Annotated in this window: 25 protein-coding genes and 1 pseudogene; 22 read left to right on the top strand and 4 right to left on the bottom strand. The window is 50.8% G+C overall.

Translation table 11 applies throughout. The features are described from left to right. The coding region (locus tag JNJ77_02065; protein MBL8821344.1) for a hypothetical protein at positions 1-159 on the bottom strand (159 nt) is incomplete at its 3' end. 559 nt (positions 160-718) lie between these two features. Here JNJ77_02065 and JNJ77_02060 point away from each other — a divergent pair. The 20 genes and pseudogenes from JNJ77_02060 (at position 719) to JNJ77_01965 (ending at position 34,664) form a co-directional block, all read left to right on the top strand. Then, positions 719-2,341 (top strand): sigma 54-interacting transcriptional regulator, encoded by a 1,623-nt coding sequence (locus tag JNJ77_02060; GenBank protein MBL8821343.1) that lies wholly within the window; start codon positions 719-721, stop codon positions 2,339-2,341. Positions 2,342-2,427: 86 nt separating this feature from the next. Further along, positions 2,428-5,829 (top strand): DEAD/DEAH box helicase family protein, encoded by a 3,402-nt coding sequence (locus tag JNJ77_02055; GenBank protein ID MBL8821342.1) that lies wholly within the window; start codon positions 2,428-2,430, stop codon positions 5,827-5,829. A 6-nt stretch (positions 5,830-5,835) separates the two neighbouring features. Beyond that, positions 5,836-7,386, top strand: a complete 1,551-nt coding sequence (locus tag JNJ77_02050) for an SAM-dependent DNA methyltransferase (GenBank protein MBL8821341.1) — start codon at positions 5,836-5,838, stop codon at positions 7,384-7,386. Continuing rightward, positions 7,383-8,522, top strand: a complete 1,140-nt coding sequence (locus JNJ77_02045) for a DUF1016 family protein (GenBank protein ID MBL8821340.1) — start codon at positions 7,383-7,385, stop codon at positions 8,520-8,522. Before JNJ77_02050 ends, JNJ77_02045 begins: the two co-directional genes overlap by 4 nt. Positions 8,523-8,622: 100 nt before the next feature. Beyond that, on the top strand, positions 8,623-9,822 hold the full coding sequence (locus tag JNJ77_02040; GenBank protein MBL8821339.1) for a restriction endonuclease subunit S: 1,200 nt from the start codon (positions 8,623-8,625) through the stop codon (positions 9,820-9,822). Further along, positions 9,822-10,823, top strand: coding sequence for a 5'-nucleotidase (locus JNJ77_02035; GenBank protein MBL8821338.1), 1,002 nt, complete (start codon positions 9,822-9,824; stop codon positions 10,821-10,823). Before JNJ77_02040 ends, JNJ77_02035 begins: the two co-directional genes overlap by 1 nt. After that, complete coding sequence (locus JNJ77_02030) at positions 10,816-12,006, top strand: hypothetical protein (GenBank protein MBL8821337.1); 1,191 nt, start codon at positions 10,816-10,818, stop codon at positions 12,004-12,006. The genes JNJ77_02035 and JNJ77_02030 overlap by 8 nt, the downstream gene beginning before the upstream one ends. A gap of 13 nt (positions 12,007-12,019) precedes the next feature. After that, positions 12,020-13,786: a DUF262 domain-containing protein gene (locus JNJ77_02025; protein MBL8821336.1), complete on the top strand. Its 1,767-nt coding sequence runs from the start codon at positions 12,020-12,022 to the stop codon at positions 13,784-13,786. Between the two features lie 151 nt (positions 13,787-13,937). After that, the gene (locus tag JNJ77_02020; GenBank protein ID MBL8821335.1) at positions 13,938-14,303 is read left to right on the top strand and encodes an ASCH domain-containing protein; all 366 of its coding nucleotides are present in this window, start codon (positions 13,938-13,940) and stop codon (positions 14,301-14,303) included. A 40-nt stretch (positions 14,304-14,343) separates the two neighbouring features. Continuing rightward, positions 14,344-16,083, top strand: coding sequence for a DUF3696 domain-containing protein (locus JNJ77_02015; GenBank protein MBL8821334.1), 1,740 nt, complete (start codon positions 14,344-14,346; stop codon positions 16,081-16,083). Continuing rightward, positions 16,080-16,988, top strand: a complete 909-nt coding sequence (locus JNJ77_02010) for a hypothetical protein (GenBank protein ID MBL8821333.1) — start codon at positions 16,080-16,082, stop codon at positions 16,986-16,988. Before JNJ77_02015 ends, JNJ77_02010 begins: the two co-directional genes overlap by 4 nt. 230 nt (positions 16,989-17,218) lie before the next feature. After that, positions 17,219-18,535 carry a hypothetical protein gene (locus tag JNJ77_02005; GenBank protein ID MBL8821332.1) on the top strand — a complete coding sequence of 439 codons (1,317 nt, stop codon included), beginning with the start codon at positions 17,219-17,221 and terminating at the stop codon, positions 18,533-18,535. A gap of 188 nt (positions 18,536-18,723) precedes the next feature. Continuing rightward, positions 18,724-21,663 carry a hypothetical protein gene (locus JNJ77_02000; protein MBL8821331.1) on the top strand — a complete coding sequence of 980 codons (2,940 nt, stop codon included), beginning with the start codon at positions 18,724-18,726 and terminating at the stop codon, positions 21,661-21,663. Then, complete coding sequence (locus JNJ77_01995) at positions 21,660-22,904, top strand: hypothetical protein (protein ID MBL8821330.1); 1,245 nt, start codon at positions 21,660-21,662, stop codon at positions 22,902-22,904. Before JNJ77_02000 ends, JNJ77_01995 begins: the two co-directional genes overlap by 4 nt. A 234-nt stretch (positions 22,905-23,138) precedes the next feature. Next, on the top strand, positions 23,139-24,482 hold the full coding sequence (locus JNJ77_01990) for an Hsp70 family protein (GenBank protein ID MBL8821329.1): 1,344 nt from the start codon (positions 23,139-23,141) through the stop codon (positions 24,480-24,482). Positions 24,483-24,507: 25 nt separating this feature from the next. Next, complete coding sequence (locus JNJ77_01985) at positions 24,508-24,987, top strand: hypothetical protein (protein ID MBL8821328.1); 480 nt, start codon at positions 24,508-24,510, stop codon at positions 24,985-24,987. 56 nt (positions 24,988-25,043) lie between these two features. Next, entirely contained in the window at positions 25,044-30,815 is a 5,772-nt protein-coding gene (locus JNJ77_01980) for a DEAD/DEAH box helicase (protein ID MBL8821327.1), read from the top strand. A 188-nt stretch (positions 30,816-31,003) separates the two neighbouring features. Further along, a pseudogene (locus JNJ77_01975) lies at positions 31,004-31,141 on the top strand (transposase). Positions 31,142-31,545: 404 nt separating this feature from the next. Next, entirely contained in the window at positions 31,546-33,318 is a 1,773-nt protein-coding gene (locus JNJ77_01970; GenBank protein ID MBL8821326.1) for a hypothetical protein, read from the top strand. 62 nt (positions 33,319-33,380) lie between these two features. After that, entirely contained in the window at positions 33,381-34,664 is a 1,284-nt protein-coding gene (locus tag JNJ77_01965; protein ID MBL8821325.1) for a WD40 repeat domain-containing protein, read from the top strand. Between the two features lie 380 nt (positions 34,665-35,044). Here JNJ77_01965 and JNJ77_01960 read toward each other — a convergent pair whose 3' ends face one another. From JNJ77_01960 to JNJ77_01950, 3 genes are all read right to left on the bottom strand, one after another. Beyond that, a complete protein-coding gene (locus JNJ77_01960; GenBank protein MBL8821324.1) occupies positions 35,045-35,356 on the bottom strand; it encodes a hypothetical protein in 312 nt (103 codons plus the stop codon). A 1,316-nt stretch (positions 35,357-36,672) separates the two neighbouring features. After that, positions 36,673-38,121, bottom strand: a complete 1,449-nt coding sequence (locus tag JNJ77_01955) for a DUF1501 domain-containing protein (protein MBL8821323.1) — start codon at positions 38,119-38,121, stop codon at positions 36,673-36,675. Positions 38,122-38,123: 2 nt separating this feature from the next. Next, positions 38,124-40,925 (bottom strand): DUF1549 domain-containing protein, encoded by a 2,802-nt coding sequence (locus JNJ77_01950; protein ID MBL8821322.1) that lies wholly within the window; start codon positions 40,923-40,925, stop codon positions 38,124-38,126. Positions 40,926-41,712: 787 nt separating this feature from the next. Here JNJ77_01950 and JNJ77_01945 point away from each other — a divergent pair. Then, the gene (locus JNJ77_01945) at positions 41,713-43,293 is read left to right on the top strand and encodes an RNA polymerase sigma factor (GenBank protein ID MBL8821321.1); all 1,581 of its coding nucleotides are present in this window, start codon (positions 41,713-41,715) and stop codon (positions 43,291-43,293) included. A gap of 5 nt (positions 43,294-43,298) precedes the next feature. Continuing rightward, positions 43,299-43,901, top strand: a 603-nt coding sequence (locus tag JNJ77_01940) for a hypothetical protein (GenBank protein ID MBL8821320.1), incomplete at its 3' end; no start/stop codon positions are given.

Below are 43,901 nucleotides of genomic sequence, written 5' to 3'. Positions count from 1 at the left end.
GGCACTGACCGGCAAGCGATTGACACGAATGAGATAGTCCTGGGCCTTCCGATTCGGCATGCGTTCCAGAAAGAACTGTTGCACCGTCTGGCCATCAGAAATCTCGATGGTATCTGCAAATCCACCGCCATCGTTATTCACATAGAAAACCTTCATCATGTGCTCCTTAAAAGTGACCCGGAATGAAACAATGAGCGCGCAGCCTGGTGGGTGGTCCACGTGCGTGGGACATTGCTACTCCTGACTTGAACGGGAAAGGAAGTGATCCGAAGGGAATCACCTGAAAAGGAATAACGAAATGGCTATTCCATATCACCTGATTATGACTGAAAAATGGTCCTAATTAAGCTAACGCTCTTTTCTCCTGTTTCAGACATAATCTCTGGTGATCAATCCTTGCCCGTTAGCCGTCAAGCCGAATGCTTGACCAGAGTCAGTGAAACGACACAAGCTCCAGTGCATGATTCTATTTTCTCCCGGGAAGTACCATGTCACCCAGCATGAATGGCCGAGTGAAGAAGAGTCTGGCGCTCCGTCAGACCGTCCAGGATAGTATCCAGGCGATCTAGTTGTAACGCTGTCAAATCCAATGTTAGTCAGGCAGCCCGCGAAGCAGTTCAAGTTCCCTTGAGGAATCCTTGCGATTCTCAGGAAATGGGTATTCAAAATTATTCAGATTTCATTCTTTCAAAACGAAGAAACTAAGGTACAAATTGATTTGTTATGGAAGAAATGGAAAATATCAGTGGTGAAAAGATTATTAGTTCAGTGGATTGGTCACAGCGACCTACGGGCGATGGCGGTATCGCTTCCGGCGGCCCAGCGTGAAGAGATCATGGAGCAGATCAAGGGCGAGCGTCCCAGGGAGGGAGACCTTGGTCCCATCAAGACTTTGTTTTCAACACAGCAGTTCGATGAGGTTCGACTGCTTAGCAACTATCCCGCCACCTGGAACAAGAAGTACGTCAACTGGCTCGGAGTAAAGGCCGAGATTGTCCCTGCGGATCTGAAGAAGCCCACGGATTACAAGGCGATCTTTCAGATCGCCGATGGTGAACTTGCTGCGATTCGCGACAGGAAGGATTGGGACGAGACCGAATTGTGCCTGCACCTAAGCCCCGGCACTCCGGCTATGGCTGCCGTTTGGTTGTTGCTTGGCAAGACGCGATATCCGGCCACCTTCTACGAGACGTTCGCCGGGAAATCCTGGGTCACGGAAGTTCCCTTCGATCTGACCATCGATGTGATTCCGGAGATTCTCAAGAACCCGGATTCGCACCTGCAGCATCTTGCGTCGCAGAGCCCCAGTGAGATCGAGGGCTTTGGTGACATCGTGGGCGACAGTAGGGCGATTCGCGATGCCGTTGGTCGGGCCAAGCGGGCAGCCATTCGCGGCGTAACCATTCTTCTCCTGGGCGAGAGCGGCACGGGCAAAGAGATGTTTGCCCAGGCGATCCACAAGGCCAGTCACCGCCGGGACAAACCCTTCCTCGCCATCAACTGTGCGACCCTCTCGAAAACGCTCCTGGAATCCGAACTGTTTGGGCACACCAAGGGATCATTCACCGGAGCTGACAAAGAACGAAAAGGTGCGTTCGAACTGACCGATGGCGGAACGCTCTTCCTGGACGAAGTGGGAGAATGCGATCTGGAGACCCAAGCCAAACTCCTGCGAGTCTTGCAGCCGTTACCCGGTGAGGGACCAAGTATCCGCACGCTTCGACGACTGGGCGACGACAAGGACCGCAAGGCCGATGTGCGAGTCGTGGCTGCAACCAACCGCGATCTTCATGAGGCGATTCGCGAAGGCAAGTTCCGCGAAGACCTCTATTACCGTCTCTCGGCGATCTCGATCACTCTTCCGCCACTCCGAGATCGGAAAGCCGATATCCCCGCAATTGCTGAACGACTTCTGGACCAGATCAATCGAAACTTCAATGCGGAGGAGCCCAACTATCAGCACAAATCCCTTTCTGCCCCCGCAACCGCGTTTGTGAAAAGACATGGCTGGCCAGGTAATGTCCGGCAGCTTTACAACGTTTTGGTTCAGGCTGCTGTCCTCGCCGAAGGTCAGGTTCTGGAGCGGTCTGACCTGGTCGCGGCACTAGGGGAAATGCCCGACGAAACCCGCCCGTCCAATCGAGCTTTTGACCGACCGATCGGCGACGGTTTCGACCTGGAGGAGTATCTTAACGATTTACACCGCAATTATTTGCGACGAGCGATGGAAGAGGCAAAGGGTGTCAAGGCCCAAGCCGCTCGACTCCTCGGAATGAAGAACTACCAGACGCTTGATGCCCAGCTCAAGCGGCTGCAGGTGACCGGAGACTGGGATGCCTGAAGCGAACAAAAATACCCTTGGCGATGGAGTTGGCACGCAGTTCGCGTTTGCCAGTCGCCATGGCCGGAATTGGTGACTACTTACTGATGCGATCGATCAACTTCGAGTTTTTGAAACCGAAGTGGCCAGAGCTGTCCGGGCTCGGTGGCTTTGCGGAGTCGTACGCCCATGCAGATCCCATCGGTGCGATCTCGAAGTTGCGTGCGTTCTGCGAACAGTCCGCCAAGTTTGTTCACCACGAACTTCGCCTTCCTCGATTATTCCGCCCCAACCTCATCGACCTGCTGGATGATTCTGCCTTTCAGTCAGCAGTCCCGCGAGTCGTCGTCTCGAAGATGCATGCCCTCCGCATCGAGGGCAACCATGCAGTCCACGGCAACCGTGGCGACACCACGACCGCCCTTCGCCTGCTAAAGGAAGCGTACGACCTGGGACGTTGGCTGTTCGTCACCTTTGCTGGCGGTAAAGCCGAGGATTGCCCGGCGTTCACCCAGCCTCCTGAGGGCGGTGCCGAAGCGGTAGAACGCCGCAAGGAAAAGCGAGCCATCCTGGAACGCATCGCGGCTCAAGAAGCCCAGATGCAGAAACTGCTCGACGACCTCGAAGCCGAACGGTCACGTGCTGAGCAGGCTGTTGCCACCGCATCCGAACTGGAACTGGCACTCACAGCCGGACAACAAGCGGCAGCCGCAGTCGAAGCGGTTGATCCACTCTCCTTCAACGAGGAGCAGACTCGCCGTTACCTGATCGACCTCATGCTGGCCGACGTTGGCTGGAAGGTCGGTCCTAACCTGACCAGCACGCACGAAGTGAAGAAGGAAATGGAAGTCTCCGGCCAGCCGACGGATTCCGGGATTGGCTATGCGGACTACGTCCTCGTGGATGACAACGACAAACCCCTGGGAGTGATCGAAGCGAAGAAAACCTCGAAGAACGCTGAAATTGGTCGCACCCAGGCCAAATGCTACGCCGACGGCCTGGAAGCCGAGCACGGTCAGCGTCCCATAATCTTCTACACCAACGGCTACGACCTCTGGATCTGGAACGACGCCGCTGGGGAGCCACCGCGAAAGATTTACGGCTACTACTCCAAAGACAGCCTTCAGCACTTGCACTTCCAGCGGAAGGAACGCAAACCCGCCACACAGGTGGGTCCGGACAAGAGCAAAAGCATCATCACCCGCATGTACCAGTTCGAGGCGGTGCGGCGAGTGGTGGAGAACTTCGCCCAAAAGAAACGCAAAGCCTTGATCGTTCAGGCGACCGGCACCGGTAAGACCCGCGTCGCGATTGCTCTCTGCGATGCCTTGATTCAAGCTCGTTGGGCCAAGCGAATCCTTTTCCTGTGCGACCGTCGCGAACTCCGCAAACAAGCCCACAACGCCTTCAAGGAATTCTTGCCGTCCGAGAATCGAACTTACGTCACAAGCGACACGGCCAATGACCGCACCAAGCGAATCTATCTGGCCACTTATCCGGCCATGATGAAAGTCTTCGAGACGTTCGACCCTGGCTTCTTCGACCTCATCGTCGCCGATGAATCCCACCGCAGCCTTTACAACCGCTATCGGCAACTCTTCGACTACTTCGACTGCTACCAGGTCGGCCTCACCGCGACGCCCATCGACTACGTTGCCAAAAGCACGTTCGACATGTTCCAGTGCGGGGCGAAGGACCCGACCTTCAACTACTCCTACGAAGAGGCGATCAACAACAACCCCCCGTATCTTGTTCCGTTCGTCGTGGATACGCACACCACGCCGTTCCTGCGGGCGGGTATCAAGTATTCACAGATGTCCGAGGAACAACGCCGCCAATTGGAAGAAGACGAGAGTCTGCCGCAGGCGGTCGAGTTCGAGCAGGCCGAAGTCGACAAGCGGATCTTCAACAAGGATACCAACCGGATCATCTTGCGGAACTTGATGGAGCACGGCGTTCGAGTTTCCGACGGGAGTCGGATCGGCAAGACGATCATCTTCGCTCGCAACCATGACCACGCCGTTCTACTGCAAAATCTCTTCGATGAGATGTACCCACAGTACGGTGGCAATTTCTGCCGCGTGATCGACACCTACGACCCGCGAGCCGAGGAACTCATCGACGACTTCAAGGGCACCGGCTCCAACCCCGATCTGACGATTGCCGTTTCCGTGGACATGCTCGATACCGGCATCGACGTACCGGAGATCGTCAACCTGGTCTTTGCGAAGCCCGTGTTCTCCTTCGTCAAGTTCTGGCAAATGATCGGACGCGGAACCCGGCTATGCCAGAACCTCTTTGGTCCCGGCAAGGACAAGACCCACTTTCAGATCTTCGATCACTGGGGAAACTTCGACCGCTTTGAGCAGGGCTATGAAACTGCCGAGCCGAAGCAGGCCAAGTCCCTGATGCAAAACGTCTTTGAGGCACGACTCGAACTGGCCCGCACCGCGTTGGAGAAACAGAACGCTGATGCCTTCGACCTGGTCATTGACCTGATCGGTAAGGACATCGCCGCCTTACCCGACAAGAGCATTCCGGTCCGGGAGAAGTGGAAGCAGGTCTGTTCGGTCAAGGGCGACGACACCCTCAAGAGATTCGACGCGAATACCAAGGCAACCCTGGAGCAGGAAATCGCTCCGCTTATGCAGTGGGCAAACATCGCCGGCCACGAGGAGGCTCACAAGTTCGACCGGCTCATCGCCCAGATGCAGGTTACCCTCATTAAGGGTTCCAGCCGCTTCGACGACCTGAAGGACGAACTCGTCAACCAGGTAAGCAGCCTGCCGATCAACCTCAGCCAGGTGAAGATCAAACTGCCGATCATCGAGAAGGCCAAGAGTGCCGAGTTCTGGGACCACATAACGGTCCGGGAACTGGAAGAACTCCGCATCGAGCTTCGTGGCATCCTGCAGTTTCGTCCCAAGACCGGGCCGAGCCCCACGCCGCCGAAGGTCATCGACATTGTCGAGGAACCCTCGCTCGTTGAACGCAAACGGCAGAAGGTCAAACTTGCTGGGTTGGACATGGTCGCCTATCGCAACCGCGTCCATCACATCTTGCAGGATATCATCGACGAGAATCCGACTTTGCAGAAGATCAAGGCGGGACAGCCCGTCGAGGCTTCGGAACTAGAAACTCTTTGCTCGCTGGTTCTGACGCTTGACTCCAGTCTGGACCTGCACGACCTGGTGGATTACTTCCCTGAAACTGCTGGGCATCTCGACCAAGCGATCCGCAGCGTCATCGGAATGGACGCCAAGACCGTTCACGAACGATTCACCCAGTTCGTCAAGGAACACCCGAACCTGGCATCACACCAAATCAAGTTCCTCGATCTTCTGCAAAACCACATTGCCAAATACGGTTCCATCGAAGTGCAACGCCTCTACGAGCCGCCGTTCACGCTGCTCCACACGGACAGCCTCGACGGACTTTTCGACGAGCCCTTGGCCGACGAACTCCTAGACATTATTGGCTCCTTCAAGCCGCAAGGAAGCGAGGAATAACGCAGTATGATTACCGGACCACTCCGCGGTCGCATTGACAAGCTCTGGGAAGAGTTCTGGACGGGCGGGATTACCAACCCGCTCACTGTCATCGAACAGATTTCCTTCCTCATGTTCTCCCGTCTGCTCGACATGCGGGAGAGCACTGAGGAAAAGCGTTGGAATCGCACCAACAAGGGCAAGGCGTTCCCAGGCTACTTCTTCAGCTCCAAGGAACAAGACATTCGTTGGTCAAACTTCCGCCACCTCGGTGCTGAGGAAATGCGGGATCTCGTCCGCGATAAGGTCTTTGCTCACTTCCGCATGCTGGGCAACAACGGGCACCAGCCCAAGGACGAGCCGAAGAACACCTTCGCCGAATACATGAAGGACGCCCAACTCATGATTCAGAAGCCGAGCCTGCTGGTCTCGGCGGTGAACATGATCGAAGAATTGCCACTCGCTCAGGGTGACACGAAGGGGGACCTCTACGAGTATCTGCTCAGCAAGCTGACCACGGCAGGCATCAACGGCCAGTTCCGCACGCCCCGGCACATCATCAGCCTGATGGTGGACCTGATGGAACCCGAACCCACCTGGGTCATTGGCGACCCGGCCTGTGGCACCGGCGGCTTCCTCGTCAGCGTCATGGAGCACCTGCGGAAGAAGTACACGTCGAAAGAAGGCCGTATGGTCGAGAAGGCCAATGGCGAGCAGCACGTCACCTACACCGGCGACCTCTTGGAGCCGTACCGCCAGCACATTCAGAGCGGCATGTTCCACGGTTTCGACTTCGACGTGACCATGCTTCGCATCGCCGCCATGAACCTGATGCTGCACGGCGTCGATACGCCCGACATCCATTACCAGGACACGCTCAGCAACAACTTCCCCGAACGCTTCCCCCGTTACGCCAGCGAATGCTTCGACCTGATCCTGGCCAATCCGCCTTTCAAAGGAAGCCTCGACGAGCAAGATGTACATCCCAGCCTCACGGGCAAGGTGAAGACCAGGAAGACCGAACTGCTGTTCCTGATACTCATGCTCCGTATGCTCAAACTCGGCGGACGCTGTGCCGTCATCGTGCCGGATGGCGTACTTTTCGGTTCGTCCAATGCCCACGTCGCTGCACGCAAGCTACTCGTTGAAGAACATCAGCTTGAGGCGGTGGTCAAACTTCCCGCTGGTGTATTCAAGCCTTATGCCGGGGTCAGCACAGCCATTCTCATCTTCACCAAGGGTGGCCGCACCACTGATGTCTGGTTCTACGACGTGCAGGCCGATGGCTTCTCGCTCGACGACAAACGCGATCCGGTTGAAGCCAACGACCTGCCCGACGTGTGTGTTCGCTGGGCCAAGCGGAACCCGAAGAAGGACACCGACCGCAAGGACAAGGCGTTCTTCGTCCCCAAGGCCGAGATTGCCGAGAATAAGTTCGACCTGTCGCTCAACCGCTACAAGGAGATTGTCCACGAGGAAGTAAAGTACGATCCACCGAAGAAGATTCTGGCCCGCCTCAAGAAGCTGGAAGCCGAGATCGCCAGCGACCTCGCAGAACTGGAGGCGATGCTGGGATGAAACAGAACCCTTCAGCCACTCTTCCAGGTACCGCGGTATTGCCCTTCACCGGCATGGTGGATGCCATCTGCGCCATTCACCATCAACTGCAAAAGCAAGCTGCCCGGGCCATCAATGCCGGCCTCACCCTGCGCAACTGGCTGATAGGCTGGCATATTCATGAATTCGAACAGCATGGCGCCGACCGAGCTGCCTATGGCACACATCTGCTGGAAAAGCTCGCAGCACAATTACAAGAGCAGGCCATCAGCCGCTGTGAACAACGCGAGCTTCGCCGCTATCGTCTCTTCTACCAGCTTTATCCCCAGATTCGGGATTCACTGAATCCCGATTTTCATAACCTGTTGCCAGCTATCACATTAGAACCAACTGCCATTCGGGAGGCACTGACTCCCATTTCCGGGAAAGATCTGCTCACCCGGCTGTCGTTCACCCATATCAACGAACTCCTGCAGATCGATAGTCCTGAAAAACGCGCCTTCTACGAACGGGAATGCATCCAGGGGAGCTGGTCGGTCCGTGAACTCAAGCGGCAGATCAGCAGCCTGCTCTATGAACGCAGCGAGCTTTCCCTGGATCGCCAGAAGCTGGCTGCCCAGACACAGAAATCGGCAGAGCCTGATTCACCAGCCCTCACCATTCGCGATCCGTATGTCTTTGAGTTCCTGGGACTCACGCCTCGCGAGGTGATGACAGAATCACACCTGGAGGATCAACTGCTCGACCGCCTGCAGAACTTCCTGCTGGAACTGGGGCAGGGCTTCTGCTTCGAAGCCCGCCAGCGCCGCATCCTTATTGGCGATACCTACCACTTCGTCGACCTGGTCTTTTATCACCGAATTCTTAAGTGCCATGTGCTGGTGGAGCTTAAGCTGGAACGCTTTACCCACGAGAATATTGGCCAACTCAACACCTATGTCAGTTGGTTCGACCGCCAGGTGCGCACTACCAGCGATAATCCACCCATCGGCATCCTGCTCTGTACCGATAAAGACCATGCCCTGGTCGAGTATGCCCTGGCGGGAATGGATAACAAGCTCTTCGTTTCCAAGTATCAGTTGGAACTGCCCAGCAAGGAATTGTTGCAGAAACAGATAGAAACCGAAAAGCAGCGGCTGGAGGCCGAGCAACCATGAGGTTAGACATAAGTAGTCAAAGAGCGAAGACCATGGCCCGCCTCAAGAAGCTGGAACGCGAGATTGCCAGCGACCTCGAAGAACTGGAGGCGATGCTGGGATGACCCTTACCATTGACTATTCGCCGATAAAGCCGAACGTCGTCGATATCGACACTTGGAGCCCGCAGTACGCCGTACCGGAGGATGAATTCGATTACATAGATATCGCTTCGGTGGATCGTGACACGAAGACGATCATCGGTACCAGCCGCATCTCAGCCAGTGAAGCACCAAGTCGTGCTCGGCAAATAGTGAAATCGAACGACGTACTCGTCTCGACTGTTAGGCCAAATCTCAATGCTGTGGCTCTCGTGCCAGAGCATTTGACCGATGCCATTGCCTCGACCGGCTTCTGCGTCCTTCGCTGCCATCCCAATAAGCTAGATTACCGCTACCTCTTTCACTGGGTTCGGACGGAGCTGTTCGTCGCGGACATGGTGCGACAAGCTACGGGTGCAAGTTACCCAGCAGTCAGCGATCGGATCATCAAGGAATCAAGATTTCCCCTGCCGCCGCTGCCGGAGCAGAAGCGGATCGCCGACATCCTCGACAAGGCCGACGAAATCCGGCGAAAACGGCGGGAGGCAGTCCAGAGCCTTGAAGCTCTTTCAGATTCGCTTTTTCGTCAGTTCTCTGATGGAGCTGAGACGCAAGCGAGAACGATTGCCGAGTTGCTTGAATCGCACGTCCTCTTGGTTCACAAAGATGGGAATTACGGTGGTAGTTACCCTCGGAAACACGAATTTGGTTCCGTCGGCATTCCGTTCTTGTCTGCCAAGCACGTGGCGGCCGACGGCACGCTTGTCTTGGATGATGTACCTCGCCTAAATGAGGAAAAGGCCAGAACCCTTACGTTTGGTTGGATCGAGCAAGGCGATGTTCTACTGGCACACAATGCAACAGTAGGACCTGTGGCTCTCTATCGAGGCGACTTTCCAGAGGCACTAATCGGCACGTCTCTAACGTGCTTTCGTCCCAACCCAAAGTTGCTGACTTCTGAATTCCTCTTTGCTGCATTGCGAGGTTCACACTTCCAGCAACAGCTTGAAAAGGAAATGTCGCAGACGACGCGAAACCAAGTTCCGATCACTGCACAGCGGAGGCTTACGCTTTACGTTCCCGAACTAAAAGAGCAAGCCGCGTTTGCGAACCAACTTTCCGGTACCCATCGACTACGCGAAAAGTATTCCGGTTCGGCGTGTGAATCCGAGTCGCTTTTCAACTCCCTTGTCCAGCGAGCCTTCCGAGGGGGGGTGTAATGCCAGTGGACCTTTCCAAAAGCTTGGTTATCGGCATCTCGTCGCGGGCCTTGTTCGACCTGGAAGAGTCAAACAAAGTCTTCGAGACTGACGGCGAAGCGGCATATGCGAAGTATCAGGAAGAGCGGAAGGATGAACCGCTCAAGCCCGGGATCGGCTTCCGGCTCGTCCAGGCAATCCTGGGATTGAACAGCCGCATCCGCGAGAAGGGTGTTCGCAAGGCCGAAGTTGTTGTTACATCTCGCAACAGCCCTGCAACATCGATGCGGCTATTCAATTCGATCAGCCACCATGATTTGGATATTCAGCGAGCTATTCTCACGGGAGGCACTCCAGTCGCTCGCTATTTGAAGTCGTTCTGCGTGGATCTTTATCTATCTGCCTACGAGAGTGACGTTGAAGAAGCGATCAATGCAGGCATTGCTGCTGGGGTCATCTATACAAGCGGAACCACGCAGGAGCCTTCGGCGATTTCATCAATTGACCCGGTAAAGGAGTTGCGATTTGCGTTTGACGGCGACAACGTGCTTTTCAACAGCGAAGCAGAAGACGTCTTCCAACGTGAGAAACTGGAGGGCTTTGTCAAGCACGAAGTCACTCACTCCAAGCGGCCGCTTGGAGACGGGCCGTTCGCCAAGTTATTGCGAACGCTGGCGGTGCTGCAGAAGGACCCAGGTTTCGAGAATCCCCCGATTCGTACCGCACTCGTGACGGCCCGCAGCCTGCCGACGCACTTGCGGGTGTTAAACACGTTTCGGGCGTGGGGAATTCATGTTGACGAGGCCTTTTTCATGGGCGGCGTTGACAAGTCGGCTATTCTCTCGGCATTCCAGCCGCACATTTTCTTTGACGACCAAGATGGGCACTGTCGGAGTGCCTCACAGGTCGTATCGACGGCACGTGTGCCGATTACACGAGAGGCCGAGGCGAGCACTCTCGCTTGCAGCTCCCAGACGGTGGCAGTCGCCAGCGAACTGTCCGGGAGTACCGCCAATGGCTGAAGACCTTGCCAACGCAACGGTGTTCTATTCGTGGGAGTCGGACCTCCCGGCGAAGACGACCCGCAATCTCATCGAGGGTTGCCTGAACAAGGCCATCCAGCAACTCGGCCGTGATGACGACGTTGATGTCGATCCGAGTCTCGACCGCGACACGCGAGGAGTCAGTGGCTCGCCGGTCATCCTGGACGCGATTCTGGAGAAGATCGACAACTGCTCGGCCTTTGTCGCGGACGTCTCGATCATCAACTCCGGCGACTCGTCGCGGCCGACCCCGAACCCCAACGTCGCCATCGAGCTGGGTTACGCGGTGAAGGCCTGTGGGTGGGACCGAATCCTCCCGGTGTGCAACGAGTATTTCGGAGCCATCGACAAGTTGCCCTTCGACATCCCGGATCGTCGAGTGATTCCGTTCACCCTCTCGGAGAATCCGACGCCGGAAGAGATCACAGCCGCCAAGGAGAAACTGACCGCAATCTTTAAGCTCCGCCTGAAGGAGATCCTGAAGCTGAGCCGGGAGTCGATCCTGGACATCCATGTCGGCGACCCCGACACCGAGGAATTGTTCGGGCACGAGCACAACTGCCGCTTGGTCCGCTGCGTGTTCTCCGACTATCCCGATGGCAAGTTCCCGCTATACGAGCAGTACAGTTCTGCCGGTCCTGGCCTGCAACTGCGAGAACCCGGGGCGAACAGCAACTACTACCGAGACGTCGCCGAGTACACGATCCAGCGAAACTTGACCCACCGATTCGCGTTCGCCGTGCTCAACCGATCGGATAAGACACTGCTCTCGCCACGGCTCGAAGTCGTCATCGAATCACCCGAGTCTGAGCTTCTTGCCTTCGACGCTGACTCCTTCCCCGATGTGCCCGACAAGTCCATCTTCAGAGGTGGCCTGCCCGCCCTCCTGGAGCGACAGAACCGACGGAACGTCGCACAACTCAAGCAAGGGGCGGACCGCACCATCATCCGGGCGGAACTTGAGAACATCCAGGCCAAGAGGACCGCCTGGTCCACCTGTGTGTACCTCGGCACGTCTGCCGATCGACTGGTTCTCAAATGCCGCCTCTACGCGGACAACTTGAAGCAGCCGTTCGAGCAGCAGTTGACGCTCAACTTCTCGATTGCCGAGCAAAGCAAGACGCTGAAGGAGTGGATTGCCGCCGGGTTCACGGCAACATAACGGGGGCAGAATCATGGCCAAGGCAGAAGCGACCGTCGAAGACCTGGTCTCCATGGTGGAGCGGGGTGAACTCCGCCTTCCCGAGATGCAGCGGCAGTACGTCTGGCAGGCGACTCGCGTCCGCGACTTGATGGACTCGCTCTACCGCGGCTACCCGTCGGGGGCGATCCTCATCTGGGAGACCGACGAGGCCGTCCCGCTCCGCGACTTCGCCGTGCAGCAACAGCAGAATCCCTACGCCACCACGAAGCTGCTCCTCGACGGCCAGCAGCGGCTCACGTCCCTGTCGGCTGTCCTGCGAGCCGAGCCGATCAAGGTCCGTGGAAGAAAGCGGCCGATCGAATTGCTCTTCAACCTGGAACACCCCGACCAGTTGACCCTTATTACAGAAGCGTCAGACGAGAACGACCTCGACGAAGAACTCGAAGTGGATAGCGATCTGGAATCCGACGAAGATGCCGACGAAGAAACTCCCGATGCCAGCGAGGATGAACTGCTCCGGCGATTCAATCAGATGACATTTCTGGTCTCGACAAAGAAGATAGAAGCGATGCCCACCTGGGTAAAGGTAAGTGATGTGTTCCGTACGTCGGATAATACCCCCTTTCTCAAGAAAGCGGGCGTCACGAACCTGGATGATCCACGATGCGAAAAATACAGTCAACGTCTCAACAAGTTGCGTGGGATACGGAAGTATCACTACCGAATGGACATCCTGGAACGAAATCTTTCCTATGAAGAAGTGACCGAAATCTTCGTGCGAGTGAATTCCCTTGGGGCTAAACTGCGAAGCTCCGATCTGGCCATGGCTCAGATTACTGCCAAGTGGCGGGAATCGCTGAAAATATTTGAGAAATTCCAAGAGGATTGTTCAGAGTTGGGATTTGACGTGGATTTAGGTATACACGTCAAGAACCTGGTATCACACACGACTGGCCAGTCACGATTCCACACTGTTGGCAGATTACTGGTGGATAAGCTTCAGGAAGGTTGGACCGATGCCAAAGAAGGGATGCACTTCGCGATCAATTTCCTGAAAAGTAACGTCGGTATCGAGAGTCCAGCCTTGCTCTCGTCCGAATTTTTGTTGATTGCCCTCGGCTACCTGGGGCATCATAAGAAATATCATCTAACTGCATTAGAAGAGGCAGACCTTCGGTACTGGGTGCTGACGGCAAACACCAAGGGGCGATACTCGCGAGGATCCTCCGAAACAATCTTGGATCAAGACCTGTCTCGGATAAGGCAAGATGGCAATGTAGCAGGCCTAATCGAAACAATCCAGTTACAATTCGGTCGGCTAGACATTGTTCCAGGCGAACTTGAGAGCCGAAATGCACGAAGTGCCTTCTTCAAGACGATGTTCCTGGCGTTCCGGAAGGACGGAGCGAAAGATTGGACATCGAACCTGGCGATTTCGCTGTCCCATTCAGGGAAACAACACAAGCTTCAGTTTCATCACATCTTTCCACGAGCTGTTCTGCGCGACATGCATCGGCCGCACATCATCAATGACATTGCCAATCTCGCATTTATCGGTGGCAAAACCAATCGACGCATTAGTAGCAAGCCGCCGATTGATTACTTGCCTAGCGTCATTGAGAAACAAGGTGAGCATGCTCTTCGGGCACAGTGCATTCCCACTGAGCCCCGACTATGGCAGATCGAGAATTATCTGGAATTTCTGAATGAGCGACGAAAGTTGATAGCGATACGTCTTAATGAGTACCTTGCCCTTGGACGTATTCCAGACAATACAGTTAGGAGAAACGAATTGTGATCACGGTCAAATTCTTCGAGACCTTTTCAGGCATTCGCGAGCGGATGGAAATTGAACAACCTTACACATGTGGGTATGGTCGTAACTGATTGATGTGCTATTGTTCACTTTGTTTACGATCGCATTTTTCTTGATAAGGAGACTCTTCAAGATGAACAAACCGGAAAAGTTGCCTGCCTTATCTCTCCGTCAACCTTGGGCAGAGGAGGTCATGCGAGGCAAGAAAAAGATCGAGTATCGCAGCATACCCACGAACATCCGGGGCCGAGTTTATCTTTATGCCAGCCTGGGCAGATACTCGAAGACATTGGAAGCAGAGTTTTCTGATGATGTTGGGTATGACCTTGATCCATTACCTCGTGGTGTGATCGTGGGAACCGTCGAGATTGTAGATTGCATTTACAACCGGAAAAACGACGACTACGAATGGATGTTAGGCAAGCCCAAACGATTTCCAAAACCGGTAAAGCCGAAGTTCAAAGCTCAACCCGTCTGGTTTCGGCCGTTTGGAAAGTGAGCTTAGTTGATAGTCGATTCCCTAATGCAGAGGATCACCGATGCCTGAAGAACAAGCTCCCATGCCAGGTCCCGATCATCTAATATCTAGGGAAGAGATTAAACAACTCCTTGAAGTTCACCAAAAGCAGATGAAGGAATTCGAGGTAAGAGAAAATCGTAAAACACGAAATCTATTGAAGGCTGTTGAGCTGGAAAATTTCAAAGGCATTGGTGAGCGAGTTCGCCTTGAGTTAAAACCCATTACTTTACTGTTTGGAGGTAACAGTGCTGGGAAAAGTACCATTTTACACGCCTTGCACTATGCACGAGAAATTCTTGAACGTCACAATCTCAATCCAGATCGGACCATAGCTGGAGGCAAATATGTTGACCTGGGTGGCTTTTTGAACATGGTTCATCAGCATGATCCCTTACGGGAGATCAAGCTGGGTTTTGAATTGGATTTGCACGATTCGATCTTGCCAAGCTATTACAACCCGGGAGGTTCACGCAAGGTAGTTGATTACGAGGAACTTGGTTTCGCTGATCAGATCGAGACGGCCAAGATTAGCCTGAGCGTGGCGAGAAAACAATTTCGTGACGAGGTTCGATTTCTGGTTATCGAATATGCAGTGGAAATAAATGGTCAGCCACTTGCCAGGATCAATACTCCAACACTGCGATCAGGTACGTTTTTGTATGACATCAATTATCACCACCCCATTTTTGCAAACTGGGAGATAATGAGCGCCCTGGCAGATGTAGTGATAAGAGATCACGCCCGATTAGTAGAAAAACATGGGATTTATTTCGATGAGATTGCTTTAGAGGGACAACATGATTCCCTGCCAGCCTGGGGACAATGTCTACCGCTTGGCACAGTGGCCAGTTTCGATGATTTGAAGGATGCTAAAAATGATATTTCTGAATCCATGATTTCGTTGCTGGAAGATTTCAATCCGATAATGAGTCAGTTGATTGTTGGACCTGGTGAAATCCTGCTGAAATGCTTGCAAAATTCCCGATACCTTGGGCCCATTCGTGAGACTCCGTCACGTAATTACTCTCCTCCCAATTTTCCAGCGCCTGATCGATGGGCTTCCGGACTTGCTGCATGGGACATGCTGAGCACCGGTCCGGGAAAGTATGTTCAGCAGGTCAGTGATTGGATGTCGCAACCTGAACGGTTGAATACCGGTTATCGGTTGGAACGTAAGCAGTACAAGAAGCTGGATCTCAGTCATCCACTGATGATCTCATTGATAACGGGCAGGGCATTTGATGAAGTGGAAAATGCCAAGTTTGATCTTCAGAACATTCCCACTGAATCACAATTGATAATTATCTCGGAAACAAAAGAAATGGAGTTGCTTCCCAGTGATGTGGGAATCGGTATTTCCCAGATTTTGCCTGTCATTGCAGCAGCGATGGGTGAGCAGCACCGATTGATAATGATGGAACAGCCAGAACTTCATGTGCATCCGAGAATTCAGGCAGCATTAGGAGATTTGTTTATTGAAACAGCACTGGGAAAGGAAAGCCGTGGTCACGAGTACTTGATTGAGACACACAGCGAACATCTGATTTTACGGCTACTGCGGCGTATTCGAGAAACGAATGAAAGCACTATTTCAGATGGAGTTTTGAGATTAACGCCTGATGATGTAGCCGTGAACTATGTTGAGGCTACCCCCTCTGGCACTGTCGTTAGAAATCTCAGGATCGATGAACAGGGAGAATTTCTGGATAGGTGGCCACAGGGCTTCTTTGAGGAAAGGGCAAAGGAGCTCTTTTCATGATCAAAGAATACGCACTGGAGCCATCACTACTTAGTAACTGGGACAGATTCCAGAGATACATCAGCTTGTTTGGTGTTCCAAATGGTCGTTTAATTTCCAGGTTTCCAAAAAAATGGCAGCTTCTTGTTCTCGAGAATCTGACATGTGGCGAAGTGGAAAGACACAGAATAATAGAAGCATTAGCCCGTGCGGCTAAGTCAGTTCTGCTGTCACGGGAGCAAGGAATGTGGCAGGATGCATCGACCTGGCTGACTAATGTACTGAGTGAACACAGACGCAAACCGTTTGAAGCAATTCTTGCCAATAGTGAGGTTGCCGGACATTCTGAAGTAATTGATGGTAATGCTTTAGATGTGACAGCACTTCCAATTCCCTTAAGAGCGGGCCCTTCCAAAATAGTTGTCAGAACAGCGGTAGAGATGGCACGATCCATCCGTTTGCTTCTTCAGATATCCAAGAAAATTGTGATCGTGGATCGTAATTTCTCTCCTGATATTATGCGCTTTCGTGAACCCTTACGGGAGATATTGAATTGCTTTCTCGACCAATACGGCAGGGTGCGGTCAGTTGACATCGAACTTCATCTAAGCCATAGAGTCCTGGCGAGTGCTACTAATTTTGGTATTGCCTGCCAAGCACATCTAGAAAATGTGATACCCGAGGGAATGATGTTGACTATCGTTCGATGGAATCACGAGGAACTTCACAATCGATACATACTGACTGACCGAGGAGGAGTTCAACTCGGAGAAGGCCTGGATGAAGCAAATGAGCGTTCAAGCAGAAATCAGGATACTTTAACTCTGCTGTCGCAAAATGACAGTGACGCTCTCCTCAATCGGTATGATTCAGTTCGACAAAACGACAAGACAAAGCTCATAAGGATTGCAGGTAGACTCAGGTAGCCATTGGTGCGTTGGTACCTTGTAGGAACTTAACAACTAGATTTGTTTCAACATAACTGACGTTGTACTAGGGCGGTTCGGCAAACTGACGATAAATCGAAATTCTTGTGTCGCAACTGATTGCTCTTATGGTAGTTGCGCTTCCTGCATTGTTGTTGACGCATCTTTGGCACACCGACTGCAATTATTCCATTCCAACAACACCCACCACTCTCTATGGAAATCACGCTATGCACACCGCAATTAACAATCATGTCCTCAAGTCCGATGTCCTTTCCAGTCTTGACCTGCACCTGATCATAAATGACCGCAATATCCTGGCGTACCTGGCACAGTTCGAGGACGAGGAAGTTCAGTGCGAAAAAGCGTTGGAAGCGATTAAAGTTGGCGTGATCGCGATTCAGTCAGCCAGCCCGACTTTGGATACGCAGGTTGTCCAGGCAAAGTTTGCCGAAGTGGAAACCCGCATGAAGGAACAGATGGGCGAGTTTCAAAAGAAAGTAAGTGACGATCTCGTGCGTTACTTCGCCGAGAATGATGGCGTGGTGCCGCGATCGATAGACGTGGTGTTTGGCGACAAGGGGGCAATCACACGGACATTTCAGACCTACTTCGATCCAACTGAAGGAAAACTGTCACGGTTGATGCAGGCCCAGATCGGGCCGCAGAGCACGTTTGGCAAAGCTCTTGACCCGCAGAACAAGTCTGGAGTTATTGCCATGATAGAAACCCGCGTTCAGGAACTGGTGGAAGCCAAGCTCAACGAGGTCCTAAAGCAGTTTTCTCTCGATACAGACGGTTCTGCTATGAGCCGACTCAAGGAAATGCTGTCCGATTTCTATGCCCAGCTTAATCAATCGCTGGGCATCAAGGCTGCGACGGAAGCGGAGGCTGAGAAAGGGCACGTAAAGGGTATAGTCTTCGAGGAAGACCTGTACGGAGTGTTCGCTGAAGCCGGCAGCCAGTTGGGTGATGACACGGAGTTGGTACGTGGAACGGTTGGCGCTATTAGTCGCTGCAAGAAGGGGGATTACGTGGCTACGCTGGGTGAGACCAGTGGAGCTCCTGGGTTGCGTATCGTCGTGGAAGTCAAAGATCAATCCCTGCGACTGAAAGACGCGATCGACGAGCTTCAGGAGGCCAAGAAGAACCGGGATGCTGTCAGTGGTATTTATGTCTACACTCGTGGAAATGAGCCTGCAGAAGTTGGTGACTTCCGACGTATTGGCGAAGATTTCTATGTTACGGTTGACAAAGCGGAGATAGCCACTGGCAAACAGCCCATGTTCCTGGATTGTGCGTACAAAATCGCACGGGCCCTGGCAGTTGCTGCGAGTCGGAAAGAGGAAGCGGGAGAGCTTGATTTACAGCAGATCCAGGACCATCTTGACGCTCTGGGTGCCTGGTCGGACAGGATTGCCGATATGGCGACCAAGGCACGTACCATCCAGAGCAGTGGGAAACTCATCGAGCAGTGTGCGAATGATCTGAAACTGGATCTTGATGCTCGTGTGGCTGCAACGCTGAAGTTGTTGCAGAAAAGCTGAAGCTATAGCATTCACAACAATTAGCTAAAGAAGGTTCCTTTCTGGAAATGGGTTAATTAAAGTAATCCATTCCATGGGAGGAACCAAAAAAGGCCATGTAACACTTATTTGCATGCGATCATGCGATAGCATATGGTGTTAGTAGTTTGATGCAGGACGCGAATTATTCACTTTAGGTTTTCGCACTTATGCCAATATTGCATCAAAGTGAAGATGACGGCCATTGGTACATTAAGGGATCACTTTTTGGAGAAGGGTTCTGTACATGGCAAATTCGTCGTGAAGGCTTGGAATACCTTAACGAATATCATCTGCAAAAAGATGGGAAGGAAGTTCCGCAGAATCTATTGCTGCAACTCAAAAACAAAGGATGGATCTATACCGGTGGTAGTGGTATAGAAACACCGGTAAAGCGTAATTTTGAGGAAATCGTTTTTCGATTATCGCAGTGGGCAGTAAAAGCTGGAGTTACTGGTCTTAATTCAATCCTCCACGACGAAGGTAAAAGAAAATTGGTTTTCGCTCGTGAGTTCCTTCACCGACTCAAAAAAATAAACACAATCTCTGATTTAAATTGGTTGGCTAATATTTCACAAGTTGAATTTGAACGACTCACGAAGGAACACATCGGCAGTTTTAAACGCGATTCATTCCACGATTATCTCTACCAACGGGGAAAGGACGTCGTTCTTTGGCGGTTAGCTCAAGTGGTCGGCATGGCTTCTCTAGACATCGAGGATCGCCCATTTCTGAAATGGCTGAAAGAATGGCTTGATGCCGAACCACCACCACCTGTTCCTTTAGTTGAAACTACACTAAAGTTGCGTGCCCCCAACATCGTCTGGGATACAGAACTCCAGCAAGTTGTAGCTGTCCTACCCGAACAGAATTTCCCATCGAATATTGGTCGTATACGTTGGGACGTCAACGGCCAAACCATTCCACTCTCTGCAAGTAGGGGAGTAGCTCCAAAGCAGACAAGTAAATCACTTCCGCCATTAAATTCTTACCACATTCTGTTATTTATTGGTGAAAATACCACTGCATGGTCCTTCTATCTACCCACCAACAAACCTTCGATTGTTCTATTTCACCTGAACGGTGAGCTTATCAATGACACCGAATCAGATCGCTTGTTACCCGGTGAGTACCTCGCGCTGATCCATCAAGGTCAATCGTTTGATGGCGTCATTCCACTAGAACACTCGTTCCAGAGACCAATGCTCTGGACTGGATGGGAAGGTCGACGCATCACCGTGAAACCAGGTTCGTGTATCCCTGGTTACCAAGTGTTATCAAACCAAGAATGTGTCTGGGAACTGTCCGAAGCGCCCACCGTACCAATACGCTGGGCCGATTCTTACCCCGTTTATCTCGGATCCTGGCCTAAGGTGCATATTCAACCTGCTGATGCAATTCTCCGTATCAGTGATGTGACGCGCAGAATTGATGTTAATAAGAGAATTACAAGTACAGAACCAATTGATTTGAACACGATCCCCACACTCACAAATAGTTACGGTCGTTTCTCACTTTCTGTGATCTGGCCAGACATTCCCGACCGACGCTTGCCGACTCGGACTTTTACTCGATTACCGCAGATGAATTTGGAATACATCCATGATCCTATTCAACCAGATAAGGCGATGGCGGTTTGTGTGAAAGGAGTCGACGGCGGAAAATATATATCTGGGGAAGATTCTGATATTCGACCTAACAAAGGTGATTGGATACTACGGACAACGAATCCCACAAGATCTCCTGGTGTAATTGCTCGACATCCAGACGGATGGGAAATCAGAGTAAGGGTTGCTGTAAATAGAGGGCGAATGATTTTACCTACGAGTCAAATGTCCGAATGGCAGTTGTTTCCTCTTCAAGGAATTGATCTGGATGCGATTGGACTGAACGAGCGGATTCAGTTGGAGTTCCTGACACCGCCACAGATGGATCGTGATCGTTTAATAATACGACTCGAAAATGGACGAGAAGTCTTCATTAAAGTCGATGGGGGCAACCCATCGCAATTATTTGAAATTCCACTTCATCGATGGCGGGATGTTTGGGGGCAATGTGGCGGCAAAGTCCAAGTGTTCCTGAGTGGCAGGTGGATAACAGTTGCTGAATTGCAAGGTGCAGCTCCAACACCCCCTTCTCCAGTAATAACGCCTGATCCTGCTCCAGACCTGCCGAGGCCAACAAAGTCAACTCGAGTTGACGAACTATTCAAACGACTTGAGGAGACTTCACATAATGAACATAACACTTCGGCTATTGTCGCTGAATGTTGGAACGAGTATCAGAAAGCCAAGTGGGCAGATCGACTTCTGCTTACTGCAGCACGAACAACCCTATTAACGAGTTCTGATCTTCCAACTCTTATCACCGAGGAGGTTCACAAACTCGCCCTTCGTGGCGATATCCCTGGAGCAACGCCGCTTGCAGAACTGATTGACATCCGACGTGGAGGTATATGGGATTTAGAACGCGTTAATGCAATAAGAGCTCGAGGAAATGAGCATCCAGATTTTAAAGCTGTGTTGGCAGAGTGTTGGTATCGTTTTGCTCGGAATAATCTCTACCGTCCAACACATCTAGCTGAAGCGCTTTCCTCAGCGCAGAAGCAAATTCTCGATTACCTTCGAACAAATCCTGATTGGTTTGCAAGGTCAGAAGCGGTTTTGCTACGAGAATTGATCGGATTCCTGCAGACTGAAGAACTCGCCGAATCGCTTCGAGCAGATCTGATGCCAATGCAACGACGTTGGGCTGAGGGATTACGGCTGGCAGGCAGGTATTTGAGAACGCCTGTGACGAAATGGGAACAAATACACTTTTCTTTGCTCGACCCCGTACCACCGCTGATTTGTGCTAGAGATGCAGAACTGGTACGTGTTATTTTGAGGATGGCAGGTGGCGATTTGCATGTTCAAGCAGGAGATCAGATTCTATCCGGTGGACGTGGTTTCCATACTGCTCTACCATTGCTAAGAGCACGTTTGACAAGAATGCAGAATGATTACAGATTGGCACAGGATGCTGTCCTTCACGAGGGACCGGACTGGATGCTAGGTGTAATTATTGCCGAGTTCCCCAAAACCAGCGAACGAACGGAAGAATCACAATGACAATCGAAGATCGATGGCTGGAAATGCTTGCAAAAGTTCAAAAGGCAGGCGAAGGCCATGACAAGAAAAAAACAGAAAAAATGGATTCGGCTCTATCACTGGAAGAGGCAAGTCAACTAGTAACCGAGTTGATGGCATCACCGGATTCACGAACAGTTTTCATATCCAAACTAGCTCAACAGGATGATCTCAATGTAAGAAAGAACTTTCTGCAGGCTGCGGTTTTGCTTGTAAGTGACCCTAAGAGTTTCGATGGTTGGGAAAATCAACAACAGCAGGAATTATTGTTTAACCTCGAGCAACGAATCTCAAAAAAAAATACTTTCGCAGAACGTGATAAGTTGCTCTGGAAAACCTGGGTGGCATGGTGTCGAACAAAGGATATCCGCATCCATGATACTGTTGGAAAGAAACTCCGGGAACTTGCCGGAATACAAACACCAAACCTGCGGACCAAAATAGTCAACCATGCAGGCTGGAAAGCCCTGAACAAGGATGAGCAAATAGATCTTTTGGATGCTGTAAAAGGTCGTTGGTCGGAGGAACTCCAGACTCAGGCAAAACAATTTATGGAACAACTGAGGTTGCCTGCCTCCAGTTCCAAGCCGGCAGAAGTCAGCGTCGAGTTAACAGAAGAAGGATCATCGGAGGCTCAGGCAACAGAACAAAGGTCAACAACAGATACTTGGATGGAAACCGGTTCCAAGGTAGATTCAAACAATGAATCGATTATCCCCTTGATAGATAGTATGAATCAATTTCTGAAGAAATGTGTGGATTATCAAGGACAACTGCAAAGTCACGAAAAACGCCTGACCAAACTGGAGCAGCATTACATAGACCCCGACAAAGTTCTTCGACTGGAGGAGAAACTGGGGGACGTCGAGAGGCAGCGTGACGATGCACGTCATCGAGTTACGGAACTGGAAAGCGAGTTGTACGCAGCACTGGATCAGCTCGAGTTGGCAAAGCAAGAACATGAAAAAACAAATGCAAAACTCCTGCAGATTCAAGTGCAAGCTGAGCAGGACTTACATCAGTGCCAACGACAAGCTGAAGCAGCAGTAAATGCATTTCGCGCAGAACTGTGTCGGAAGATTCAGCCACGCATTGCAGAAGCAGCGGAGCCAGGGTTTCCTGATAAGGCAAAGACCCCCGAAGAAAAAACAGTTCGGAGACGGTTACGTGATATTTACCTTATTCTTCAAGAAACCGAAGTCATTCCGATTCTAAACAACTGAGACCTGTCAGGTATTAGTGACATGCAGCCCGCTTTTGGCATAGATTTCGGTACCACCAATACTCGCGTTGCATATTTCAATGGCTCGACCATCCAAATGGTGCCCTTTCCTGGACGCCACAACGAATTGGCCTATCAGATTCCAACCACGGTAGCGTATCGAGGTTCAGTACCTGCCACGATCGGATTCGCTGCGATTGATTGCAAGTCACCGCTTGTTCGATTTCCGAAATCGTTGAAATGGTCGCTCACATCGGAACAGGAAGTAGACCTGGGCAATGGATATGGCAGAACGCCAGAAGAGGCAGTCACCGATTTTGTGAATAGTATCGTACAAGAAACACGTAAACACTTACCAAAAATACCACTGAACCAAGCAGCAGTTACCATTCCAGTGAATTTTCCACTTCTCGCTCGCCAGCGATTACTGCGTGCATTTAAACAGGCAGGCGTTGAAATAACGCACTTCTATTTTGAACCGATAGCCGCCATCTATGCAGGATTAATAGCGCAGCCGGTAAGTGGAGTAGCAGCCGTGTTCGATTGGGGTGGTGGAAGCCTTGATATTGCGGCGGTGGAAGTACGAAACGGCATTGCACAAACCCGCGAAGTGGTCGGCTGGCATCGTGGCGGAACGCACTTTGACCGTTTAATTGCCGAACAAGCAACGAATGCATTTTTATCTCAACATTATGATGAACCTGCATTGTTGAGATTAACGGCTGATCAGATCCTTGATCGACCTCCATGGGGGTTGTTATTGCTGAGTCAATCCAATCTCGCCAAAGAACAGCTTAGTAACAATAATTCGAGTCTTATCAGCGTGCTTGATTTTTACGATCAATGGCTCCTGGAATACGAACTCACTAAACATCACTTTACTGAATTGATCGGTCCTGATCTCCATGGCAGCATGGATCGACTCGACCGAGTTTTGAATTCCAGTTTGGTAACCCCACGAACACTTGCGAGGCTCTTTCTTTCGGGCGGGACTTGTAACATTCAGGAAATTCAAAATCGCTTGGCGAGTGACTATGGTGACAGGCTCACCAATACACTCCAATTGCCGAAAATGTTGAAAGCACCATCTGCTAGTGGGGGGTTGGATGACATCGGTAATGCAACGGCCATAGGTGCAGCCATGCTCGCAGGCCATCGAGCCCAGGCAACGTATTCGGCGGATATCGGCATTCGGTTGGCCGATGGCCATAGTGATGGAAAGTTTCTGCCAGTGTTTAAGAGAGGCGATCGAGTTCAGTTTGACAAACCGGAGAGTATTGACCTGTTAGTGACGAACACCTCCTCGATGGTTGCCCGACTTCTTATTTGCGACCAAACCGACCATGTCACCCATCCGGCGGGGCGTTTGCTTCGCCTCATTACCATTCCGATCGATTCAAATGATAAGTATCTTTGGGTGCAGCTCAAGGTTAATCGACATCTTACGTTGGAAATCAAAGCGGCTGGTGCGAAGCAATTGAAAATACATTTGCCGCCAGAAGCACAAGAACCAACGGTGACCGAGTGGGTTCAGTCACTCAAACTTGGATTTGTCCTACCAACCCTTACTGCTCAATGATACTTTCCATTTAAGGAATGATCCCATGAAACAGTATGCCCTCAGTAATTTGCGTATCAGTAGCAATCTCCTTTCCTTTGAGACATATCAGCAGGAAATGTATAAGTTGCCAGTACTCGACCTGCGGAATATTAGAAGTCGTTTTCCTAATTTATTCGATCTTCATTCACTTCCTGACAAACAAAAAAATGAATGGACAGAAATGTTGCAATGGGGTGATTCTCCTCCACCTAAACACAATGACAACTGGGCGGAGGAATTCGCAGAAGTGCTTCCAGAATGGCTTACCGGCCTTGAAGAACGACCATCAGAAGAAGAGGCGTTCGAATTGCTTCTGATAGCACAGCAATTACTCCACTCAAGAATTGAGGAATCTGGTAAGGCAGAAGCTGCCACCTGGTATGAACGGATCCTGAGGGTATTATGCCGCCACGAGTTTAAACTCACGAGAGAACTGATCGAACAGAGAGCGATGCTGATCGCATCAAATAAAGTGGAATGTTAAGCGATCATTAGACGTTAACACTGCTTCAGCCACATTGATCGTTGGAGTAATTATACATGGCGATCGACCCTATCCAGACAGCCGAAACGATCAAGACGCGATTCCGGCAATATCTCCGTACGGCGTTTGATTTTCCAGAAGAGTATGCAAATCTGCGATTGCAATTTCGGCAACGTCTCGAAGAACCAGGGCGATTGTTTCGTGGACCGTATCTGCACGGTCTTGCACCCTATGTACTGGGTGCAAGCGTGGCGGATCTGGTCAAACGAGGACTACTACCAGAAAAACTGAAAGAACTGCCACTTGTTCCTGCCGATCGACCACTTTATCAGCATCAGGTACAGGCTATCGAACGATGTATATCTGGCCGGAACGTTATTGTTTCGAGCGGAACAGGTAGCGGTAAAACGCTCGCATTTCTCGCACCTATTCTATCGTCGATCATTAAGAATCCAGAACCGGGTATTCACGCGTTGTTGCTCTATCCAATGAACGCGCTGGTGAATGATCAATTGAAAAACCTCCGGCGGATATTGCAGCACACACCAAGTATTCGATTTGGCCGCTACATCAACAGTGAGGTCACTCCGGAATCACAAAAGAGCGCCGAAAGACTCTATCCAGATGCCTTACCAAACGAAGTAATTTCCCGAGAGATATTTCGCAAGAATCCACCCCATGTACTAATTACCAATTACGCCATGCTGGAGTATTTGCTCCTCCGAGCAGATGACTCACCGTTATTTAACGGACCCTGGCGATTTGTAGTGGTAGATGAAGCCCACTCCTATAGTGGAACCAAAGGGGGCGAGGTGGCCTTGTTACTGCGACGCCTGGTGGCTAGGGTAAAGACTGCTGATCAGAAGCCGCCACAGTACATTGCAACCAGTGCAAGCCTCGGCACCAGTGATCCTAAACGCCGGGAAGATGTGCTTCAATTCGCCCGCGACTTGTTTAATGCACATTTCGATTCAGGTGACCTGATCGCCGCGCAGCGAGAACACGCTAGTATCTCAGGAAGCATCACACCGCAATCGACGGTATATGTTCATCCGGCTGTAAAACAAGCCACAGAACCACGAGCGAAGTGGACTCCCCAGTTGACAAGCGTACTTGTGGCTAGCGGCTTTCCGATAAAGCTTGTTGATGAAGCGGCCAAGGTCGGTGCAGTTAACATCGAGGAAGGACTATTCCTGGTCTTTCAGCATGACAAGCGAATCCATTTGCTCCGAGATATCGCTGAACATCCGTCGGATTTGGCAACCGCGGCAAAGGCAGTGATCGGTTCAGATACGCCGGAAGCCATCGATCAACTTTGCGGGATTGTACGGGTAGCGACAAAGGCTAAGGTGCCTGACAGCGATGTCCGATTGGCGCCGTGCCGATATCACCTTTTCGTTCGTGGATTGAGCGGGGCAAGCGTTTCATTTGAATCCGTCACGGGCAACGCAGTCCCAATGCTCCACCTTGACCCAACGAGAAAGACTGACGATGGCCGGTTAGCGTTGGAACTGTATGCCTGCCGTAAATGCGGTCAACCCTATCTGCGAGGACGAATTGCTGAGGATGTTAAGGGGCGGATGTTATTGCCTGGAGGGTGGAACACAGGTAGCCGATGGGCATGGATGACATGGGCCGAACCTGTACAAAACTCTAACGATGAATCCGACGAGGTTGAAGAAGAAAATACCGATTTCATACTCTGCGGCTGGCACATCACAAATGGAAAATACCGCGAGTTGCGTCAGGAATCACCTAATCCGGAAGAGATCAAGCTGTGGGATTTGGCTTGTGAAAAAGATGAACTTGACAAGTGCGTGTGTTGTGGTGGCAAGGATTCCGTTACTGGCATTCGTGCAGACTCCGATGCGGCACAGGCCGTATTGACCTCAGTATTCTACTGCTGCCTGCCGGAATCGATGAACGAAGATGCCCTTTGTTATCCCGGCCGAGGGCGAAAGCTTCTCACATTTGCCGACAGCCGCCAGTCGGCTGCGTATTTTGCCCCGTATCTGGAAAACAATAACGACGGCAATGTGTACCGATGGCTTGTATACCAGGCGTTTCGGCGATCTGCATCTAATGGCGAAACCGATGCCGATTCAGTAATCGACCGTATGGTGAGGATTGGAAACGATGCAGGATTGTTCAAGCCAGATGAACCACCAGGGCAGAAGCGGAAGAAATGTACTTTGGCGGCAGCCTTAGAGTTCTGTGGGCGAGCCAGTCGACGAGAATCACTCGAAGCAATCGGTCTCATAGCCTGTCAAGTCGATCTCTCCAAATGGGCCAAGCCTAGTGCTCTCTTGAAATGGCTATCCGAAGACGATCTAACTACTACGGTGCAAGTACTGCTATCATCCTTCCGCCAAACTCTCGCCATGGAGTTCCCAGACGAGATCACGCCCGAAGACCCTGCATTCGGGTTTGCAAAAGGCCAACATGCATTTATTGCACAAGGCAGTGAAAAAGTTGCGGGTCGATTTACCCTGCATGGTTGGGCGCCCGAGGTACGACCACATCTGCAAAAGCGGGCCGCCTACTTGAAGAATGTGTTATTTGCAGCCTCTCAGCGGAAAGGGATTCCCGCTCCCGCGGACGATGAGATTACCACCTTGCTAGACGAGATCTGGAAATCACTTACAACCGGTGCATTCCCGATACTGAGCCGGTCAACACTGGACAAGGGTACGACTGGTTTCCGACTTCACTGGAACAACTTGCGGCTGCGATCATCAGTAGCGTGGAATAAATGCAGCAAATGCCGTCAGTGGTCCGTCAACAATGTATACGACGTTTGTTCGAGCTTCCGTTGTACCGGACATTTGATCTTCACCAATCCCGAGGATAGTCTTGCCGATCATTTCTATAGAACCTGGTTTGTTTCAACCGAACGTGGCCCTATCCCTCTCGTGGCACGGGAACACACCGCCCAACTCGGTCCTCAACTTGCCACTAACCATCAGACTGCGTTTCAGGATGGTCATCATCCGGAGGTAGGCCAAATCAATGTGCTAAGTAGTTCAACCACCTTCGAACTGGGGGTTGACCTAGGAGACCTCGAAGCGGTCTTACTGAGAAATGTACCACCCTCGGTTGTGAACTATCAACAGCGTGCAGGTCGGGCGGGGCGAGGTGTGGGTACAGCTGCCATGGTTGTAACCTTCGTTCAATCTAGGTCGCACGATGAACATCATTATTCCAATCCGCCATTACTCATCGAAGCAGTGGCACGGCCACCACGAGTAGGGTTGCGGAACGAGTTGATTTACCAAAGGCACATCGCTGCCGTACTCCTGGCGGAATTTGTGAGGAATAGTGCTTCTAATGGTAAGGTGTTGTCACAGATACAGCATTTCTTTCCGAATCAGCAGCCAACGCCGACTGATACCTTTTTAGCTGACCTGCCGAAAGCCATCTCACGAAATGCTGACACAATCCATAAACTTGTTCCCAATGGAATGTTCGAGCCGAACCGGATCGCGGAAAAGATCACCGAAAGCATTCGTAAAGCTCGTGAGTACTACTCTTCGGAAGTGGAATCCTATCGCGAAGCTATCGACGCTTTACGTAACGATGAGTTGAAAGCAAGGAAAGAGAAACAGAGCCAGCGAGCTGAATCTATTTCCAGGCAGGCATACCGCCTTGAAGGACGCCTTGAGGGTTTCGAGAAAACCGACTGGGTATCGTTCTTCAGCGATCGCGTGGTACTACCGAGTTACGCATTTCCTATATACAACGTGTCACTTGACACAGCTGATCGCGGACTAAAACTGGAGCGTGATTTACGACTTGCACTCTCTGAGTATGTGCCGGGATCTGAAATTGTTGCCCGTGGCAAGTTGTGGAGAAGTATTGGCATCAAGAAACCGCGACACAAGGAATTTGAGGAAAAATGGTATGCCAAATGCAAAGTATGTAGCCACGTTATGAGAAGTTTGAATCCTGAAGAAGTATTCCCAGGCGATTTCTGCCCTGTTTGTAATGAACCTATCTCCCGTAGACATTTATACCGAGTCCCTGAATACGGCTTCACTACGGATCTAATGCAAAATGGCGATGACCTGTCGTTCGACAAACCACATCGGATTCGGTCATCCCAAGTGTTGTTCGATCCCCAAAAGGAACTCGAAGACCCCGTGCGTTGTAAATTGGGAAATGCCAGCCGGAGTGTTACGGTTCGCACAACAGAGCAAGCTGATTTCTTCGTCTTTAACGCAGGGGATGATGATAGAGGTGTAGGGTTTCTCTTGTGCAAATACTGCATGCGGGAAGTCAAGTTGAAAACTAGTGGTAGAGGTAAAAACGCAATTAAAGAAGTAGAAAGTCATCACACTCCGTACGGTCAGCCATGTAATGGCAAGAATTATGACATGGTTCATCTCGCCCATGAGTTTCGTTCTTCTGCTACAAGATTAGTTTTCTCCGGAAGTGGGTACGATCGCAACAATTTGGGGTTCTGGTACAGTTTGCAATTTGCCATTCTGGGTGGAATGACCGATGCGCTCGGAATCGAAGCGAACGATATCAATGGCGTGATTCGTCCGCTTCCAGCCGGAGGAGCGCAAGAAGTGGTTATTTTCGATGATGTACCAGGTGGTGCTGGACACTGTCTACGACTCGCCGATGAAGATGAACTCAAGCGAGTTCTGGAAGCCGCTCATGCAAGGGTGGCGAACTGTACATGCAGTGAATCTGCATCGTGCTACGCGTGTCTACGAAGTTATCGCAACCAATTTTGTCACGAACAACTTACTCGCGGTCCCGTAGCCGAATATCTTGCTTCCTTTCTCTCACTGTACGAAACCGACAGTGTGCGACCTTACGATCTACCTGATGCAGGGAACGCACTACGCACAGCCATTTGCAATGCTGTACGTCTCGACCTCGTCGTGGAACGATTCGAATATGATGGTCCACCAGAATTTGGACCGTGGCACTTGCCTGTCGTTGAAGCCGCCTTCCGTAGTGGCCATCGTGTCCGAATTGCTATACGGGAATGGGATACATCAAGCACCGTTCCACCAGCTCATTTGCTTGCACTCGCCCAGGCAGGAGTCGAGCTATTCCGTGTGAAACCGAGTGCTCCGATGCCACCCATGGCTCTTCTTTCACTCGATCACCCCAACCAAATAGGACCGAAGTCTGTTGGGTTTCATTGGGGTGATAACCGAACAACTGTGTTCAATTCGATTACTCACCGACAACCACTCTGGCATACAAGATCCTCCAATCAGCTGAATCTCGCAGTATCTGCTCTGGATGACTGGTTCGCCTCCTATGCCGAGCCATTACCACTTGAAAAACTCTTCCGTGCTCAACCAGGCTGCAAAGTCCATCCAATTCACAAGGGTGAAAAGGTGGATTTTAAGAAGGTGCTCACGCGACTTGAGGATCAGAACATTACTGAACTGGTTATTCAAGATCCTTATCTGCGTAAAAATCATCAAATCAATGCGTTATTACAGTTTCTTACCTCGATTCCATGGACACGAGGCCAACCAGTCAAAGTGACAATTGTGACTCAAATCGCTGACATCTCAAAAGGCGATCAATTTAACGCAATAGATCAGAAGAAGAAAATTGAAGCATGTCTCAACGTTGTTCCAAGCGTAACTGGTAATGTGGACATTCTCTCTGCATATTACTCACCAATCCACATGCGCTATGCGTACTTCAGTGTTACTAATGGAGAAAATTTGTACGTGCTCGAACGTGGACTAGATATTATTGATCCAATCAGTAAGGCCGCGCGATCTAATAGCTACATTTTGGAGTTTGATAATATCCCAAGAGAGTTACGAAGCATTTTGTTGGTGAACAAATGATGGAACTGTCATCCTGCACCTCTAATTAGGCCACTTACTTGCTCCACTGGCATAGGCCATTCCTGATCGCATTGTTTCTCGCCATAAGTCCCTTCACCAAGAGGCTGAGGGACTTATGGTGAGAAACAATCTTCGACCTTTTCCAGCAGCTTGGCATAGCTGGGGTGCAAGATGCTGGCCTAATAGGGGTGCAAGCTGACATTGCGCTTCCGTGGAGTAATGGACAACTGGAAGGACAGATAAACCGACTGAAACTGATCAAGCGACAGATGTACGGCCGAGGCAACTTCGATTTGTTACGAATTCGCTTCCTCGCAGCAGCCTAATCCCTCCTCAAGTTACATTCATGATGTTGGGTTGGGGAAAGGCTCTCACCAAATGTGCGGATGAACCCTTTTATGTGCAAGTTGACAGCACTGGAGGCGCTTAGCTGGTTGCCTGAGAAATTGGTCCAGCGATGGTTCCCCGGTAGACCTTCATGAAGCACATTGTCTATGATTCCAAGAATTGCACGGACTCGATAGGTCAACTTGACGTCGGCGAGAACTTCCAATTACTTCTTCATCACTCTCTTTCCATTAACCTCCCTTTCCACCTTCCGAAACGGCGACACCTTGCCCAAGGCTTTGATAGACCGCGATAGGGCGGTAAAATATATAACTGCCTCAATCGCACTCTGCATCGTAAACAAGAATAGAATCTATCTCCCTTGAATCGACTGAGAACAAACATGTGCACATTTGCTTACCCTCTGCTTTACAATCGAATCGGCACAATCAAAAAAATTATTGTAGCTGGGAAACGATTGCAGTGCTCTCAAACTCACAGTCGAGCAATTTGGTATTTGATTCTATTACTTGGGATCATGCAGCGATCCGCGGCTCAAGATAATGGAACGATTGATTGGAAAGACCTGGCGACCGTAAATCCTACAAAACGCATCCCAATCACTACGGGACATCCGTACAAGGATTTCATGAATTCAATGATTGAATCCTTGCGGTTTACACCGGATGGCAAGGCGGTTGTCACCGTGGATCGACGAGGACGTGTGTGCAACTGGAATTTGCAAACGGGGAACCTGGATAAAGTCGTGGAGTGCAAGGTGGCAACTGAACACCACAAAAAACGGAATGCCCGGATCGAAACCGTCTATCCCCAAGTCACACTAGTTCACCGACTTTCATCCAAGTGCCGATACCTAATACAGGACAATTTCAAGGATCACCTTGTCTTATACGATTTGTCAAACGGATCACACAAAGAGCTGCCTTTGGGCGGCGAGATTAGCGAAATTGGCCACATCATCGATCATTTCTCGCCAGATGAAGGCTCGCTGTTTTTGCAATTGTTTCCCGTGCGTCCGACTTCTCCCCCTTTTCGTGTCAACACCAGCCGTATTCAAATGTGGGATACAGCCTCTGGAAAATTACGGTGGGAGAAAACCATCGAAATTCCGCCAACTTACCAGTATGCGCAAGCCATTTTCCCTTCAGAAACACAAAGCGTCATCTTCTTTCAACAGACTCGTCATCTCCTCACTGGAGAACGTCAAGCCGATGTTCCACTCAAACCAGGCCCACGCTTTCACCTCAGTAGTGATCATCGAAGCTTGTTTCTGTCGGATGGGAGGTTAACTCAGGAATTAGAAATGCCGAATTGCACTAAATTGCGTCAATCAAACACCGATTTGAAAGCTGGCGAGGTCCGTCCATTGACAATAACTGCTGGTCCTTTGGCAATTGCTCCAAATCGAATGAGCTATGTGGCGTTTCTGAGTTTGGGCCACAACGGTGATCAACACGCACGCTTTGCGTGGTGCGAATGGCCTGGCGCCAGAACGCGTCTAGTTATGCTAGATCCAAAGGTTCCTGAATTGCTTCTGATGGAACTATCCCCTGATGGCCAATGGTTCGGAGCATTTTCAGCCAAGGATGCACTGATTGTTTTGTGGAATATTCGATCAACACCCCCAGCAACCAAGATAAAACCGCGTTCCGTAATGATTCGTGCATGGAATGACTTGGCTTCCGAAAATGCTGCCATTGCTTGGCAGGCCGCATATAGCATGTTAGAGGACAGACAAGGTTGCGTGGAGTTCCTCAAGGAACGCTACACGCCTCCCTCGCAAGCCAGTCTTCATCAATGGATCAATCAACTTGCCGATTCAGAAAAGCGCGATGTTGCGATTGAACGATTACTACTTGCTGGGGACAATGCGAGGAAGGAATTGCGAATCCAGAGCCAAAATAACCAGTCCGTGCTTCAAAGAAGTGCACAATCGGTGCTCATGCATTTTCCTACTTTACAAATGGAACATCTCCGTCATCAGCGTGCGGTGGAGTTGCTCGTTCTGCTGAACTCAGCAGAAGCCAAAAGCTTGTTGAAGTCCTGGATAGATACAGCAACAATATTGGAATTGCGGGCTGCGGCAAAGTCGGGGATGCTGACCCAAGAAGCGAACTTACCTGGTTTTTGCATTCCTGCCTTTTCTGCTCCGTAGACGTAGGTTTGACATATTTTGCCAATGTCGTCAATCGTCTCGAAAAATGGACCACTTTGAACATGATTCGATCATTGTTGCGATTCACTGCTGGGATTATTCTCGTCACGATTGCACTGATGATTTTATTTTGGCCGGTCAGCCATTTGTCCTGGTCTATGCTCCAACAAAGCGGCCGTTCAGAAGATCGTATCCTCTGGCTTGATGAACATCGGCGGCTACTCATGACTGTACACACGCAAGGTACCCAAGATGCAACCACATCAAATTGGGAAATAGAATTGCGATCTTATGACTGCCTGACCGGAATGCCCCAAAGCTTTCCATTGCTCTCGGATAATTCAGGAAGATGGCGACCTCAAGTTCAATTCTCTGAAGATAGATCTCTATACGCCGTATGGTCAACTGAAAAACCCGAGATTGTTATCTACAAGGCTCTCGGTACTAGTCCATGCTTTCGAATCAGACTGGAATTGAGCCCCCTCATGATACCTAGTTCTGTAACATTTTCGCCCGATGGATCGGTTCTGGCCGTGCAATTAGCTGAGGAAATCCACGTTTGGAATCTCACTAACGGACAACTCCATTGCAAATTCGTTCCTCCGCAGACAACGCAAAACGATAATTACTTAGGGTCCAATATGATGCAAAACATGTCTATAAGTTCTGATAATTGCCTTTTGGCAATCAGTGGTCAAGGCAAGGGCATCGCTGTTTATCACCTCCAAAAGAAATATTTAGTGGGTCAGGTTCCTCAATTCGGAATTCCTCGCTTTGTGAGTACCTCCCGACTAGCCGTATTGCCACGACGCGGAGAAAAAAAACATGCCGCATACTATGCGATTGGTGAGGAATATGTCACCACTGAAGAAGGCCCCGTCCCCTTGCCACCTACAGAAGTGGCGGTCAGTACCAATTCACGTTGTTATTACACAGTAACTGACTCTGCGGGATTGATACCTTACCAAACTAATCTACCCGCCTGGGTCCCGGATTGGATCCAACGACAATGGGTTGATTGGTTCTCCAAGGGGTCTATCACCGTGAAGTTGAGAGGTTATGATATCATCACCAAAAAACCTATTATGGAACAGAGTTTATCAATCATTGCATACACACACCCATTCATGGTCATGCCAGGAACACAAAATCAACTCGTAGTTTCCGAAAGCGGTCGGATTATTACCAATAACGATACTCATGCCATATGGGTTTGGGAGCATGACAGCGGGAGGGGAATCATGCGATGGCTGGGCGCAGGCTTTTTGACAATGGCGGGTGCATGGCTGAGTATTCGACCACGATGGTTTAGACGACAGGCTGTTGCCCGAATCAATGGAAATTAAAATGGTTCACCCGCAGGTCTGTTGCAACCAACTGTCTTCGCCACCTTACTCAATTACTTCAATTAGGCACTGAGAACTTTTGCTTTGAGCAGATCGAACTTGGCTCTCGCCAACATTGGCTACGGGAGAATATCATTTTTTCAGAAAAGATGACATCACGAACATTGAAAAACAACAGTTATATACCCTTGGCAACTGTTACCGACCAAATTGTGATCAGAGTTCTTGCCAAATAAACGCTGTATAGATTTCGGTCCAAAAATGCCTCGATTCCCGAATTGTTGCGCGAACTGGAGAAGGTGTCTGCGACGGTGCTGGTCAGTTGGTGAAGAGTAAGCATGGTGGTACGGTCCCAGAGACAGGGTGGAAGAACAGTCTTTCTATTTTGATGCTGCTGGCACTTCCGCATGTGGCAACCGCGAACAGTGCTGCTCATACATCCGCGTCAGGATGCTGTCGGCGGTTTTGAAGTCGTAGCCGAGGATTATGAGCAGGTCGATGTTGTTGAGATTCTTGCTGCAGCCGAAGCAGTGGGCGAGGTTGTTGCGTGGGTTGACGGTGGCGAGCATTTCCTGGCAGTGCGGGCAAAGGAAGCGATAGCGTCCTTCGCTGCGTTTGGCAGGCGGGCCATCTGTGCCGAGGGCAGCGATGGTGACGGGCGTGGGCAGGTTGAATACACACTTACTACACAATTAAGCTCTCAATACACATCCTTTTCGCTTTTTTTCGCTGAGACTTGCACTCTTTCGCAAATGGAATAAACTGCTGAAAACGCAATGAATTAGCTAGTTTTCTGCTTCGCTTTGCGGTTATTCGGATTGTCTTCATAAGCCGCGTGTCTGTGGTTCAAATCCACTCGCCGCTATTTGACATAAAGCCTTATCCGAACGCAAGTTAGCGTACCTGTCGATGAACAAAGAATTACAAAGTTGGCAAATCATCTTGAGCAATTGGAAAGGCTTGCGGTTAGTACTTAAAACTTCACAGCTCACGAGTGCCACGCGTATACGGAAGCGCGGAATAGCAGAACCAGTAGAGATTAGTTTGGTCTCGGGCCCAGAAACGCTAGTGTGCATCTCAAGACCATAAAGCAATGACAATTGACGTACTGCACTCCACTCGACAACATTTCAGGATGATCTTATCCGCCGTGAAGTTGCTGGTGTTCATTTGAGTACAGGTCGGGCATGACCAGGTGATGTTAGCCGATACTGTGCCGGGGATCGCTAGCTTAATGCCATCTTGGGTGAACACGCCATCAGGCGTGATGCGAACTTCACCTTTATGTGTGTTTGTGGTCATCGGAGTATCCCCTGATTGTTTTTGGAATAATGTTGAAATGCTACCAGATCATTGAAAGAATACCCAGTCATCAAACGAATTGCTGAACTGCACTGTGCTGAGGAGGCAATCTTTCAGCTTGAGCAGCTAATTGGTGGGTTGCAGGGAATTCTTAGCAGTGGAAGAGTGCTGTTGCAGAAAGCCAGCCAAGACTTGCGAAGCTATCAATCTGGTTAGGGTCCTTGACGGCGTGCAAATCTTGAGGAAGAATTGCTTATCATTCTCCAAAGAATGATGGGTTAGTAACAGCCTCTCAGCAATGGGAGGCTGTTGCGTTTGTGTTTAGTTACCGCTTATTTTAACAGATTCCAGTAGTCTCGCCTGCTCCACTGCCATTGCCCAGGCCCGCGTGCGATCTGAATGATTGGTCCGGAGCGATTGAACGCCTCGACTGCAAAGTACGGCCCACTCGCCATCTATTGCAGTATCTCCGATACTCCAGCCAAGGCTGGTGAGCAGATCCATCAGTTCTTCAAGTGTGGGTGCAATCGTGAACCTCACTTGGACTTCTCGAAAGCTTTCTTCAAGAGTTCTGTGATAAATTGTTTGTGGTTGTCTAAATCTCCTTTGGTAAGTCGAATTCTGTATCTGCCCCACATGGCATCATAATCCATAATTTCCTGGCCAGATCATCGTGACCAGACCGCCTGAAGGCTGGAGTCTAAAATTAGCTCAATATCTCCTTCACCACTCGCCCGTCCACATCGGTCAAGCGGAACGGTCTGCCAGCGTACTGGAAGGTCAGCTTCTCGTGATCGAGACCCATCAGGTGCAGGATAGTCGCGTGCAGATCGTGCATGTGGACCTTGTCCTGTATCGCATGATGGCCAAATTCATCGGTGGCACCATAAGCGAAGCCGGGCTTTACGCCAGCACCAGCGAGCCAAACTGTGAAGCCACCCGGGTTGTGATCACGGCCCGAACCGTTCTTCTCGGCATAAGGCGTACGGCCAAACTCGCCACCCCACCAGATGAGGGTGTCTTTGAGCAAGCCTCGTCGCTTCAGATCAGTCAGCAGTGCTGCAATCGGCTGATCAACACTTTTGGCATGCTCAGCATGCTTGGCCAGGTTCGAGTGCTGATCCCACTTCGGGTTCGCACTTGCATCGCCATGCGTGATCTGAATAAACCGCACGCCTGCTTCACACAGCCGACGAGCCATCAGGCACTGCTTGCCGAAGTCGTCCGTCTCCTTTTGCCCGATGCCATACATCGCAAGCGTTTCAGGCTTCTCCTTCGCGAGATCCAGCACATCGGGTGCCTGCTGCTGAGTCCGCCACGCGAGCTCATACGACTGAGCCACTGCTTCGAGTTCCTTGTCGCCCGGGCTCTTAGCCAACTGCTCCACGTTGATCTTGTTCAAGAGCTCCATGAACTGTTCTTGTTCGCCCACACTATACTTGCTGTTCTTCAGATGCCGAATGCTCATCTTCTCGGTCGGCCCACCAGCAGTGCCCAGTGCTGTCCCCTGGTAGACCGAAGGCAGGAAGGCATGGCCATAGTTGCGAGCGCCGCCGTTGCCTGGCGAAGGGGCAATGGTCACAAAACCAGGCAGATTGGTGTTCTCCGTCCCCAGGCCGTAAGTAATCCACGAGCCCATGGATGGGCGGACCATGTTCGTAGAGCCCGTATGCAGGAAGAGTGTCGCTGGCCCGTGGGCAACCCCTTCGGTGTGCATGCTGTGAACGAAGCAGAGATCATCAACATGCTGGGCCACCTGCGGGAAGAGCGACGAAGCCCAGCGGCCACTCTTTCCATGCTGGCTGAACTTCCACATGTTCTTCATGATGCGCTGCGACGATTGCCTCTGCCCCGTGTTGGCAATCGTGCGGGCATCATCGAATGGCATCTGCTGCCCATCACACTGGGCCAGGGCAGGCTTGTAGTCAAACGAATCGACCTGACTCGGCCCACCCTGCATGAAGAGAAAGATGATCCGCTTCGCTTTGGGTGCATGGTGCGGAGTCTTTGGTGCGAGTGGGTCTCCCCTCCGGGAAGAGGGGTTGGGGGTGAGAGGGTTTACGTGAGAGTTCGAAGCCTGGGCTAACCCCGCGAGAGCAAGGTAGCCAAACCCGCAACCAGCTGTCTTGAGTGCCTGTCGTCTGCTGAAGAACATGACTACTCCACATACCGGAATTCGAGAGAACAGACGAGAGCATGGATAATCTTCGCCCATGTTTCAACGGAGTTGCCTCGCAGGTCGATTGTCTGCTTCAGAAGTACCGTTTCCTTTGCCGTTGGCTCTCGACCAAGAGTCATCCGATAGGCATGCTCAATCAGTTTTGCGTCATCGCTGGACACTTCCGTAAGCAAGCGTTCTGCTGCTATCTTGGTTAGCCGATGTACCTGCGGATGGTTCATCAGGTAGAGCGCCTGCGGAGCCACGGTGCTGACGTTTCGCTGACCGACAACAGTACTCGGATCAGCCCGGTCGAAAGCTTCGATAAGTTCCTCTGGGCTATTGCGGAAAGCTGGTAAATAGACGCTACGACAATTCCATTGATGCTGGTAGGCGTAGTCGGAATTGAGTGAGGCGAGTGCATCATATCTGGGTGGATTCAGATCAAGGGTGCCACTCAACACGAGTAGTCTATCTCGAAACGCTTCCGCTTCGAGTCTTCGCCTGGTGTGTTGAGTGTAAAGGTGCTCTGCTCCGGGGGCTAATGCCTCTCGGCTCTTTCCTAGTTGATATGTTCTCGAAAGAACGATGCGTCGAATCAGCCGCTTGATTGACCAGCCATCGTTCATGAATTCGACCGCGAGGGCATCCAGCAGTTCGGGATGTGTAGGCTTCTCGCCTGTGGTGCCGAAATTGTCTGGGGTGGGGCACAGCCCATGCCCAAATAGCCACAGCCAGGTGCGGTTGACGATCACACGAGCAGTGAGCGGGTTCTGCTGGTTCGTGATCCACTCTGCCAACTCGCGCCTGCCACTTTCTCTTGAACTAAACACAAGCCCGTGCGGAAACACTGCTGCTTGCAGGAACCCACGTGGTACCACCTCCCCCTGGTTGCTGACCAGTCCGCGGATATGGACTTTGCAATCAATGCAACTCTTCTGCTCCCTCACACCCATTCGTGTCGGCCTTCTGCTGAGTTGCTGTTGCAGCACTTTCTGATGGGCTTCCATCAGCTTAAGTTCAAGATCGATCTTCGTAACCTTCTTCTCCTTCACCGGTGCAGCACCCTCAACGGGCAGAAACTGCACTGCATCCGCAATCACATGGCCGGTGGTGCCTTCGTTGGCTACGATCACAAACGACTGCCCGGCCTTTTCAAAACGATGCACCCCCAACGAAACGAACCCGCCTTCGAGCGTCGGGGGTTCCTGCTGGTTGATCTTCTTTTCCACCTCGCCATCCGCTCCGAAGATCGTCACCGGCACCGCTTTGCTGCGGTTGCGGTCAGGCGTGTACGACAGTCTCACCTCATACTTGCCATCGTGTGGAAGCTCGGGCGTGAAGGTGACGGTCTTGTTCCCTTTCTCCTTGTTATCATCATGCAGGTAGCCTGCATCCACGAAAGGCTTCACGCTGATCGACGACTTCCAGGCCCCCACCTTCTTCGCCCTGCTGTCATCGACGATGATGCCCGGCAGATCGCTGCTCTTGAACGCCTCTGCGGGCAGCGTCTTGTTGCCTTTCAGTTTCTTGATCCGGGCTTGCAGGTCATTTAGTTCCTTTTCCAGTTGTACATACTTTGCTTCTTCAACAGCTTCCTGTGCCATCGGAAGTTCGAGCCACTTCGAGACGTTGGCATGCTCCACGGTTTGTACATTCTTCAGAATCCCCGCCAGGGCATAGTAATCTTTGGTAGGTATTGGATCGAACTTGTGATCGTGACAACGGGCACAGGTGACAGTTTGTCCCAGTAAGCCACGCGTGATGACATCGAGTTGTTCATCGACGATGTCCATCTCCAACTGCTTCTTGTCCTGCTCTTCGAGATTGTAATTGCCTAAGGCCAGGAACGTGGTGGCGACGCTGAGCCGTTGCTTTTCAGTTGTGTTCGATGCAGGAAGCAAATCACCAGCAAGCTGTTCACGCAGGAACTGATCATAAGGCATATCATGGTTCATCGCATCAATCACATACTGCCGATACCGCCAGGCATCTTTGAGGACGAACCCTCGCAGTGTCAACGATTCCCCGAACCGTATGATGTCAAGCCAATGCCTGCCCCAGTGTTCACCGAAGCGGGGTGATGCCAGCAACTTATCCACCAGTTTCTCTACTGACTGTGGGCTTGCTTCTTTCACGAAGGCATCCACCGCTTCAAGCGAAGGAGGCAACCCCGTAAGATCGAACGATAAACGATGTATCAGCGTTCGGCGATCAGCATCCTCGGCAGGACTCAGTCCCCTTGCTTCGATCTTGTGCAAGATATGCTGATCAATCACTCCCCGAGGCCAACTCTTATCCCGCACCCTCGGTGGAGCTATCACCTTGAGTGGTTGATACGACCACCACTGTTTGCCTTTCGCCAGATCAATGCCTTTGGTACTGTTCACTGGTGCCGTTAGTGGATCAACCGCCCCGTTCTTCAACCAGGTCTCAAAATGCTTGATGGTCTGTTCAGGCAACTTCCCCTTCGGAGGCATCTTAATGTCGCCATCGTACTTGAGCACTGCCAGCAGCAGGCTTTTGGATGGCTCCTGTAGATTCAGTGCTGAACCCGAATCCCCACCCCTGAGCAGACCTGCTTTGCTATCAAGCAGCAACCCACCCTTCACCGACTTCGATTGCGACGAATGACAACTGTAACACCGCTCAATCAATACCGGACGGATATGCTTTTCAAAGTAAGCCACGCCATCGTCAGCATAGCTGCTCGAAACCAGGAGGAATAACAGTGCGAATGAAAACCAACAATTCAACTGTATCGCCCCTGATGGAGAATGACTTGCTCCTATTATGCTCATTATCTGGTTGGTTAGCAAACGATTCGTTTAGGTGCGCCATGCCGCATCGGGAACCGAACCGCCTTCAGGCGTCTCTCTGCACCATCCCGTTCCAACTATCCACCCAACTGTGGAGTAGTCAGTAACGCCAATGGTAGCAATCAGCCGAGGTTACACTGTACTTTCCTATAACCAGGCTAGGGGTGGAAGCTTCAATCTGATCGCCTCAATAGGTAAAGGATATTCACTTGATCTCGCTGGCCGCAAGATTTCAGGAATAATTACCCTAACCACTGCTGAGTTCTTGGCCAACATGCAGTTCTACGATACCATGCTTAGCAACAACTGGTAATTTACCTGTACGCCCGACGCTTCGTCGGGCTTAGAAGTTTCCCGAGGCTGCCTCCCGTAAGATCGCCTTATCCAACTCCGCTTCCGCCAGCAGTTTCTTCAGTCGGGCGTTCTCCCGCTCCGGTCAATCACGCCATCGTCCGAAGATGGTGCCACAACCGCGGCGTCCGTTGGTTCTGGTGGCGACGTTGGTTCCGTTTCAATTTCAATGCACCCAAATCGAAGCAATCTGGTTTGCGTTTCGTTCGCCATCTATTTGATGGAGTATTCTCGCTGACGAAGTAGGCTTGTGCAAAATCATGAAGCTGGCCTAGTACGCTACCAGCACTGGGCGGAACTTAAGCGTCATCTCATGGTAGTTCACTATGAATTCCTTATCTGAAATTATTTAATTGAAAATTCCAATAATTCTTGAAAGTGTAAAGCACAGAAGTGTGTCCATTAAGGCATCAGAACAATGTCATGGAAATCCATATTAACGTTCTGGGATAAGCACGTACATTCTGAATTTCAGAAAATCAGAAGTGGAGAGCTGCTGCGCCGTTATCTTGCTGAGCGACAGGAATCATACTTCCGGGAGATTCTCAGCAGGTATAGTTCAGTTGTTTATCTGCAGTGCAAGTCAATTCTCCGCAGCGACGACCTATCTGCCGAAGCGTTTCAGGAGACATTCATCGCTTTGATTCAGAAAGGACACACTATTCGAGACCACGAAAGAATAGGAGCGTGGTTAGCAAGAACGGCACAACGAAAGTCGTTTAACATTCGTCGCCGACAAATGAAAACAGAAAACGTCGTTAAGAGGATTGCAACACAAGTGTACTTCGACGAGCAAGCCAAACTGGATCAACTCGAGAGAAAGGCGGCCGTTGAAGTTGCACTGCTGCACCTTCCTGAAAAGTATCGTAAAGTGCTTATTCATTGTTTCTTCGATGGAATGACTCACGAAGCTGTTGCTAGAAAACTCAACATTCCACTGGGGACAGTTGATACTTGGTCTCAACGTGGATTAAAGTTGGTTCGCAAGCAATTAGCACAACGAGGAATAACTGTATCGACGTTACTAATCCAATCAATTATTGCTTCCAATATCGATGCAGTTCCACCAGGGCTGATTCACTCAACACTTGCCTTGGTTGGCAGTTCAACCATCAAGTCACATTTTGTACACACTCTTGTATGGAGTTACTTTATTTCGTTCTGGCCGATGTATCTCCTAATTGTGGGAGTCGGTGTTCTTACTGGTAGTCTATTCTTTATTGGGCTGAAAAAGCAGGTTACTCCTGAACCAGTTCATGGAAATGCAGCAATGAATCTTGCTGCACGCCGTGCTATCATCAGAAACGAGAATCTGGAAATTCTACAAGGGGAAGTCATCCCAAAACTTAGTGCAGCACTTCAGACAATTCCTGTCTGGAACCAACTGAAGGTAATTGAGGTAAAGTCGGATGAAATGCATATCTCAGTACTGATCGAACTCAAGTCCGTTAGCGGTGACCCGCCGAAGAACTGGATGACATCGAGAACAGAATGGATTTACAACACGGTCACCCAAAAGGTTCATGCACTCTTTGATCCAAAGGCTGATGGAAAATGGGAAGCCATTCGTGAAGATTATCTCACGATCTATACCAAGTTGAGCCCCAAACCCATCCGGATGCGACTGTCTGCACTGTCGAAAAGTTACGAAGCATTTCAACCACTTAAGGAAGAACCTTGGGATTTGCTTCCTCATGAATTCAGTAACGACGAGAAGTATAAGTTAGTTGTTCCGTACCTGGGATCATGGTTTCCAGATGATCCTAACTCTCAGGCTGAAACCAGATTTCTGGTGAATATGCAAGGCAAGGTTCTCTGCATTGAACCTGATGGACGCATCCAGGACACCAATCCCAGTTATCAGGATGGCAAAGTCACACTGAGTCTTTGGAGTATCCCCTTGGTGCTTGAGGATAACGGAAGCAAACTCCGAACTGGTGATAAATCCTGGTGGGCCATCAGAAGAAAACCGAAAGCAGAATCGTCAATCAAGGAGTAAGAGTAATGCGTCTGAAAAAAACAATTAATATTCAATCAAATAATAATTCAATGCAGTCGTTTCAAGACAGGAATCGCAGAGCTCGGTCCTTCAAGCCGATGCTGGAAATTCTGGAAGACCGCAATTTACCAGCAATAATCACCTGGATTGGTGGAAGTGGAAACTGGAATACAGCAACTAACTGGAATACAGGAACTATTCCTGCAAACGGCGATGATGTGATCATTCCAGATCTTGGTGCAATTGGAGAAGACCTGACGATTACCTACAGCAGTGGCTCGGTTTCGCTGAATAGCATTTCAACTGCAGAAAAGTTACAGGTTTCAGGCTCGACTTTAACTACCAACATTATCAGTGGAACAGGGACTCTGACAATTAGTAGCGGTACCGCCACTATCAATGGAACATCATCTATCAGTAACGTATCTCTATCCGGTGGCACCCTGACTGGTTCAGGCACGTTGACGGTTCAGGGTGCGTTAAATTGGACCAACGGCGGAATAATGTCAGGGACAGGCACCACCGTAGTGGCTCCGACTGGGACAATGAACATCACTACCTCCACCGGTGATATCCAATTGAGCCGTACCCTGCAGAATGATGGCTCC

Source organism: Planctomycetia bacterium, assembly GCA_016795155.1.
Taxonomy (GTDB): domain Bacteria; phylum Planctomycetota; class Planctomycetia; order Gemmatales; family HRBIN36; genus JAEUIE01.
The sequence above is the reverse complement of the archived record's forward strand: the minus strand, read 5'-3'. Positions and strand labels throughout refer to the sequence as shown.

Coding starts and splice junctions, on each gene's coding strand:
- JNJ77_02045 (MBL8821340.1), top strand. CDS start 7,383: ATGAAACAGAACCCTTCAGCCACTCTTCCAGGTACCGCGGTATTGCCC.
- JNJ77_02020 (MBL8821335.1), top strand. CDS start 13,938: ATGAACAAACCGGAAAAGTTGCCTGCCTTATCTCTCCGTCAACCTTGG.
- JNJ77_01955 (MBL8821323.1), bottom strand. CDS start 38,121: ATGTTCTTCAGCAGACGACAGGCACTCAAGACAGCTGGTTGCGGGTTT.
- JNJ77_01985 (MBL8821328.1), top strand. CDS start 24,508: ATGAAACAGTATGCCCTCAGTAATTTGCGTATCAGTAGCAATCTCCTT.
- JNJ77_02010 (MBL8821333.1), top strand. CDS start 16,080: ATGATCAAAGAATACGCACTGGAGCCATCACTACTTAGTAACTGGGAC.
- JNJ77_01970 (MBL8821326.1), top strand. CDS start 31,546: ATGTGCACATTTGCTTACCCTCTGCTTTACAATCGAATCGGCACAATC.
- JNJ77_02025 (MBL8821336.1), top strand. CDS start 12,020: ATGGCCAAGGCAGAAGCGACCGTCGAAGACCTGGTCTCCATGGTGGAG.
- JNJ77_02055 (MBL8821342.1), top strand. CDS start 2,428: ATGCGATCGATCAACTTCGAGTTTTTGAAACCGAAGTGGCCAGAGCTG.
- JNJ77_01945 (MBL8821321.1), top strand. CDS start 41,713: ATGTCATGGAAATCCATATTAACGTTCTGGGATAAGCACGTACATTCT.
- JNJ77_02050 (MBL8821341.1), top strand. CDS start 5,836: ATGATTACCGGACCACTCCGCGGTCGCATTGACAAGCTCTGGGAAGAG.
- JNJ77_02015 (MBL8821334.1), top strand. CDS start 14,344: ATGCCTGAAGAACAAGCTCCCATGCCAGGTCCCGATCATCTAATATCT.
- JNJ77_01995 (MBL8821330.1), top strand. CDS start 21,660: ATGACAATCGAAGATCGATGGCTGGAAATGCTTGCAAAAGTTCAAAAG.
- JNJ77_02000 (MBL8821331.1), top strand. CDS start 18,724: ATGCCAATATTGCATCAAAGTGAAGATGACGGCCATTGGTACATTAAG.
- JNJ77_02030 (MBL8821337.1), top strand. CDS start 10,816: ATGGCTGAAGACCTTGCCAACGCAACGGTGTTCTATTCGTGGGAGTCG.
- JNJ77_01980 (MBL8821327.1), top strand. CDS start 25,044: ATGGCGATCGACCCTATCCAGACAGCCGAAACGATCAAGACGCGATTC.
- JNJ77_02005 (MBL8821332.1), top strand. CDS start 17,219: ATGCACACCGCAATTAACAATCATGTCCTCAAGTCCGATGTCCTTTCC.
- JNJ77_01950 (MBL8821322.1), bottom strand. CDS start 40,925: ATGAGCATAATAGGAGCAAGTCATTCTCCATCAGGGGCGATACAGTTG.
- JNJ77_02040 (MBL8821339.1), top strand. CDS start 8,623: ATGACCCTTACCATTGACTATTCGCCGATAAAGCCGAACGTCGTCGAT.
- JNJ77_01965 (MBL8821325.1), top strand. CDS start 33,381: ATGATTCGATCATTGTTGCGATTCACTGCTGGGATTATTCTCGTCACG.
- JNJ77_02035 (MBL8821338.1), top strand. CDS start 9,822: ATGCCAGTGGACCTTTCCAAAAGCTTGGTTATCGGCATCTCGTCGCGG.